This window comes from Bacteroides sp. D1 (assembly GCF_000157095.2).
In the GTDB taxonomy this organism is placed as follows: Bacteria; Bacteroidota; Bacteroidia; order Bacteroidales; family Bacteroidaceae; genus Bacteroides; species Bacteroides xylanisolvens.
Genome location: NZ_JH114350.1, coordinates 243,173 through 300,843, shown reverse-complemented (window position 1 = coordinate 300,843; position 57,671 = coordinate 243,173). Strand labels below are relative to the sequence as shown.

Here is a 57,671-nt window from a genome sequence, read left to right as displayed (position 1 = left end):
TGCGTTTTTCTACATTATACTTTGTTAGGTCTTCTTCTTCTAAGTTTAGTTTCTTTCCGATGCGCTTCAACTCTTCTTCAAAGTATTTGATTACTTTGTCCGTCTCTCCATAACGAATGCGACGATATTCTTCTACAAATTCGTCCATTAAGATACTCACTGTATTGTAGACGATGCCTGGATCACCGGATGAATAGCTGATATCCAACAAATCACTGGTCAATCGACGCTGTACTTTGATGTTTTTCAGGGCATTATAGCTATAAAAAGGGTGATTGTAGTAAAATAATCCATAGATATAGTTATCTCTATGTGGACGCATATATTTTTCCAGATTAGCTACTGTCTTATCTTCACTCGACTTGTCGATTAGTTTTAGAATTTCAGCTCCATTCGGACTATTTTTCAAGTGATTGTAGGTATAGTTATAGCTGGAAGCGGTAATACCGTTATTTTCTTTATCCGGGTTACCCTGAATAAGAATTCGCGCAAATAATCGTAGACATACTCTCTTCAACGTACTTTCGGCCTGCATGATGCTGATCAAATTGTCCATTGAGTTTTGTACTGTTGCCCAGTCTGTGCGTTTGTCACTTTCTAGATTATAACCTGAAGCTACCCCTGTGTATAATGTGGCTTTTACATCATATCCTCCTTGCATATGTCGTGTGTAGTAAATAACCAGCAATGTGAAGAAAGTGGTTCCTAGCAATATCAGCCAGCGATGACGAAATAGGGCTCGTATGATAGAAATGATATAGTTCATATCTTAATCTTTTATTTTCGTATGATGGGAGTGCGTGAAATAACTTCGAGTATCATTAAACTCTTTGTTAATTCGAACTTGCTATTCTCATATGCCTCACGGGCTTGAGATTGCCTTTCCTTATCTGTAGATAAATCGGTAGACTCAATAGTACCATTGGCAAAGTTCTTTTCAGAAATTTCGTATTGCACATTAGCTAGCACCAAACTTTCACTCCTCATTTGAAGAACTTTCATCTGCGAAATTGCCATTGTGTACATTTCAATAATACTTTTTTTGATTTCGTCATACTTCATTTCTCGTTCTAGTTCCGCACTCCGCAGTGTGAGTCTTTGCCGACTGACACGTCCTTTGAGGTCGAATAAATCGTTCAATGGAATACTTAGACCTGCACCTACTGTGTAACCATTTTGCGCTTGAGTGGAGTAGGTAAGATATGGGGCGACTGCCACGTCCGTATAGGTGGACTCATTACCGAACATTCCGTATTGATAGCTCCCCCGTAAACTGAAGAAACCTAGAAATGACCATTTCTCTTTTTGGAGTAATTTGCGCTCAATTCTCGCCTTTACGTCCGCCATCTCATAAATGGGGCTGTTCTTGGCATTTTCGAATAAAACTGATAGTGGGGGGAGAACTATTTTACTATAATCTTCTTCACTTAGTTGAGAATAGTCAGACACTTCTTGTGCAACTACACGGGTGGTAGAGATGAACAGAAGTAATAACCCCGAAAAAAAATATATAAATTGCTTCATAAAAAAATCCTATTATTTGCTCTTGCTGTGTTATAGCTTGCGCAAATATAAGGATTAATTTCATTTATGTGCAGTCTTTTATTATCTATTTTACAATCTTTCTTGTAAATTGTGCACAATTTGTCGCGTAAATGGCGTCAAAAGGCTTCTGTCATGTTGAAGTAGAACAAATTCTGCTTGTTCACCATGTCTCTGCCGAAATCAAGGCGTACATTCATACGGGGTTGAACTTCGATACGTAATCCCAATCCGAGGTTGGGAAGCACACCTTCTATCTTGCCCGGAGTGGGTCCCATGAATCCGCATCCTCCCCAGGCTACATATCCTATATGACTTAACATCTTTTTTACCCAAGTGCTTTTGTCCGTATTTATCATCTGGCGGTATTCGGCCATCATGACATGCGAGGACTTGTCGCGAAACTGTCCCATGTAGTAACCGCGAAGATCGAAGGGGGTCCCGCTAAGTACATATTTTGTTAGGGGTACATCTCCGAATGCGTTTTTGCTTTGCACTGTCCAGGCTATCACTTTGCGGCGTCCTACTGTTTTGTATTGGCGGTAATCGATTTCCAATCGATAAAAATTATTATCACTGCCGAACGTTTTATTGTACATCATTCCCCGGAAGTCAAGGTAAGTTCCGCTATAAGCATTGGCGGGAATATCACGTGTGTCATACGTCAATAGGAAGCCGAGTCCCGAACTGAAATTTTTGTATCCGTGCTCCGTACCTCCTGCCGCAATGTACGAGGGCTCATTAACCATCCCCGCAGCCGGTTTAGTTATCTTGTCATAGTTCAAATCGACTTGAGGACCTGCAAAGAAATTACTTTCTCCCAGACGGAACAAGAACCAGGGGTTTACTTGAATGCCGCTATAACGGTACTCGCTGGTATCTTCTCCACGTTCATAATCTTTATTAGTGGAATATCCGATGCCATAAAAATTCTCGATTGTATTTTTATAAGAGAAGGTTCCGAAGATACGGAAACGGTCGCCTTTAAAGAAGAGCTGTGGTTTCGTCATCAGATTCAAGCCGCCCTTGAACATCAAGGCGATGGCCATTGGCACTACTGAACGCCGTTGAGTGGTATCACTCGGATTCATCCGAAACGTCATCAGTGCGCTACCGCCTACTAATAAACCGAAGTCCGGCGTATAACTGGGACCACCTAATATGTTATAGTGCAAATTCCGGTTTGCCACGCGCTGGCGACGCAACTCGCGCTTGGAAAGGGCAGGAATGGTGTCTGACGGGGCGCCTTCAAAATCTGTAGGAGTAGTATCACTGATAGAAGTTGTAGACATTTGCAGTTCATCGCTTTTTACTGCCGTACTATCAGCCGTAGCTGACATCATATTGATGGATGGAAGCATCACCAATATTCCTATTATATATTTCTTCATATTTCTCTTTGAGGAATTCGACTGCAAAGAAAACTATTTTATTCCGATTAGTTTTGATGTTCTTAGATAATAAATCTAAAAAAGAATCGTATTTTTGCAGAATAAGATGTTTTTCGATATGCTGGTAAATAAAATTGCATGATTTAATCCCATACACTAAAACAATATTTGTTAGCATATCATGATCCGTCAGCCTATTAATTAATTATTTATATCAAATGAATAAACAGATTTTATCAATTTTTGTTTTCTGTGCTTTTTCTTATTCTACACAAGCGCAAGAAGTGAAAGGAGGCATCAGCGACTCCATGATGCAACAAATCAAGCAGAGTTATGCAAACACTCCCACCGACAAGGCTATTCGCAACGCCATCGGCAACAACGACATCCGTAAACTGGCTCTCAACCAGGATAACCTGAAAGGCATGGATACGCATTTTTCTATCAAAGTGTCTTCTAAAGGTATCACCGACCAAAAATCTTCTGGTCGTTGCTGGCTTTTTACAGGTTTGAATGTGATGCGTGCCAAAGCGATCGCCAAGCATAACCTCGGTTCCTTCGAATTCTCGCAAACTTATCCTTTCTTCTTCGACCAACTGGAGAAAGCCAACCTCTTTCTACAAGGTATTATCGATACCAGCAGTAAGCCGATGGATGATAAAATGGTGGAATGGCTCTTCCGTAATCCTTTGAGTGACGGTGGAACATTCACCGGTGTAGCCGATATTGTCAGTAAATACGGGCTTGTTCCCAAAGATGTGATGCCGGAAACCAACAGTAGTGAAAATACCTCCCGTATGGCAGGTCTGATCGCCCTGAAACTTCGTGAACAGGGGCTTCAACTCCGTGATCTCGCTGCGCAAGGTGTCAAGCCTGCTGCCCTTGAGAAAACAAAAACAGAGATGTTGAGCACCATCTACCGCATGTTAGTGTTGAATCTCGGTGTTCCTCCTACTGAATTTACCTGGACTGAATATAACGCTAAGGGTGAGCCTGTGTCTACCGAAACTTACACTCCACTTTCTTTCCTGAAAAAGTATGGTGACGAAAAACTGATTGATAATTATGTCATGTTAATGAACGATCCGAGCCGTGAATATTATAAGTGTTATGAGATAGACTACGACCGCCACCGTTACGACGGCAAAAACTGGACGTATGTCAATCTCCCCATCGAGGATATCAAAGAAATGGCTATTTCTTCTCTCAAGGATAGCACAATGATGTATTTTTCTTGCGATGTAGGTAAGTTTCTAAACTCTGACCGTGGTCTACTGGATGTCAAAAACTACGACTACGAATCTCTTATGGGTACTTCTTTTGGCATGAACAAGAAGCAACGTATCCAAAGTTTTGCCAGTGGCTCCAGTCACGCCATGACTCTTATGGCCGTCGATCTTGACAAAAATGGAAAACCGACGAAATGGATGGTTGAAAATAGTTGGGGGCCTGCTGCCGGTTATCAGGGTTATCTCATTATGACAGATGATTGGTTTAACGAATATATGTTCCGTCTAGTAGTAGAAACGAAATATGCATCGAAAAAAGCTCTCGAGGTGTTGAAACAGAAGCCTATCCGACTTCCTGCTTGGGATCCTATGTTTGCTGAATAGTTCTTTTTCTTTGCTTCTGTCTTTTGTTTCGGAACAAAAGATAAAAGATTACGTGCACGAACACGAAAGGAATTACGGATATTTTTCCGTAATTCCTTTCGTTTTTCCTACCGAATCCCAATCTTATTTATTACTTTTGCGGCAAATTTATGAAACCATTATTTTATATAGCATGGCAAATGTAATAAAGTTACGTAAAGGCCTTGACATAAACCTGAAAGGAAAAGCTGCTGAAACGTACGCAACAGTAAAAGAACCGGGATTCTACGCACTTGTACCCGATGACTTTCCTGGAGTGACGCCTAAGGTAGTTGTGAAAGAGCAGGAATATGTAATGGCTGGTGGACCCTTGTTTATCGACAAGTATCATCCTGAAGTGAAATTTGTTTCGCCGGTGAGCGGCGTGGTGACGAGTGTAGAACGTGGTGCTCGTCGTAAGGTATTGAACATCGTAGTAGAAGCTGCTGCAGAGCAGGACTATGAAGATTTTGGGAAAAAGAATGTTGCTTCGATGGATGCTGAAGCTGTGAAATCCGCTCTGTTGGGAGCCGGACTTTTCGCGTTTATCAAACAGCGTCCTTATGACATCATTGCAGATCCGACGGTAACCCCGAAAGGAATCTTCATCTCCGCATTCGATACCAATCCATTGGCTCCGGATTTCGAGTTCGCCCTCAAAGGCGAAGAAGCAAACTTCCAGACAGGGCTTGATGCTCTTGCCAAACTGGCAAAAACCTACTTGAACATCAGTGTGAAACAGAACGCTGCCGCACTGACACAGGCTAAGAACGTTACAATCACCGCATTCGACGGACCGAACCCTGCAGGTAATGTAGGCGTTCAGATCAACCACCTCGACCCCGTATCCAAGGGCGAAACGGTATGGACTATTGATCCGCAAGCCGTAATCTTCATCGGTCGCCTCTTCAATACAGGCCATGTAGATTTCACCCGTACAGTAGCTGTGACAGGTTCCGAAGTGTTGAAACCTGCATACTGCAAACTACAGGTAGGTGCATTGCTCACCAACGTGTTTGCCGGCAATGTAACAAAAGACAAAGACTTACGCTACATCAGCGGTAACGTGCTGACAGGAAAGCAAGTATCTCCGAACGGATTCTTGGGCGCATTCCATAGCCAACTGACTGTTATCCCCGAAGGTGACGACATTCACGAAATGCTTGGATGGATCATGCCGCGTTTCAACCAGTTCAGTGCCAATCGTTCTTATTTCAGCTGGTTGATGGGTAAGAAGGAATATACGTTGGATGCCCGTATCAAAGGTGGCGAACGTCACATGATTATGTCGGGTGAATACGATAAGGTATTCCCAATGGACATTCTGCCCGAATATCTGATTAAAGCAATTATCGCTGGTGACATCGACCGTATGGAAGCACTCGGCATCTACGAAGTAGCTCCTGAAGACTTCGCCCTTTGCGAATTCGTCTGCTCTTCAAAGATGGAACTGCAACGCATCGTTCGTGCCGGACTCGATATGCTCCGTTCAGAAATGGCGTAATCGAATAAGAGATTAAATAATAAAAATTAAAATAAGCGATAGTTGAAATCTTGCGAAACGGCTCTCTGTGGATACAGCATAAACCCAGCACAGCCAATTTTCAACTCTCAACTTTCAATTTTCAATTAAATAAATGAAAGCGTTAAGAAATTATCTCGATAAGATAAAGCCGAACTTTGAGGAGGGCGGCAAATTCCACGCATTCCAGTCGGTGTTTGACGGCTTCGAAACATTCCTGTTCGTGCCTAGCAAGACTGCGAAAACGGGAACGCACATACATGACGCAATCGATAGCAAGCGCATCATGTCGATTGTGGTTATTTCGTTAATACCGGCTTTGCTGTTCGGTATGTACAACGTAGGTTACCAGCATTTCACTCATACAGGTGCTACTGGCAGCTTCATCGAAATGTTTATCTACGGATTCCTGGCAGTACTGCCTAAAATAATCGTATCATACGTAGTAGGTCTTGGCATTGAGTTCGTCGTAGCTCAATGGAAGAAAGAAGAAATCCAGGAAGGATTCCTTGTTTCCGGTATCCTGATCCCGATGATCGTTCCGGTAGACTGTCCGCTGTGGATTCTTGCCGTAGCTACTGCATTCTCTGTTATCTTCGCAAAAGAAGTATTCGGTGGTACAGGTATGAACGTATTCAACGTTGCGTTGATTACTCGTGCATTCCTGTTCTTCGCATACCCGACCAAGATGTCCGGTGATGCTGTTTGGGTGTCAGGAGACAGCATCTTCGGTTTAGGACAAAGCGTAGACGGACTCACCGTTGCCACTCCGCTGGGACAAGCTGCTACAACAGGTAGTGTTCCTGCGTTCAACATGGATATGATTACAGGTCTGATTCCGGGTTCTATTGGTGAAACCAGCGTAATCGCTATCCTGATTGGTGCCGTTATCCTGCTTTGGACAGGTGTTGCAAGCTGGAAGACAATGATTTCCGTATTCGTCGGTGGCGCATTCATGGCATGGGTATTCAACTCAATCGGCATGGAAAACAACACAATGGCTCAAATGCCTTGGTACGAACATCTCGTTCTTGGTGGTTTCTGCTTCGGTGCCGTATTTATGGCTACTGACCCTGTGACTTCCGCACGTACAGAAAGAGGTAAATATATCTTCGGATTCCTGATCGGTGTGATGGCTATCGTTATCCGCGTACTGAATCCGGGTTATCCGGAAGGTATGATGCTTGCCATCCTGCTGATGAACATCTTCGCTCCGCTGATTGACTACTGTGTAGTACAAAGCAATATCAGCCGTCGCGAGAAACGCACTATCAAGTCTAACCAATAAATACCGAAAGAAAATGAATACGAATAGTAATAGTTATACTATCATTTATGCTTCGGTAATGGTTATTATCGTAGCATTCCTGCTGGCATTCGTTAGTTCTTCACTGAAATCTACACAAGACAAGAATGTGCAGTTGGACACTAAGAAACAAATCCTCGCTGCATTGAACATTAAGAATGTGGAAGATGCGGATGCTGAATATCAGAAATATGTGAAAGGGGATATGCTGATGAACGTAGACGGTACGCTGACCGAAAATACGGGCGAATTTGCTACCAACTACGAGAAAGAAGCAAAAGAACAACAACGTCTGCACGTGTTTGTATGCGAAGTGGACGGTCAGACTAAATATGTAGTTCCTGTTTACGGTGCCGGTCTTTGGGGCGCTATCTGGGGATACGTTGCACTGAACGAAGATAAAGATACCGTTTACGGTACTTACTTCTCACACGCTAGTGAAACTCCGGGTCTGGGTGCTGAAATTGCAACCGACCATTTCCAAAATGAATTTGTAGGTAAGAAGACTTTGGAAAATGGAGCTATCACTTTGGGAGTCGTAAAAAATGGCAAGGTAGAGAAACCTGATTACCAAGTGGATGGTATCTCCGGTGGTACAATCACTTCAGTAGGTGTAGATGCCATGTTGAAGTCTTGCCTGAATAGTTACTTGAGTTTTTTAACTAAATAATAAGGAGGAGAAAGATAGAATATGGGACAACTGTTTTCAAAGAAAAATAAAGAAGTATTCTCTGCTCCGCTGGGAATTGATAATCCGGTAACCGTACAGGTGCTCGGTATCTGTTCTGCACTTGCTGTTACTGCAAAGCTGGAGCCTGCCATCGTGATGGGACTTTCAGTAACGGTGATTACTGCATTTGCCAACGTTGTTATTTCACTGTTGCGTAAGACGATTCCTAACCGCATCCGCATCATCGTCCAGTTGGTTGTGGTAGCTGCTTTGGTAACTATCGTAAGTGAAATCCTGAAAGCGTTTGCTTACGACGTAAGCGTACAGCTCTCTGTTTATGTAGGTTTGATTATCACCAACTGTATCTTGATGGGACGTCTGGAAGCATTTGCCATGCAGAACGGTCCTTGGGAGTCTTTCTTGGATGGTGTAGGTAATGGTTTAGGCTATGCCAAGATTCTGATTATCGTTGCTTTCTTCCGCGAACTGTTTGGCTCGGGAACATTGCTTGGTTTCAATATCCTGAATTATGAACCGATTCAAAATATCGGATACGTAAACAACGGCTTGATGTTGATGCCGCCGATGGCATTGATTATCGTAGCATGCATTATCTGGTATCAACGTGCACGTCATAAAGAATTGCAAGAACAAAGTAATTAATTATTTCTGATTTCTGAATTATGATTTATGTCTAGCTTTATAGTCATAGTCGCATGATAAGTCTGCTGAATCATAAATTATAAATCATAAATCATAAATCAAAAAGAATTATGGAACATTTATTAAGTTTATTCGTCCGCTCTATCTTTGTGGACAACATGATATTCGCATTCTTCTTGGGTATGTGTTCATACCTGGCTGTTTCGAAGAATGTGAAGACTGCCGTAGGACTGGGGATCGCCGTGACTTTCGTGTTGCTGGTGACGCTTCCGGTCAACTACCTGTTGCAAACTAAGGTGTTGGCTGCCAATGCTATCATTGAAGGTGTCGACCTTAGCTTCTTGAGTTTTATTCTTTTCATTGCCGTAATTGCCGGTATCGTGCAATTGGTGGAGATGGTGGTAGAACGCTTCACTCCGTCACTGTACGCTTCGCTGGGTATCTTCCTGCCGTTGATTGCTGTTAACTGTGCGATCATGGGTGCCTCTCTGTTTATGCAACAACGTATCAATCTGGGTCCGAGTGATCCGAAATACATTGGTGATATTTGGGATGCCCTTTCTTATGCATTAGGCTCTGGTATCGGTTGGTTGCTGGCTATCGTAGGTCTGGCTGCTATCCGCGAGAAAATGGCTTACTCTGACGTACCTGCTCCATTGAAGGGCTTGGGTATCACATTTATCACAGTAGGTCTGATGGCAATCGCGTTTATGTGTTTCTCTGGTTTGAACATCTAAAAAGAAAGGAATAAGACAATGGATATGAATTTAATATTAGCGAGCATTGGGGTATTCCTTGTGGTTATTCTGTTGCTTGTTGTAATCTTGTTGGTTGCCAAGAATTTCCTGGTGCCATCAGGAAACGTAAAACTGACAATCAACGGCGAAAAGGAATTGGAAGTGGCTTCCGGTTCTACTTTGTTGAATACGCTGTCTGTAAATGGGATATTCCTGTCATCTGCTTGTGGTGGTAAGGGATCTTGCGGACAGTGCAAATGCCAAGTACTCGAAGGAGGCGGCGAAATCCTGCCTTCTGAGGTTCCTCACTTCAGTCGCAAACAGCAGCAAGACCATTGGCGTCTGGGCTGTCAGGTAAAAGTGAAGGGGGATATGGCTATCAAGATTGATGAATCTGTACTCGGTGTGAAAGAGTGGGAGTGCGAAGTAATCTCCAACAAGAACGTGGCTACATTTATCAAAGAGTTCATCGTTGCTCTGCCTAAAGGCGAACACATGGACTTTATCCCGGGTTCTTATGCACAGATTAAGATTCCTAAATTTTCAATGGATTATGATAAGGACATCGATAAGAGCCTGATTGGTGATGAATATCTGCCAGCATGGGAGAAATTCGGTTTGTTAGGTTTGAAATGTAAGAACGACGAGGAAACAATTCGTGCTTACTCTATGGCCAACTATCCTGCCGAAGGTGACCGTATCATGTTGACAGTACGTATCGCTACTCCACCGTTCAAGCCGAAAGAACAAGGTCCTGGATTTATGGATGTGATGCCGGGTATCGCTTCTTCATATATCTTTACCCTGAAACCGGGTGACAAAGTAATAATGAGCGGTCCTTACGGAGACTTCCACCCAATCTTCGATTCTAAGAAGGAAATGATGTGGATTGGTGGTGGTGCCGGTATGGCTCCGTTACGTGCGCAAATCATGCACATGACTAAGACATTGCATACAACTGATCGTAAGATGTCTTACTTCTATGGTGCCCGTGCGCTGAATGAAGTGTTCTATCTGGAAGATTTCCTGCAAATCGAAAAGGACTTCCCGAATTTCACTTTCCATTTGGCTCTCGACCGTCCGGACCCTGCTGCTGATGCTGCAGGCGTGAAGTACACTCCGGGATTCGTTCACAACGTAATTTACGAAACTTACCTGAAGAATCACGAAGCTCCTGAAGATATTGAATACTACATGTGTGGTCCTGGTCCGATGTCGAAAGCTGTTGAGAAGATGCTCGACGATCTTGGCGTTCCGGCACAGAACTTGATGTTCGATAACTTCGGAGGATAATTCGCGGAAGAGAACAACTGGTCGGAACAATGACCGGAAAGGTTACATAAACACAGAGCGGGAAATCTGAAAAGCAGTAATGCTTCTTCGATTTCCCGCTTCTTTTTGGCATTATCTCATAATGTCTTTCCGTTATGGTTTGTATCTATTTTATGTCTGTTTTAAAGATAGTTCTCCTTTTTTATCCGTACTTATCTATTATATTCGTATATTTGGCTACACATTAAAGTACAATAGGTTATGGAATATCATCGTATATCTTTTATTCACAATGATACAGAGTATTCATTTGTCAAAGCTATGAGTTCAAGTTTAACGGGATATGCCTTGGTGACAGCTTGTAGGGCAGAAGTAACCATTTACATGAAAGAGAATAATCTGAAAGGTTATTATATATTGACCGGCATGGCTAAAGTTTGATTGTATTTTTATCTCCGTACTCTTTCCTTTTTGTATCTTTGCCCCCATGTTAGAGAAAAATGAAATTATACAGTCGGCTCTCCGCAATTTGAAGATTGAGGAGCTGAATCCGATGCAGGAAGCATCACTTGAACAAGCTACCGGAAGAAAAGACGTTATACTGTTGTCACCGACAGGATCGGGCAAGACATTGGCCTATCTGTTACCTTTACTCCTTACTCTAAAACCGAACGACGACAGCGTGCAGGTTTTGATTCTCGTTCCTTCGCGTGAGCTGGCCTTACAGATAGATTCTGTATTCAAAGCAATGGGGACTTCCTGGAAAACCTGCTGTTGTTACGGTGGACATCCTATCGCCGAAGAAAAGAAAAGTATATTGAGCAATCATCCTGCTATCATCATCGGTACTCCGGGACGTATCACCGACCATTTGTCGAAAGGCAATTTCAACCCTGAAACCATTGAAACTTTAATTATTGACGAGTTCGACAAATCGTTGGAGTTTGGTTTCCACGATGAAATGGCAGAGATTATCACCCAGCTTCCGGGATTAAAAAAACGTATGTTGCTTTCAGCTACCGATGCGGCAGAGATTCCCGAATTTACAGGATTGAACCGCACAGTTAAGTTGAACTTCCTTTCGGACGATTCTGAAGAACAAGAGTCGCGCTTGAAATTGATGAAGGTGCTTTCGCCTTCCAAAGATAAGATTGATACTTTATATAACCTGCTTTGTACATTGGGGAGCGCTTCGAGCATCGTGTTTTGTAATCATCGGGATGCGGTGGACCGTGTACATCAGTTATTGGCGGATAAAAAACTACTCGCAGAACGTTTTCATGGTGGTATGGAACAGCCGGACCGTGAACGTGCGCTTTACAAGTTCCGTAATGGCAGTTGTCATGTATTGATTTCTACCGATCTGGCTGCCCGTGGACTGGATATTCCGGAAGTCGGACATATCATCCATTATCATTTGCCGGTCAATGAAGAAGCCTTTACGCACCGCAACGGACGAACAGCACGTTGGGATGCGACCGGAACGTCTTATCTGATTCTTCATGCCGAAGAGAAACTTCCTTCTTATATTCTGGAAGAAATGGAGATAGTAGTGTTGCCTGAAAACCCTCCCCGGCCTCCGAAATCGGTCTGGGCTACCATTTATATAGGTAAAGGAAAAAAGGAGAAACTTAGCCGGATAGATATTGCCGGATTCTTATATAAAAAAGGAAATCTGACCCGCGAAGATGTCGGAGCGATTGACGTCAAAGAACATTATGCTTTTGTCGCTGTTCGCCAGGCTAAGGTGAAGCAACTCTTGAATCTGATTCAGGGGGAGAAAATCAAAGGAATGAAGACTATTATAGAAGAAGCGAAGTAAAGATCTTTTCTGTAAGATACCTTACTTGACATCTATGGATAACAAAATGGTGTATATATCCTGTATAAACCAATAAAAAGAAAGGAAAATCTGCTTTAAAACAGTATTTTTATAAGGAAAGATTTGTGCGGCGGAAATAAATTCGTAAATTCGCAAGGTCAAAAGACAAAAGTAACGAAATTGTTAAACCAAAAACAAACTTCAAATGAAAAAGCATAATTTCAATGCAGGACCTTCCATTCTTCCGCGTGAGGTGATAGAGGATACAGCGAAGGCTATTTTAGATTTCAACGGCTCTGGTCTCTCTTTGATGGAAATCAGCCACCGCGCCAAAGACTTCCAACCTGTGGTTGACGAAGCAGAGGCATTATTCAAGGAATTACTCAATATCCCCGAAGGCTATTCGGTACTGTTCCTGGGTGGAGGTGCTAGTATGGAGTTCTGCATGGTTCCTTATAACTTCCTCGAAAAAAAAGCTGCTTACCTAAACACCGGTGTATGGGCAAAGAAAGCTATGAAAGAAGCTAAAGGGTTTGGTGAAGTTGTAGAAGTTGCTTCCTCTGCTGAAGCTACATATACTTATATCCCCAAAGATTATACAATCCCGACAGACGCAGATTATTTCCACATCACGACTAACAACACAATTTACGGTACAGAATTGAAGAAAGACCTCGATTCTCCGGTTCCGATGGTTGCCGATATGTCTTCTGATATTTTCTCACGTCCGATCGACGTTTCTAAATATATCTGTATTTATGGTGGTGCACAAAAGAATCTGGCTCCTGCTGGTGTTACATTCGTTATCGTTAAGAATGACGCATTGGGTAAGGTTTCCCGTTACATTCCAACGATGTTGAATTATCAGACTCATGTTGACAGTGGCTCTATGTTTAACACTCCTCCTGTTGTACCTATTTATGCAGCATTGCAGACGCTTCGCTGGATCAAAGCACAGGGTGGTGTGAAAGAAATGGAACGTCGTGCCATTGAAAAAGCGGATATGTTGTATGCTGAAATCGACCGTAACAAAATGTTCGTGGGTACTGCTGCCAAAGAAGACCGTTCACGTATGAACATCTGTTTCGTGATGGCTCCCGAATACAAAGACTTCGAAGCTGACTTCTTGAAGTTTGCTACTGAAAGAGGTATGGTAGGTATCAAGGGACACCGTTCTGTAGGTGGTTTCCGTGCATCTTGCTACAATGCTCTGCCGAAAGAAAGCGTACAAGCTTTGATTGATTGTATGCAGGAATTTGAAAAACTTCATTAATAATATTTTCACCACAGATTATACAGACGGACGCAGATTTTTTTTATTCTGTGAGAATCTGGGTAATCTGTGGTGAGTCTTTATAAACAGAATTAGATTATGAAAATACTTGTAGCTACTGATAAACCGTTTGCTAAAGTTGCAGTAGACGGTATCCGTAAAGAAATAGAAGCAGCCGGATACGAGTTTGCTTTACTTGAGAAATATACAGAAAAAGCTCAGTTACTGGATGCAGTGAAAGATGCTAATGCCATCATTATCCGTAGTGATATTGTTGATGCAGAGGTGCTTGATGCTGCTAAAGAATTGAAAATCGTAGTTCGCGCCGGTGCAGGATACGATAATGTGGACCTGGCTGCTGCCACAGCTCACAATGTATGCGTGATGAACACTCCGGGACAGAATTCTAATGCTGTTGCCGAACTTGCTTTGGGTATGATGGTATATGCTGTCCGTAACTTCTATAACGGAACTTCCGGTACAGAATTGATGGGCAAGAAATTGGGTATTCATGCTTATGGAAACGTAGGCCGCAATGTAGCTCGTGTTGCCAAAGGTTTCGGAATGGAAGTGTATGCTTATGATGCATTCTGCCCGAAAGAAGTAATCGAAAAAGATGGTGTGAAAGCACTTGATTCTGCAGAAGAATTGTACAAGACTTGCCAGGTGGTATCTCTTCATATTCCGGCAACTGCCGAAACAAAGAACTCTATCAATTATGCTCTGTTGAAAGATATGCCGAAAGGTGCTATGTTGGTAAACACTGCCCGTAAGGAAGTGATTAACGAAGCAGAACTAATCAAACTGATGGAAGAGCGTGCAGACTTCAAATATATCACAGATATTATGCCTGCTGCTAACGCAGAGTTTGCAGAAAAGTTTGCCGGACGTTATTTCTCAACTCCTAAGAAGATGGGTGCTCAAACTGCCGAAGCAAATATCAATGCCGGTATTGCTGCTGCTCAACAAATTGTGGGCTTCTTGAAAGATGGTTGCGAGAAATTTAGAGTAAACAAGTAAGATTCTGAATAAGTCTGCCGGATTTTTCAGGATAACTATGGTAGTATCTGAATAAAAACAATCCGTTGCAGAATGTCTTTTTTAGAAATAAGTAGTATATTTGAGCCACAGATTTTCAAGAAGTCTGTGGCTTTAATTTTTTACATATAAAATACTAATATCATGGCAATAATCAAACCTTTCAAGGGCATTCGTCCTCCGCAAAACCTCGTAGAACAGGTCGCTTCACGTCCTTATGATGTACTGAACTCTGAAGAAGCCCGCGCAGAAGCGGAAGGTAACGAAAAGTCTCTTTATCATATTATTAAACCGGAAATAGATTTCCCTGTTGGTATGGATGAACACGACGAACGGGTGTATGCTAAAGCTGCCGAGAATTTCCAACTGTTTCAGGACAAAGGCTGGTTGGTGCAGGATAATAAGGAAAACTATTATATCTATGCCCAGACGATGAACGGGAAAACGCAATACGGATTGGTGGTCGGTGCTTATGTTCCCGATTATATGAATGGTATTATCAAAAAGCATGAGCTTACCCGTCGTGACAAGGAAGAGGATCGTATGAAACATGTACGTGTGAACAACGCAAACATTGAGCCTGTTTTCTTTGCTTATCCTGATAATGAGAAGCTGGATGTTATTATAAAGAAATATACAGCAAACAAGCCGGTTTATGACTTTATCGCTCCGGGTGATGGCTTTGGACATACTTTCTGGATTGTCGACCAGGATGCAGATATTGCTACCATTACTGCCGAATTTGCTAAAATGCCTGCTCTTTATATTGCTGACGGGCATCACCGTTCTGCCGCTGCTGCATTGGTGGGAGCAGAGAAAGCAAAGCAAAATCCGAATCATCGTGGTGATGAAGAATATAATTACTTCATGGCTGTTTGCTTCCCTGCAAACCAGCTAACCATCATCGATTATAATCGTGTAGTGAAAGATCTCAATGGTTTGACTCCCGAGCAATTCCTGGCTGCACTTGATAAAAACTTTATAGTAGAAGAGAAGGGTGCGGATATCTATAAACCATCCGGCTTACATAATTTTTCACTCTATTTGGGTGGTAAATGGTACAGCTTGACTGCTAAGGCCGGTACGTATAATGATAACGACCCTATTGGTGTGCTTGATGTTACAATCTCTTCCAACTTGATTTTGGATGAAGTTTTAGGTATAAAGGATCTGCGTTCTGATAAACGTATTGATTTTGTCGGTGGTATCCGTGGATTGGGAGAGCTCAAGAAGCGTGTGGATAGCGGTGAAATGAAAGTGGCTTTGGCTCTCTATCCCGTATCTATGAAACAGTTGATGGATATTGCAGATACAGGCAATATTATGCCGCCGAAGACTACTTGGTTTGAACCGAAACTTCGTTCGGGACTGGTGATTCATAAGTTAGATTAAAAAATATCTGTAAGATGATGCGAAAATCATTGTTGATAGGGACTATATCAGTAGATGTGACGCTTGATTGATGTAGAAAAAATAGTGACGGGATATGCCCGGGATAGTGACGGTATCGTTGTGGTATACCGTCACTATTTTTATTGGATAGCGTCACTATTTTTAATTCCCCCAACTGCCTATCATCGATAAGTGGAACATTAATATTTCCAAATGATAGATTGACTTTTCTCATTAAAGCCGTATCTTTGCAACATGACTGCTGAAGATACTTATAAAACCATCATTGAGCCTTCCGAAGGTATTTATACGGAAAAACGAAGCAAGTTCATTGCTATAGCCCTTCCTGTGCGTACTCTCGATGAGATAAAGATGCATCTTGAAACGTATCAGAAAAAGTATTATGATGCACGGCATGTATGCTATGCTTATATGTTGGGAGCTGCGCGAAAGGATTTCCGTGCCAATGACAACGGAGAACCTTCCGGAACAGCGGGTAAACCTATTCTCGGACAGATAAACTCGAATGAACTGACGGATATACTGATTATAGTAGTTCGTTATTTTGGAGGAATCAAGTTGGGGACAAGTGGATTGATTGTTGCTTACAAGGCCGCTGCTGCCGAAGCGATTGCTGCCGCTACTATTATAGAAAAGACGGTAGATGAGGATGTGACGGTAATGTTTGAATATCCTTTTATGAATGATGTCATGCGCATTGTGAAAGAAGAGGAACCGGAGATTCTTAATCAGTCGTATGACATGGATTGTAGCATGACATTGCGGATTCGTCGTTCGATGATGCCTAAGTTGCGTGCACGTTTGGAGAAGGTGGAGACAGCGCGGATTCTTGATGATGAGAATATTTTGTAGGTAAAGTATTAGAAGTAGTAATAGAGATAGAGAGTGGATTGCATGATAAATAAATGTCACATAATTTTTAGTCTGTTTTTAAGTTCCTTTGTATGGATGAGCGTTCAGGCGCAAGCACAAATACAGGAAACTCAAAAACTGGCTCCTAATAATATTCCTGTTCCGTGGTATTCGCAGAAAATCGCGGGATGCCCTTACTCGCATTGCTCTCTGGCTTCTTCGTTAATGGTCTTTGATTATTTTAAGGGAATGACGGCTGATACACAACGTACAGCCCAGGATGCAGAAAAGAAACTGATTGAATATCAGCGGAACTACTTTCTGAAAAAACGTGCTCCTTTCCATCGCCGTACTTCAATAGGGCAGGGAGGATATTATTCTTTTGAGATTGATTCGTTGACACGTTATTATGAAAACATGATAAGTGCCGAACATTTCCAGCAGAAAGATTATCGGATATTGAAAGATTATATTGATCGTGGCATTCCTGTGCTTGTAAATGTGAGATATACAGGTGCAGTTCGTGGTTTGCGTCCTGGTCCGAGAGGGCACTGGATGGTGCTTCGTGGCATTGATGATAAACATGTGTGGGTGAATGATCCCGGACGTTCGCCGGAGATGCGGACTAAAGGAGAAAACATCTGTTATCCCATTAAGAAACAGCCGGGTAACCCTTCCTATTTTGATGGTTGTTGGACGGGACGATTTATCATAGTCACTCCCAGAGAATGGATACGAAACTCCCTGTTTGCACAGGTAGGCAAGCTCCCTCCATTGGAGGAGGTGACTCATATAGTTCCTCCGGTTGTGTCGTCTGTAACCTTACCGCAGGTTATCAATCAGTAGAAGCAACTCATAGTTAGGAAAATTCAGTAGTAGAATTAAGATAGAACATTTGTAGTAAAATAAAGAAGAACAAAAATATATGGCATTTGAAGCAACCAAAAAAGAATGGTGCGAACTCTATTCTTTCTTTCGTCTCTTAGCAGATGGAAAAGTAGTGTTAGGCACAGCAGAAGCAAAGGCGGGAGATACATTTTGGCCTGTTGCAATGATTCAACGGGAAGAACATGATGGAACACGTCAATATTATATTGAAGAAGATACGATTCGTATAGAAGGAGAGAATGGGAGTAAGTCCATGCCTCGTGAAGATTTTGGTATTGTAGCTGATCTGATATTACAGGCTGTGAAATCTTCGCCGGAAAATGATGTTGCTTCTCCAGAAGGAGTAGAAGAGTTTTTAGACGAAGCTGCCATTTTCGATTTGGAAGCAAAAACAGAAGATCGCACAGATTTTTCCATTACATTTTGGCATCCGAAAGCTCCGTTAAGAGGTTTCAATGTCCGTTCACGGTTGGGCGTAATGAATCCGTTGTTGGACGGAGGACGTGCAGCGAATCTTAAACTGGAACAGAGTGGAGTCAAATTTGCCACTCCAACAGTGAATAAAATCAATGCTTTGCCTGAATCTCCGAATGAAGTTGCCGAACGGATGATGATGATCGAACGTTTGGGGGGCGTACTTAAATACGCTGATGTAGCCGACCGCGTATTCCGCAGTAATCTTTTGATGATTGATCTGCATTTTCCACGTGTACTGACAGAAATGGTTCGTATCATGCATTTGGATGGTATCTCCCGTATTAGTGAGTTGACGGAAGTTATTAAACAAATGAATCCGTTGAAGATTAAAGATGAACTAATCAATAAGCATAAGTTCTATGAATTCAAGATGAAGCAGTTCTTGATGGCATTAGTATTGGGAATGCGTCCTGCAAAGATTTACAATGGATTGGATTCGGCAGTGGAAGGTATTCTATTGGTGGATGGAAATGGAGAAGTGCTCTGTTATCATAAATCGGAAAAGCAAATAATGGAGGATTTTTTGTTTTTAAATACCCGTTTAGAAAAAGGATCTTTAGAGAAAGACAAATACGGGTTCCTGGAGAGAGAGAATGGAGTCTATTATTTCAAACTGAATGCAAAGATTGGGCTGGTCAAACGGTAGAAAAGTATAATGTATTGATGCAGTTAAACTAATAATGATGGCATACTTATATAAAATACTTGTTATCCATGAAAACAAATGAAGTTTTAGAGAACATTAAAGCACGCCGTAGCGTACGGGCTTATACTGGCCAGCAAGTTTTAGAAGAGGATTTGCAGGCTATTTTGGAAGCTGCAACTTATGCACCGAGTGGAATGCATCTGGAAACATGGCATTTTACGGCTATTCAAAATATGGATAAGTTGACAGAACTGAATGAACGGATTAAAGGGGCTTTTGCAAAAAGCGACGATTCTCGTTTGCAGGAACGTGGACATAGTAAGACTTATTGTTGCTATTATCATGCTCCGACTTTAGTGATTGTATCTAATGAGCCTACTCAATGGTGGGCTGGTATGGATTGTGCTTGTGCCATAGAAAATATGTTCCTGGCTGCCCAGTCTTTAGGTATCGGCTCTTGTTGGATCAATCAGTTGGGGACAACATGTGATGATCCGGAGGTTCGTGAATTTATTACTGCTTTAGGTGTTCCTGCCAATCATAAAGTCTACGGTTGTGTAGCTTTGGGTTATCCTGATTCGAAGATTCCAATAAAAGAGAAAAAGGTAAAGGCTAATACAATAACTATCGTTAGATAGAATACAGCTTCTTGTCTGATAAAATAAGAGGCTGTGTCGAAACTCTCATATAAAAATCACCCTCGCCACAGAAAGTTGTAGCGAGGGTGATTTCGATAAAAGGGGAGTTTTGATACATCCCCTTATTTTTGTGAGGTGATTCTTTAAGAGACAGTGCTCTGTAAATCTCTTTGGATAGACCTCTTTTTACTCGAAAGTACCATAGCGAGTGGGTAGTAGCTTACGGTCTCCCAAGGTGTTATCTACGCGAGCTACATTTATCCAGAATTTATTATCACGTACACTTTCTATAGGATAAGCTGCTTTCTCGCGTGTATATGAGTGCTCCCAACGATCACTTACAATTTCATATTCTGGATGAGGAGCATTAATCAATACATTATCATCTTTATCCGCTTCGCCATTCTTCACTTCTTGAATTTCTTTCCAGATATTCAGCATGACATCTACGAAATTGTCTAGTTCTGCCAGACTTTCACTTTCTGTTGGTTCAATCATCAACGTACCGTGGACGGGGAAGGAGAGGGTAGGAGCATGATAACCGTAATCCATCAGGCGTTTGGCAATATCATTCTCCGAGATTCCTGCTTCTTCATGTACTTTCCGGCATTCCAGAATCATTTCGTGCCCTACGAAACCGTTGGCTCCCCGATAAACAACTCCATACGTATCTTTCAGACAAGTAGCCAGATAATTAGCGTTCAGGATCGCAATTTTAGTTGCCTGTGTCAGTCCTTCTGCACCCATCATGCGGATATATCCGTATGTGATAGGCAGAATACCTGCACTGCCGAATGGAGCTGCCGATACTTGATTTTGTGAATTGCCGAAGATTCCGTGTCCGGGAAGGAAAGGAACCAAATGTTCGGCTACGCAGATAGGACCGACTCCCGGACCTCCGCCACCATGAGGGGAAGCGAATGTTTTATGAAGATTCAAGTGACAGACATCTGCACCGATGAATCCCGGATTGGTTAATCCTACCTGTGCATTCATGTTGGCTCCGTCCATATATACTTGTGCACCACAGGCGTGAATGATGTCGCAAATCTCTTTTATCTCGGTCTCGAAGATACCATGTGTAGAAGGATAAGTAATCATCAGTGCAGCCAATTCATCTTTATTTTCTTCAGCTTTTACACGTAGGTCAGCCATTTCTACATTCCCCTGCTCGTCGCATGCACAGGTAACAGTTACGAAGCCTGCCTGTATAGCAGACGCAGGATTTGTTCCGTGAGCCGAAGCTGGAATCAAGACTTTGTTACGGTGTCCCTGACCGATACTTTCGAGATAGGTGCGAATCACACGAAGGCCTGCATATTCTCCTGCAGCACCCGAATTGGGTTGTAGGCTGACCCCTGCAAACCCGGTGATAACTTTCAAATCTTCACTTAGGTTCTTGATTAATTCACGATAACCTTCTGCTTGGTCTTCCGGAACCAGCGGGTGCATACCCATAAACTCGGGACGGCTTAAAGGCAACATTTCTGCGGCTGCATTCAGCTTCATTGTACATGAACCGAGGGAAATCATGGATTGTGCAAGAGAAATATCTTTGCGGTCCAGACGTTTGATGTAACGCATCATCTCTGTTTCCGTGTGATACTTGCTGAATACTTCATGTGTCAGGAAAGGAGTTGTACGTTTTAAATCCTTGTCGATGTTGCTTCTTTCCGGAATGTCGTCTACTTTCTGGTAATCTTTTCCGGCGGCAATGGCAAAAATCGAGAGCAACACATTGGCAGCTGCCACATCTGTTGTTTCGTCAATGCTGAAACCAACATTGCCATTTTCATAATAGCGCAGATTAACTTCTTTGGTAAGTGCTATCGTGCGGATTTGCTGTGCCGAAACGTGTTCGGGCAATTCGAAACGTAAGGTGTCAAAGTATTGAGCGTTGACTTGTGTATATCCGCATTTCTTTAATTGCTTTTCAAGAAATACAGTAATGCTGTGTATACGTGATGCAATTGTAGTGATACCCTCCTGACCGTGATAAACGGCGTAAAAGCCTGCCATAGTAGCTAATAATGCTTGTGCGGTACAGATATTTGAAGTTGCTTTTTCCCGTTTGATATGTTGTTCACGTGTCTGTAAAGCCATTCGGTAGCAGAGTTTGCCATATTTGTCTTTAGACCATCCGATGATTCGTCCCGGCATATTCCGTTTGTATTCGTCTTTGGTAGCAAAGAAAGCAGCCGATGGACCGCCATAGAACATTGGGGTACCCAAGCGTTGTGTGGTTCCGAATACAATATCTGCTCCCCATTCTCCCGGAGGAGTTAGCAGGGCGAGACTTAAAATATCAGCGGCAACAGCTACTTTGCAGTCTGCGGCATGTGCTTTTTCGGTAAATTCAGAATAGTCCTCTACGTTTCCATGTGAGTTCGGATATTGCAGAATACAGGCAAACACTTCCGGTGAAGGTTCAAAATCTTTATATTTACCTACACGTAGTTCGATGCCTTGAGGTACGGCACGTGTAGTCATGACAGCTAATGTCTGCGGAAAAATATTCTCGTCTACGAAGACTACGTTCGCATTGGCTTTCTGTTGCGCGCGGGAGCGTAAGGCATACATCATGCTTACGGCTTCGGCGGCGGCAGTTGCTTCGTCCAGAAGTGAGCAGTTGGCGAGTGGCATGGCAGTAAGATCACATACGGCTGTCTGGAAATTCATCAATGCTTCCAGACGTCCTTGCGATACCTCTGTCTGGTACGGAGTGTAAGAAGTATACCATACTGGGTTTTCGAATACATTCCGCTGGATAACGGCCGGAGTGATCGTGTTGTACCATCCCAAACCGATATATGTGGTATATAGTTTGTTTTTAGCTGCCAGTTCAGCGATGTGTTTTCCAAATTCGTATTCCGTCAGTGGACTAGTCAATGCAAGCGGCTCTTTCAGCCGTATATTGGCGGGAATTGTCTGATTAATCAGTTCGTCCAGTGAGTTCACGCCAATTTTGCGGAGCATTATGGCTGTATCTTGTTCATTGATGCCGATGTGACGGCTAGCTAACAAATCGGTTTTCATAATAATCAAGTATTAAATTAAGTATTAAGTATCAAGTATTAAGTATTACTGCGGTTAATGGGCGATTAGCCTTGTTAATACCTAATACCTGATACTTAATACTTCTTTTTTATTATCTAAAAAATGGGTTTTCAGCTTTTTCCATTCCGATAGTCGTGGGAGCGCCGTGTCCCGGATAAACGACTGTTTCGTTGGGAAGAACAAATAAACGGCTGCAAATATGTTCTATCAGTTCATCGAAGTTGCCTCCTGTGAGATCAGCACGGCCGATGCTGCCTTGGAACAGGACGTCACCGGAGAACATGCAGTTGTCTTCTTTGCAATAGTACACCAAGCTGCCGGGTGAATGTCCGGGCACGTGTATTGCTTCCAGTTTGGTATGTCCGAAAGTGATGATATCTCCGTCATGCAGGTATTTGCCCAGTGGTACAGGTTCTTCCTGCAACTGAAAACCAAACATTCTGCTTTGTTTCGGTGCTTCGTCAATCCAGTACTCGTCTGCTTTGTTTGCTTCTGCCGATAACCCGAATTCTTTCAGCATGAACGGATTTCCGAAGATATGATCTAGGTGTAAATGAGTATTCAGCAGATGCTTTACATTCAGTTCATTGGTAAGAATGAACTTTTTCAGTGCCTGCTTTTCTTCTTCATAGAAACAGCCCGGATCAATTACGACTGCTTCTTTAGTGTCATCCCATAATACGTAGCAATTTACGGGAAACATATTAAATTCAAATCTTTTTATTTTCATGGTTTCTCTATGATTTATCATCTATCAGAACATATAGTCTTGTTTAAATCGGAACATATACCACTTTTTTTGTTTTAAAGAACTCTTCCTCGAAGTTGTCGCTCAAGCTATGAATGACCGTTTTATGTTTGAACGGCATTGTTTCATGCTCCAGTTCACCGCCTTTGAGACAGATAAGTCCGTTGGGCAATGCATTCTGTTGTTTCGAAGAGATATTCTTTTTAATAATCTTAATCAAATCCGCCAAAGGCATTACGGCACGGCTGACAACAAAGTCGAACGTTCGTTTCTCCTCTTCTGCACGGGCATGGCGGAAAGTCACATTTTTCAGTCCGATGGCATTTGCCACTTCGGTTGCTACACGTACTTTTTTGCCGATACTGTCTACGAGGTGGAATTTTACCTCGGGAAACAGGATTGCTAAAGGAATGCCGGGAAAACCTCCTCCTGTACCCAAGTCCATGATGCTGGTTCCGGGGCGGAATTGGATGACTTTGGCAATGCCTAATGAATGGAGCACGTGATGCTCATATAAATTCTCAATGTCCTTGCGGGAGATAACGTTGATTTTTGAATTCCAGTCAGTGTAGAGGTCGTATAGAGCTGCGAATTGTTTGCGCTGCTCTTCCGTCAGATCAGGAAAATATTTCAGTATGATTTCCACTGTTTGAATTTTGAATTATAAGTTTTGAATGATAGATGTGGATGAATATCCTATTCTGTCACATGGAAGTGATAACAACAGGATATTCATTGGTGTTCAGCTTTTTATGATTTTTAATTTTTTAGCTCTCCCAGAATCGGGTTACTGCCTAATAGATGTTCCATCATAGCAAATGGGATTGTTACCTTTACAGGTCCCATAGAATAAGGAGTGATATCGTATACATTATAATAGAAGGTGATTCCTTCTTTGCTTAGATAGAAATTTTCTGTCGGAGCGATGTCCCCGGTGGAAGCATATCCCATATCTTCCAATGCTTCGTGAGTGGTCACTTTGTTATCTGCCATGAGCTGATTCCAGATCAGGTCGGTCAATGCGTCTTTGTAGTCTCCGACAAAAATATCATCGAGGCGGAGCGGACGCATCAGGGTGAGGTCCATATTTAAATAAGTTGCCATGTAAATTCCATGTGCACCTCCGGTATATTCGTTATAGTCGATGCGATATACAAGTAGATCTTTATCATACAGTTGCACATGGCTTTCTATACCTTTATAATAAGAATACCAGGCACCGATGGAAGATTCGTCTTCCTTGTCTTTCTCATCTTCGGTATACATAGGCTCGAGATCGCGACGGTATTCGCTGATATAATTCTCGGTATATTGCTTTACAACTTCTTCCGGTTTTTCGCCGATGTATTTATCTCCGAAACAGGCCGAAATGAAATAAGTATTCAGACTGTCTTTCAGCATATCATCCGATGATTTTATCGGATAAGCAAAATTAATAATAATATTGCAGGCCGGTTTGGCTGTATCATTGAAGAGGTGAGCTGTCTTATTCACTTGAATGCTATCAAACTGTAACGCACCTGTGTTTTTGTTCATCTTGTCATGACAAGAAAACAAAAAGCCGCTTACCGAAAGTATAATTGCAAGCAGACTGACATATTGTTTTTTCATACCCATTTTTTCTGTAAATTCAACATTTGTTTTATCATTCACTATTGACAAATATAGATGAAATTCGTGAATCGGGCTAATAAAAACAGAAAAAAATGCAGCTATTTATCCCCAAAAATGGGATTGGCGGATATTATCCGCCAATCAATGCTTGCAAACTTTAGTGATATCTACTGTGAATCCATCTTCAGCAGGCATAAATTTCCCTTTCATTTTCAGAAATTCGATAAGGGTATCTACATCCATGTTTTCTGCCGAGCAAGCATAAAAACGTTGCTGTGAGCCAAACTTCTTAATGATTGCTTCCCGCAATGATGATTCCGAGTAGCTATTTCCTTCCATCATGTGGAGGACTTCATGAGCATGTAATTGTTCCATAATCTTTTTTCTGCAAAGATAGGGCAGAGATTGCTTGGAAACTGTAACATATGTGACAAAACTGCATAATATTCATTGAAAATTGAAAATAACCATTTCACTATGCGTTCCTATTCTGAAGGGTGGTCCCCAAAGAGACAATCCGGAAGATACATACACGTGACTGTTTCCCCATTGGCGATAACCGTGGCTTTGCTCGAAGATATAATCGGTCACCCAATTAATAGGCCATATTTGTCCGTGGTGTGTATGCCCACTGAATTGCAGGTCGATGCCGGCAGCTTCCGTTTTTTCCAAATCAAAAGGTTGATGATCCAATAAAATGATAGGTTTGCTTTTATCGATATTCACCATTAACTCTTGCAGGGAATGACGCTTGCGGTTATGACGGTCATCACGTCCTATCAGTTGTATGCCGTTGGGAAGTGTAACTACTGAATCGCGCAATAATTGTATTTGAGTGCTTTTAATATATCGGATACTTTCATCGATACCGCTAATGTATTCGTGATTGCCGAGAACCATATAGATACCCATAGGAGCTTTCAAGTTAGCTAATTCTTCCGCCATATTCTCTGTATAAAGAGGTACGACGCTATTATCAATCAAGTCACCACTAATCAGTATCAGGTCGGGATGCTGCGCATTTATCATTTCCACATATTTTTTTAATGCGGCTTTCCCTGTACCATTTCCCAAGTGAACATCGCTGATTGCGACGATTTTAATTGCTTGGGGAGTATCTTCATATCGTTTATTGGTTAAAATGCTGACTACATTGGTTTCCGGGTGATGATAGTTATATACCCCACATCCCAGCAATCCCAACGTGAACACTAAAGACAGATAGAACCTATATTTGTAGACAACTTTGAATAATTTCAAGATATCAAACAAAAGCAAGAATAATGCCATGTATAGAGTAAATATCAACCAACTTGTTCCAATGGTGTACATTGAATGGGAGATAAAGACAGGCATCTCAAGGTTACGAGTTAGCATCGTGCCGAAAAAGGATAAAGCACATATCCAGAATAAAACGGTCAGGAATATTTTTACTCCGAGAGATTTAACTTTCAGAGCTTGCTTTGCTCTGATAAATATGTAGGCATTACCTGCCAGATAAAGAGTGATAATGATGAGTAAATATGTAAGCATAGCGTTTACTTAAAAATCAGAGAATTTATTGGGGCAAAGATAGGTTTTATTGTTGAGTAAAAAGAGTTAATAGTGCTGATATGACTCTAAAATAGCCAAATAAAGGAAAGAGAATGTGTCTGTATCGGATTGATTGAATCTTAATTACGAAAAATTATAGGAAAATCTGTTTTTATTCTTATCTTTGTCCTCTGAAATGAAAAAACTAGCCTACATAACAGCACTTATCCTTTCTCTCCTGATTATCTATTCAGGAGGTGGAGTCTCTATTGTGCATTATTGCTGTGTCCGTTGTGAAACGGTGCAGAGCTGTTGTGATACAGGCTGTCCGAAGTGTAAAAAGACTCATACTTGTGATTCAAAAAAAGGTTGTAAAGATAAGGGTTGTACAGCTATTATCTATAAGCTTGATTTGATGAAACATACTACTGAACTGACAACATCAGCTTTAGTAGTCGATCTTTTGTGTGAGCATTTTTGCTATCTGTTGACTCCGACCTATGCGGATAAATCGGTAGAATATGATAGTCTGACCTCTCCGCCACCTCTCTGTTCGAGGCAGAAGCTGGCGCTATATTCCACTTATATTATTTAGCCACTATTTCTTTCTTATTTAATCCTTTGCTTTCAATAGAACATGAAAGTAAAGCAGCACTGAATGCAACTAAGTTGCATGAGAAATGAATTAATTTTGTATCTCGAAAGTAACTTTAGAAAGAATGAAATATATGATAATAGGACTGTTCCTGTTATTTGCCGGTAATATATATGCGCAAGTACGGGGAACAGTGAAAGATAGTACCGGGGAGGCTATTCCGGGTGCCAATGTGTTCTGGATGAATACAGGACAAGGAGTGACAACCAAAGAGGATGGTAGTTTTTCTATCACTAAACCTTCCAAAAGCCACATGCTGATTGTCAGCTTTATCGGTTTTCAGAACGACACGATTCATGTGAGCAGTAAAAATCAACAACTGGATATTGTGCTTCGTGATGGAGTGGAGCTGAATGAAGTAAATATTGTCACTCGTAAACTGGGAACGATGAAATTGCGCAGTAGCGTGATGAACGAAGACATGATAAGCAGTGCCGAATTGAGTAGAGCCGCTTGTTGTAACCTGGGGGAAAGTTTTGTGACGAACCCTTCAGTAGATGTGAGTTATTCCGATGCGGCAACAGGAGCCAAACAAATTAAATTGTTGGGGCTGTCCGGCACTTATGTGCAGATGTTGACGGAAAACATCCCGAATTATCGGGGAGCCGCCGCTCCTTATGGATTGGGATATGTCCCCGGTCCGTGGATGCAGAGCATACAGGTTTCCAAAGGAACATCTTCGGTGAAGAATGGTTATGAAGCCATCACAGGACAGATAAACGTAGAATTTAAGAAACCACAGTTGCCGGAAGCCGATTGGGTGTCTGCCAACCTTTTTGCAAGCACTACCAACCGATATGAAGCCAATGCGGACGCTACATTGAAACTTTCCAAACGATGGAGCACTTCTCTGCTGGCGCATTACGAAAATGAGACCAAGGCGCATGATGGCAACGATGACGGATTTGTGGATATTCCGCAGGTAGAACAGTATAATGTGTGGAACCGGTGGGCATACATGGGCGACCATTATGTTTTCCAGGCAGGTATCAAAGCCCTTTCTGAAACACGTACCAGCGGACAGGCCAATCATGGAGGGACAATGCACTCCGGTGACCTGTATAAAGTAGGGATCGATACGGAGCGCTATGAATTCTTCACCAAGAACGCCTATATCTTTAATAAGGAGAAGAATACGAATCTGGCTTTGATTCTTTCCACCACTTTACACAATCAGGATGCTACGTATGGACGCAAACTGTATAATGTGGATCAAACCAACGTCTATGCTTCGCTGATGTTTGAAACGGAATTTAATCCGCAAAATAGTTTCTCCGCAGGGTTGAGCTTCAATTATGACGCTTATGACCAACATTACCGTTTGGAAAATACAACGGACAATCCTCTCAAAGCCTTTGAAAAGGAAGCTGTTCCCGGTGCTTACGTGCAATATACGTTGAACCTGAATGATAAATGGATGGTAATGGCCGGTCTGCGTGGTGATTACAGTAACGAACATGGTTTCTTCGTGACTCCGCGTGCGCATCTTAAGTACAATCCGAATGATTATGTGAATTTCCGTCTTTCTGCCGGAAAAGGGTATCGTACCAATCATGTGTTGGCGGAAAACAACTACCTGCTTTCCAGCAGTCGTAAGGTGGAAGTAGCAAAGAACCTGGATATGGAAGAAGCGTGGAATTACGGTGCCAGCGTCTCTACTTATATCCCTATATTCGGCAAAACGCTGAATGTGAATGCAGAATACTATTATACGGATTTCCTGAAACAAGTGATCGTAGATATGGATAGCAACCCCCATGAAGTAGCTTTCTACAATTTGGATGGACGCTCTTATTCGCATGTGTTCCAAGTGGAAGCAAGTTATCCTTTCTTCAAAGGATTCACCCTGACAGGTGCTTACCGGCTCACAGATGCAAAAACGACCTACAAAGGTGAACGAATGGAGAAACCGCTGACTAGCAAATATAAAGGACTACTCACGGCTTCTTACCAAACTCCGCTGGGAATATGGCAGTTTGACGCCACACTGCAACTGAATGGCGGCGGCAGGATGCCTACTCCTTATGAACTGGGAGACGGACAGTTATCCTGGGAACGTCGTTATGGCAGTTTTGAACAGTTGAGTTTACAGGTGACCCGTTACTTCCGCCGCTGGTCTATCTACGTAGGAGGCGAGAATCTGACAAACTTCAAACAAAAGAATCCGATTATCGATGCGGCAAATCCCTGGGGGAACAACTTTGATTCTACCATGATTTGGGGACCGGTGCACGGAGCAAAAGGATATATCGGAATACGTTTTAACTTAGCTAGAAATAGTGAGTAAAAGCAGGAAATAGCGAATGAAAGAAACGATCGCATAATAAAGAATATTAATTTTAAACTGATAAGAAAAATGAGAACAAAAAGATGGATGGCCACTTGCGTGGTGGCTCTTTTGAGTGTAACAGCTGTATTGGCAAAAGATATTCGTGTTGTTGTATTTAAAGTGTCGCAGATGCACTGTGAGAAATGCGAAAAGAAAGTAAAGGACAATATGCGTTTTGAGAAAGGGCTGAAGGATATTTCGACCGAAGTAAAAACGAAAATGGTAACCATTACGTATGACGCTGAAAAAACGAATGTAAAGAAGTTGCAGGCAGGGTTTAATAAGTTCAGTTATGAAGCCGAATTTGTAAAAGAAACAAAGAAAGACGATCAGAAGGCTGATAAGAAGTAATTGAACAAATACCTGTATTAGCTTGTTTCTATAAACAAACAAGGGTTCTTCCCCAACTTCTTTTTTGAGAGGAGGGGAAGGCCGTAAACAATAATTATATGGGTAACACAACAAAAAAGGCATTTCCTGTGCTTAATATGCATTGTGCAGGATGTGCCAATAATGTAGAAAGAACAGTAAAAAAATTGCCGGGAGTCATTGAGGCTTCCGTTAATTTTGCTACCAATACATTGACCGTTTCTTATGAGAAAGAGCAGCTGACTCCCGGAGAGATTCGTGCGGCTGTGCTTGCGGCAGGTTATGATCTGATTGTGGAAGAAGCCCACAAAGAAGAACGTCGGGAAGAGGAACAGCATAAGCGTTACACTCGTTTGAAGTGGAAGGTGATTGGTGCGTGGATTTTGGTAGTACCGTTATTGGTATATTCCATGATACTGATGCATGTGCCACATTCTAATGAGATTCAAATGGTGCTTGCTATCCCTGTTATGGTCTTTTTCGGAGGTGGTTTCTTCACCGGAGCCTGGAAACAGGCTAAATTAGGACGGAGTAATATGGATACTTTGGTTGCGCTTAGTACTTCCATTGCTTTTCTGTTCAGTCTGTTCAACACTTTCTTCCCCGAATTCTGGTATGACCGCGGATTGGAACCGCATGTCTATTATGAGGCTTCTGCGGTGATTATCGCTTTCGTTCTTACCGGAAAGTTGATGGAGGAACGTGCCAAAGGAAATACCTCAACAGCCATTCGTAAGTTGATGGGAATGCAGCCTAAAGCGGCTCGTGTTCTGCGCAATGGAGTGGAGGAGGAGATCTTGATTGAAAAACTCCAGGTAGGTGATTTGGTGGTTGTACGCCCGGGAGAACAAATTCCTGTGGACGGTCAGCTTTCCGAAGGCGACTCGTATGTCGATGAGAGTATGATTAGCGGTGAACCGGTTCCGGTAGAAAAGAAGAAAGGTGATAAAGTATTGGCAGGAACGATTAACCAGCGTGGTTCATTTATCATTCGTGCCGCACAGGTAGGCAGTGAAACCGTGCTTGCCCGTATTATCGCTATGGTGCAGGAAGCACAGGGCAGCAAGGCTCCCGTGCAACGCATTGTCGATCGTATTACGGGGATTTTTGTACCTGTCGTGTTAGGCATTGCCATTCTGACATTTGTATTGTGGGTTACCATTGGTGGTAGTGAATATATTTCTTATGGTATTTTGTCGGCTGTTTCTGTTCTTGTCATTGCTTGTCCATGTGCTTTGGGACTTGCTACACCTACTGCATTGATGGTGGGTATAGGCAAAGCTGCCAGCCAGCATATTCTGATTAAAGATGCAGTGGCTTTGGAACAAATGCGCAAAGTAGATGTCGTTGTACTGGATAAAACGGGAACACTGACTGAAGGGCATCCTACAGCTACCGGATGGTTATGGGCGCAGTCGCAGGAACCACATTTCAAAGATGTACTTTTAGCTGCGGAAATGAAATCGGAGCATCCGCTTGCCGGTGCTATTGTTGCTGCGCTTCAGGACGAAGAAAAAATAAAACCTGCCGTGTTGGATAGCTTTGAAAGCATTACGGGAAAAGGAATCAAAGCCTCGTATGAGGGACATACTTACTGGGTAGGCAGTCATAAACTCCTGAAAGATTTTAGTGCGACAGTTAGCGATGTGATGGCTGAAATGCTGGTTCACTATGAATCGGACGGTAACGGCATCATTTACTTTGGACGTGAAAACGAGTTGTTGGCTATCATTGCTGTTTCCGACCCGATAAAGGCTACTTCTGCCGAAGCAGTGAAGGAACTGAAACGTCAAGGGATTGACATCTGTATGCTGACGGGTGACGGGCAACGGACTGCACTAGCCGTTTCTTCCCGTTTAGGAATCGAACGTTTTGTAGCTGACGCTCTGCCGGATGATAAGGCCGAATTTGTGCGTGAACTTCAAATGCAGGGAAAGAAGGTTGCGATGGTGGGCGATGGTATCAATGATTCGCAGGCATTGGCATTGGCTGACGTCAGCATTGCCATGGGAAAAGGAACGGATATTGCTATGGACGTGGCTATGGTGACTTTGATGACATCGGACTTGTTGCTGCTTCCTAAAGCCTTCCAGTTGTCAAAGCAGACGGTCAAACTGATTCATCAGAATCTTTTCTGGGCGTTTATTTACAACCTGATCGGTATTCCTATTGCTGCCGGTATCTTGTTCCCGCTGAATGGTTTGTTATTGAATCCGATGCTGGCAAGTGCCGCAATGGCGTTCTCCAGTGTGAGCGTAGTGCTCAATTCGTTGAGTTTGGGACGAAAATAAGAAACGAACCATAAAAGACAAGAACCTGTAAGCTGTAAACGATGAATGGTAAGCTGTCATTTATGAACAGCGAACTGTAAATAATAGACGGTGAATACTTTGCGGATAATGCGCAATTTATTCACCGTTCATTGTTTTACAACTCACCATTTATGTTTTCTATCGTCCTTCGTATAAATTATCTGTTTCTAAATTCCAATGGCGTCATTCCTACATATCGTCTGAAATACTTGCCAAAGAAAGAGGCACTGGGGAAGTTTAGAGAATATGCGATTTCTTGGATAGTCATATTGGTACCTTTCAGTTTGGCTTTAGCATCCATAATGACAATATATGCAATAGTGTCCAATACACTTTTACCTGTCACTTGTCTTACTGTCGTACTTAAATGTTGAAGAGATATACCTAATTTATCTGCGTAGAACTGTGCACGACGTTCATTTTTATAATTCTCGGTGATAACATGAATCAGTTCCCGGCAGATTTCTTTTTTTCGATTCGAACTACCGTTTTCACCCGGAAATTTATGATATATCAATCGTATGCTTGTCAGGATGGTCTGAAGAGACAATTCAACCAATTCAGAATCCATTTCGAAGTTCTCATTGCAGCTGGCCCGTGATAATAGAGCAAAATAGTCTTTCAGATAACTGGCTACCTCTTCATTAAGAGGAACCACCGGCTGTTCTATCAGTTTGGGATATGCGTTACCAATATTCTTCATGAGATTGATTCGTCCGGTGCAATGTGCGGAAAAGCCGGCAAAGCAAAGGCATACCTTTTCTGTTCTCTCCCGAAACTGAATGATTGTTCCTGGTAACAGAGTTATCAGGTCATTAGGACGAATCTCATAATCAAGCAGATTGATGGAGGCTTTCATCGAACCTTCGGTACAGATGGCAACAATACATGCTTGCAACCGGCAAGATTGCTTGTAAATATTGAGAATGTCTTCTGTTACATTCGTCCATGCTAATACTTCGGTAGGCAAGTCTACCTGTGGAAAGTCCATTTTCATAGTTGTGTTTGTTATATTGGGCCAACAAATGTACGCATTTTCTTTTTATTTCTTACCTTTGTTTTTATGAAAACATTTTTTATTGATTGGAATTTGATACCATACGCCGAAGCATGGCAACGGCAGACAGAATGGTTTGATAACATTGTCCGGGCAAAAGTTCAGGGCGAGAGTTATGAAAACCGTATTGTGATGTGCGAACATCCCCATGTTTATACATTAGGACGTAGCGGGAAAGAAAATAATATGCTGTTGAGTGATGAACAACTGAAAGCAATTGATGCCACCCTTTATCATATTGATCGGGGAGGGGACATTACTTATCATGGTCCGGGACAACTGGTGTGTTATCCGATAGTAAACCTGGAAGAATTTCAGTTAGGATTGAAAGAGTACGTTCATTTGCTGGAAGAAGCGGTGATTCGGGTATGTGCTTCTTATGGCATTGAGGCCGGACGTTTGGCGAAAGCGACAGGAGTCTGGTTGGAAGGTGATACGCCTCGTGCGCGTAAGATTTGTGCTATCGGAGTGAGGAGCAGCCATTATGTCACGATGCATGGACTGGCTCTGAATGTGAATACCGATTTACGTTATTTCAGTTATATCCACCCTTGCGGATTTATAGATAAAGGCGTCACTTCTCTTCGTCAGGAATTAAAGCACGATGTGCCGATGGACGAAGTGAAGCAACGCCTCGAAGAGGAGCTTAGAAAACTATTCCAACTCCCAGTTGCCAGGTGCGGCGCATAAAGCAATCTTTATCAGCCAAGGCGTATGAGAAGTCTGCACGTATCGGCCAGAAGTTTATTCCGCAGCCTAGGGTGCCGTAGTTGCCTACTCCTTTGTCTTTGTCTCCGAAATGGTATCCCGCACGGACAACACCATATTTCAGGAAATTATATTCGGCTCCTATGCCAGCCTGGAGATGACGGATTTCAGAAGGGAGCAGATAGTTGAAGTCGAGCGCCACCTGCAAACGGTTTTCTATACTGAATGGCAGGTCGATTGTACCTCCCAATCCTAATCTGGCGGGTAACTTTTGTCCGTCCAGCTTTTTGCCTAAGTTGGCAGCTTGGAAACCAATGCTCCAGGAAGCCATTTCGTCCAATAGAGCCATATTGCGATAGTAGGTCGCGCCGAAGTCCAGACAAACGCTATTCTTGCTGTCTGCGTTTTCCGCGGCTTTGGCTTGCAGGTATCTGAACGTTAATGAAAGAGACAGATTTTTGGCTACATTTCTGAAATAAGCAGCTTCTAAATCCCAGATATGAGGACGGTAATCAAGCACCTTAGGATCTTTGAAATGCCGGAAACCTACAGCAAATCCATGTATGCCTTCCCTTCCGATCCGGTAGAAAAGGGAGGCGCTATGTAGCGCATAATCTTGGTTGATCTTAGCGTATGAATAACTCGCACCCATCACTTCTTGTGAGAAAGCGATGGTAGAAGCATTATGAAAAATAGCTGTACTACCGTTGTCGGTGGTAGCTAATCCTGTACCTGCCATACCTGCCGATTGGGCGTCCGGAGTAAGTTCCAGAAAATAGGCGCTTGCCATTTCTTGTGCTCCCAGCAAAGTGGGGAATAAGCACGAGGCGAGAAGGAAATGTTTTACTCGTTTCATAATCAGTTATTTTTAGAGTGAGACATCCGGACAACACGTATGCCTGTCCACGATTTATTGTTGTTTAGCATGTGATTGAGAGGTTCGTCGCTGACAACTACTTTTCCCAATGTAGAAGAAGCGTGCAGCAGGTGCAGTTTTCCCTCTTTATATTCTGCTATTCCCACATGAGCAATGTCCAGTCCGGGCATCTTCGTTGTGATAGCAATAATGTCTCCATTCATGATCCAGGGCAATCCGGCTTCCGGCAGTTCGCTTTTCGGCAACCAATGTACGACTTTTCCGGAGATTGCTTTTTCATATTCGGCCATTTGTCGTACATTTTCCGGCGAATCAGCCAATTTTTTATATTGCTTGGGATGGGTAGACATATACGAAAGAGAGATTTTCTGGGTATGCGCACTGTTTTTGGCAGTAATGTCGGTAAGGAATCCGTGGCGGATTCCGTTCTCTATCCATTCGGAAGTATAATGCAACCGGGAAGGATAACCGTTGATGATGCCGTCCCGATAACGTATTTTTTGCAGATTGTCGGCAAAGGAAGAACCGAGTGCCTGTGCCAACGTGTATTCTACGAAAGTGAGGCAATCTACGGCATCTGTCCGGATCACTAATGATTCTTCTCCGTCTTGATCTAATGTGTTAGCCACGTATTTAGTTCCCAGATAAGATTTCCCGATTCGTAACATGGGTTCGGGATTTTCCGGGAATACAACGCCGTCGCGCAACCATTTCTCCAATTCCTGTGTCCATTGTTGCTTATATTTAAAATGATCCTTAAATCCCCAGCCATGTCCTCCGGTAGGATAAACATGGAGAGTTGCCGGAACCTTGTTTTTCTGTAAAGCAAGGTAATAGTTTACTCCGTGGTAAGGTGCTACGGAAGGGTCGTCGGAGGTAAGAGCGATAAATGCTTGTGGAGTATCGGGCGTTACTTGCAATTCGGCGGAAAACTTCTGTATTTGTTCCATTGTTGGATTTTTGCCGAGCAATGCAGTTCTTGTATTTCCCCGGGTGACTTGCATCATCGTAACCACCGGATAAAGTAATATCTGAAAGTCCGGACGTGTTTCCGAATTGTAGTGAGTGGCGAGTGTAGCAGTTAAATGCCCTCCCGCAGAGGCTCCCATTAATCCTACCTTGTAAGGATTGACATTCCATTCTTTGGCATGTTGGCGTACCATGCGAATGGCTTGTTCGGCGTCTGATACGGGGACTTCCCAATGTCCGTTCGGCATCCGGTATTTTAATACTATATAGGTAATACCTTGTCCGCAGAACCAGGGGGCCATATCATACCCCTCTCCATCCATGCCCAGTCCACGATACCCGCCTCCGGGACACATGATAATAGCCATTCCATTCGGCTTTTCCGGGTGGTAGACCGTCAGGGTGGGATGCGTGACATTCGTGACAAAATGAGGACGCGTTTCCTGCTCCTCTCCGGTTAGTCCACTGGAGTTGGGAGCACCGTCGGGCCACAAAGGTAGCTCGACGGGCTGCTGCGCAAATGATATGGCAGTTACAAGTGATACTATAATGGATAATAGTCTCCTCATAATGATTTATTTAACTTTCATTGAAGCCTTTATAAAGTAAAGAATCAGTAAGGCATACGCTCCTAATGCCAACACTTCTGACCAAGTATTGTTCAACCATGCCTCATTAACCAGATTGATTCCACCAAAGCGCATCGCGGCACTGATTACTCCCATCAATGCACCTCCGGCAATGAAACCGGATGCCAGTAAAGTTCCTTTTTCACCTCTTTCCGTATTCAGAGATGCATCTTTGCTACGTGTTGTAACAAACCAATTCACTGCTCCCCCCACTACCAGCGGCACATTCAGTTCCAATGGAATAAACATACCCAATGCGAAAGCTAATGCAGGAATTTTACAAAGAGTCAGAATAATAGCTAAGACAGCCCCAATGCCATATAACAACCAGGGTGCACCTACACCACTCATCAGTGGTTCGATCACGGCCGCCATCGCATTTGCTTGCGGAGCAGCCAGTGCGCCACTTGTAAATCCGTATGTCTTATTCAGGATAATCATTACACCGCCTACTGTTGCAGCCGATACGATTGTTCCCAAGAACTTCCATGTTTCCTGTTTGGCAGGCGTACTTCCGAGCCAGTAACCAATTTTCAAGTCGGTGATAAAACCTCCTGCCATCGACAGCGCGGTGCATACTACGCCACCCATTACCAATGCGGCAACCATGCCCGAAGGACCTTTCAGTCCGACAGCTACCATCACTACGGAAGCCAAAATCAGTGTCATCAATGTCATTCCCGAAACCGGATTAGTACCAACAATCGCAATGGCATTAGCTGCTACTGTGGTGAACAGGAAAGAGATGCCGGCAACCAAAACAATGGCTACCAATGTATGCAACAAATTCCCTTGCATGACATCAAGATAGAAGAATAATACGATTAATATCAGTGTGATGATAGAACCGATAGCGATAATCTTCATGGAAAGATCCCGTTGGGTACGGATAATGCTTTTCTCTACATTCCCTTTACCGCCCATCTCTTTGGCTGCCAGTCCGACAGCGCTCTTGATGATGCTCCAGGAACGGATAATACCGATCACACCTGCCATAGCGATACCGCCGATACCGATGCTCTTGGCATAATATTTGAATATTTCTTCCGGACTCATCATACCTACGGTAGAGGTGATTTCCGGATTCCATGCATTCAGTACACTGTCACCCCAGATAGCAGACATTCCCGGAATGATAATCCACCACACAGCCAGTGAACCGGCACAAATGATGGAAGCATATTTCAGTCCGACGATATATCCCAAACCAAGCACGGCGGCACCGGTGTTTACCTTGAATACCAATTTTGCCTTTTCTGCCAGCATTTCTCCGGCACTGCAAACACGGGTGGTAAAGTTCTCGTTCCACCATCCGAATGTCGCTACGATGAAGTCATATAATCCGCCGATCATACCTGCCATCAATAACGGTTTGGCCTGGCTGCCGCCTTTTTCGCCGGAGATCAACACCTGTGTAGTGGCTGTTGCTTCCGGGAAAGGATATTTTCCATGCATGTCGCTGACGAAGTATTTACGGAAAGGAATCAGGAATAGAATACCCAATACGCCACCCAATAAAGAGCTGATGAATACCTGCATGAAGGTAACCGTCATCTCGGGATATTTAGCTTGGAGAATATAAAGAGCGGGGAGGGTGAAGATCGCTCCGGCAACGATTACTCCGGAACAAGCTCCGATAGACTGGATAATCACATTTTCGCCCAACGCATTTTTTCTTTTGGCAGCTCCGGAAACTCCTACGGCAATGATCGCAATTGGAATAGCTGCTTCAAATACCTGTCCGACCTTCAACCCCAGATAGGCAGCGGCGGCCGAAAAAAGGATTGCCATGGCAATACCCCATGCTACTGACCAGATATTAACTTCCGGATAATTTTTAGAGGGACCCATCAACGGGTTGTACACTTCCCCAGGTTTCAACTCTCTGAACGCATTCTCGGGTAACCCGGTGAATTTGTCTTCTTCTTGTTTCATAGTTTTTATAATTTGCTAATGTGTTAATTTACATTTCCGTCCTCAAAGTAAACAAAAAAAAAGGAGAACCGAAAGATTCTCCTTTATGTAATAGTCTATTTTTTCCTACTTTGCATCTTTTGCTGTCATATCGCCTTCGATATACAATCTTACCATCTCTGTTTTGGCGTTGGTACGCAAGGTGATTGATTTTTTGAAATGTCCCGGATATTTGCCTGTTCCGTTATAAGTCACCTTGATTGTTCCTTTTTTACCCGGCATGATGGGCTCCTTTGTATATTCGGGTACTGTACATCCGCAAGAGGCTACAGCCTGATGGATCACCAGAGGGGCATCGCCGATATTAGTAAAGGTAAATGTGCAACTGACAACCGGGCTGTTTTCAGAAAACTTACCGAAATCGTGAGTTGTTTTGTCAAACTTGATATCTGCATTTGTTTGTGCAAATGCAAAGCTTACGCCCATTACTAACAGGGTCATTAAAAAAAGTATCTTTTTCATTTTTCCTTCTCTTTTTGATTACAAACGACAAAGATAATGCTTTTCCCCTAAAATATACTTTATGGAGTGCGAAATAGTATTAAACGATTCTCTTTTGCTATTTTGAGAGTTGGAATCCGAGCATCATTCCATCGTAATTTTCGGCCAGTGAACTAACTGTTTTCAGTGCGGTACTGCTACTTTTGCTACCGATGAAAGCCATTAGTTTCAACAGTTTGTCCGAGTTGAACAGTAACTCCAGTGAGCTGGAACTGCAATTTACTTTAGCGTGCAGATTCAGAAGTTTCAAATACTTCAAATCAACTTGTTTGGTTGAAGCATTGTAGGAGTAAGTGCCTTTCAATGTTTTCTTGCCCACCGTGCTGGTGAAAGTACTGTCGGCATTGAAAGTGAAGCTCATTTGGCCATCTTTAATACCTATTTTGCTTAATTGTTCGTTCAGCTTGTTTTCAGCCATAGTAGCTGCGGCAGCTCCGCCTGCTTTCATTAGTAAGTTATCCGATTCGAACTCTACCGCCGAACCTTTGTAGCTCCATGTTCCGGTCATGTCGATAGATTCGGTGGTTCCGGTGATGGCATTTACTACTTTTGAAATGTTGTCCTTATTTAATAAGTCGGACCATGATTGCGCTTGGCTGTTAGTTGCCGTTAGCATAAATACTGCCAAAAAGGCAATAGATAAAAAACTCTTTTTCATTTTCATTCTTCTTTCATTTAACATTGAGATCCTTGTTTATGTTTTCTATGTAGTTGAGTATATCAACACGTCCTGTGCGGTCTTCCGAGGAAGATACGAAGTGAGGAGGGAGCTCTTCCCATTGTTTGCCCAACTCACGTAAATAGGCATTGATATTCATTTTTAAACGTCCACCTTTTAGCTTGTCGGCTTTGGTAAAGATGATAGAGAAGGGGATACCGTTCTCGCCCAGCCATTCCATAAACTCGAGGTCTATTTTTTGAGGTTCCAGCCGGCTGTCTATCAGGACAAAGAGGTTGGTCATTTGTTCCCGTTCCAAGATATAATCTTCGATTATGGTGCGTATCTGGTCTTTCCCTTTTTGTCCGCGTCGGGCATAGCCATATCCCGGAAGGTCGACGAGATACCAATTTTTATTGATAAGGAAGTGGTTGATTAACATCGTTTTTCCCGGAGTAGAAGAGGTCATGGCCAGACCTTTACGGCTGGTCAACATATTGATAAGACTCGATTTTCCCACATTCGAACGGCCTATAAAGGCATATTCCGGGAAAATACCGGCCGGGCATTTCTTCACGTCCGTATTGCTAATCACAAATTCAGCACTTGTTATTTCCATTTTCTTGTCATTTATTTCTTTGTAAAATCGTTTATAATAAACTCGCTCATCATTTATAATAAACTATTGCGCAGTTTATAATAAACTCTGCCATTATTTATTATAAACTTCGGAGTACCTGTTTTCATGGTACTTTCAGCGTTTTCCTTTTTTTAGACATACAAATTAACCCCGCAAAGGTAAGCGTTCCATTTAACATTAGCAATTCATAACCGAATTTATATCCGGTTTCTTTTCCAATCCACCAGTCGGCAAGATAGCAGAGCAGGGGTGAAAGGATGGCTATGAGAGGAACCCACCGGTCGTTCGTTTGCCTGCGTGTAAAAAGTCCGAAAGCAAACATTCCGAGCAGGGGGCCGTATGTGTAGGAGGCGATGATATATATGGCGTCAATAACGCTCTTATTATTGAGTATCTCTACCAGGCAGATGAAGAATGCCAATAAGACTGATAACGATAAATGCACTTTGCCTCTTTTGCGACGTGCCGTTTCTTCTGTGTCTTTTTCCGTATTCAGCAGGTCTACGCATACACTGGTTGTCATGGCTGTCAGGGCGGAATCCGAGTTGCTGAAGGCTGCTGCGATAATGCCGATTGTAAAAAGTACCAATACGGATTGTCCCAGATAACCTTGGGCTGCAAACATGGGTAGTATATCATCATTCATGGCTGGCAGTTCGAGTTGCATCTGTCCCGCTAGCGCTATTAATAGAATTCCCAAGCATAGAAAAAGGAAATTTAGCGGAATGAATGAGAAACCGTAGCAGTACATGTTTTTTTGTGCTTCCCGGAGGTTCCGGCAAGAAAGATTCTTTTGCATCATATCCTGATCCAGTCCGGTCATTACGATGACGATGAAGATACCACTGAAAAACTGTTTGAAGAAGTTCTGTCGGGATACCCAGTCGTCAAATATAAAAATACGGCTGTGTTCACTGTTTTGGATTGTTTGCACAATGCCGCTGAAGTTAAGGTCTAATCTTTGGATCGTAAAATAGATGATAAAAACCAGAGCGGCAATCAGGCAAAATGTTTGTAAGGTATCTGTCCACACGATGGTCTTTATTCCGCTTTTATGGGTATATATCCATACCAATGCAACCGAACCGACAGCAATCAGCCAAAAGGGGACGTGCATTTCCTGAAATACATACGTATGGAGAATGAGGCATACCAGATAAAGTTTGGCTGCGGTTCCCAACATGCGTGACAGCAGAAAGAAAAAGGAACCGGTGCGATAGGCGCGCACTCCGATGCGGGTGCCGAGGTATCCGTAGATACTTGTCAGATTCAATTTATAATATAAAGGAAGTAAGATATGGGCTACGGCCATGTATCCGAAGAAAAATCCGAGTACCGTTTGCATATACGTCATATCCATTCCGCGCACCATTCCCGGTACAGAGACGAAAGTGACTCCGGAGATAGAGGCGCCAATCATTCCAAAAGAGACTATGTACCAAGGTGATTGGTTCTCTCCCTTGAAGAACGCTGCATTCGATCCTCCCTTACGTCCGGTGATACGGGCTATTAGTAATAATACCGCGAAGTAGCAAAGAATAGTGACAAGTATCATCATAACAGATGCAAAGGTAGCAATTTTTGTAGGTATTAAAAACAATAATCTGTATCTTTGCAAGGTTTTATCGATAGAACAGCAAATATTATCTATGAACCAACAATATCCTTCTATACTGCTTGAAAAGGCAGTCGGCGAATTTTCCAAACTTCCGGGTATCGGGCGTAAGACGGCTATGAGGCTTGTTCTGCATCTGCTCCGTCAGGATACGGCTACGGTGGAAGCATTCGGAAATTCTATCATAACATTGAAACGTGAGGTGAAATACTGCAAAGTGTGTCATAATATATCCGATACTGAAACTTGCCAGATTTGTGCTAATCCGCAACGGGATGCTTCCACTGTCTGTGTGGTGGAAAATATCCGTGATGTAATGGCGGTAGAGGCAACCCAACAGTATCGCGGGCTTTATCACGTTTTGGGAGGAGTCATTTCTCCAATGGACGGAGTCGGACCGAATGACCTTCAAATTGAAAGCCTGGTGCAGCGGGTGGCTGAAGGTGGAATCAAAGAAGTTATTTTGGCATTGAGCACCACGATGGAGGGCGATACTACCAACTTCTACATCTATCGCAAGCTGGATAAACTAGGGGTTAAACTAAGTGTGATAGCCCGTGGCATATCGGTTGGTGATGAACTTGAATATGCCGATGAAGTGACTTTAGGACGCAGCATTGTGAACCGGACGCTTTTTACCGGAACTGTATAATCATTATTAATCATTTAAGAACGAACATGGAAGAACAGATAAAACGAGCTGTCAGAAATTTGAATATCAGTTATGTTTTCTTTTGGGTGCTCCCGGCATTTTTGCTTGGGGCAGGAGAGTTTGAACTCTTTCCCGTAGGAGGTTTGGTAGATAACGCACCGGCTATCTACTATTTTGAGACGGTCGGCATTTTGCTTACTGCTTTGTGTGTGCCTCTTTCTCTCAAATTATTTAGCTTGGTGCTTAAGAAAAAGATAGATCACATGACTATCACGCTTGCCTTGAAGCGATATGTGCAATGGAACATTGTTCGCTTGGGAGTGCTTGAAGTAGCTATTGTGGTGAACCTTTTGTGTTACTACCTGACGTTGAGCAGCACGGGTAACCTCTGTATGCTGATTGGCCTCACGGCGTCACTTTTCTGCCTGCCCAGTGAGAAGAGATTGCGTAACGAACTTCACATTGCAAAAGAAGAAAAGCTATGAGACAGTCTTTCTTGATGAACGATCGTATCTATCTTCGTGCGGTAGAACCGGAAGATATGGATATAATGTATGAGATGGAAAATGATCCTTCGATGTGGGATATCAGTAACTTTACGGTTCCATACTCCCGTTACGTGTTGCGCCAATATATTGAAGGTTCGCAGTGTGATGTGTTTGCGGATAAGCAATTACGTTTGATGATGGTACGCAAATCCGACCAGTGTATCCTTGGTACGATTGATATTACGGATTTCGTTCCCCTTCATTCGCGGGGAGAAGTAGGAATTGCCGTGCATAAGGATTATCGGCAGCAAGGGTATGCCACCGACGCATTGAAGCTGCTTTGTGAATATGCTTTTGATTTTCTGTCTTTAAGTCAGCTTTATGCACATGTCACGACAGATAATGACGTTTGTGTAAAGCTGTTCACGTCTTGTGGCTTCGTTCAATGCGGATTATTGAAAAACTGGCTGCAAGTGGAGGGCTGCTACAAAGATGCATTGCTCCTCCAATGTTTGAATCCTAAGAAATAAATATTAGTTGAGAGTAGGCACTTGTGGGAAGCGTGACCACGTTTCGTACTTGCTGCCTAGTTTCTCTAAAGCAGTCCGCCACATATCTTTGATATTGTTTTTCATCAGATATGATTTTTCTTCTTCAGACACCAGCCATGTGTTTTCTCTGATTTCGTTATTTAGCTGTTCGCTGTCCCATCCGGAATACCCCAGGAAGAAACGGATACATTCGCTGATTTTATTTCCTTGTAATATATATTTCTTTATTTCATCAAAATCTCCATTCAGATAAAGTCCTTTGCTGATAGAGATAGAGCCGGGGATGTCTGATAGTGTATGGAGGTAAAATAAAGTATCAGTGGCAATCGGTCCACCTTTGTATAGAGGAATCTCGTCCAGATATTTAAATTCCATGATGATATCGTTCAGGAATAATGGCAGTTGTTTGTTGATAACCAATCCCATACTTCCTTCGTCCGTATGATCGACCAGTAAAATTACGGACCTGCCAAACGTTGCGTCACGCAGAAAAGGTTCAGATATTAAAATCCTTCCTCTTGATGGTAACACATTATTCGATTGAATCTTAAATATGTCAGAGTCGATATTCATGCCACTAATGTAAGAAAAAAAACGGAATAACAATCGTTATTTCCGTTTTTTTTCATTTAAAGAATGGCTTTTATGAATATCTTATGTCAGATAATCAGGCTATCGGATGATTTTCTGCAAATAGTTTCATTCTTTCGTCCAGTTGCGCATACTGATGGTCTTTAATAAAAGAGGTACACGCGCGTAATCCTTCCTGATGGCTTCCTGTTGTAACCAATGAGATCGCGCTTACTCCGTAGTACATCAGTTCTTTGGCCAGTTCGCCGCTGGTCATTCCCGGATATCCGATGGTAAAATAGAATCCGTCCGCAATCGGGTCGCCCAAGTCGTTGTCATATACCAGGTGGAAACCGTGACGGAGGAAGATTTCTTTCAATTTTTGTGCTCTCTCACCATAGATCTTCACTTCGTTGAGGAAGTTATATTGTCCTTCGTTGGCAGCTTTCAGCATGGCAGCCATGGCGAATTGTGCGGAATGACTCGTCCCTGATGAAAGTGCATAAAGTACGCGATGGATGAAAACAGTTCCAAAGGTACCGCCGCCATATCGTTTGGTCAGTCCCGGATAGCTTCGGTGGTATAATTTATCAGAGATACAGCTTACGCCAATACGCTGTCCGGCGTAGCTGAATGCTTTCGAACCGGAAATCAACAATACGTAATTATCTGTATAATGGGCTACTGATGGCTGGAAAGGAGGTTGGTATGGTTTGCTCAAATCCTGCCGGAAGTCCATGGCGAAATAAGCCAAGTCTTCCAAAACAATCACATCATACTGCGTTGCCAATTCACCGATAATCTGCAATTCTTCCTCTTTCAGGCAAATCCAGCTGGGGTTATTGGGATTCGAATAAATGATAGCTGATATATTTCCTTTTTTCAGATAGCTTTCCAGTTTCTCTTTCAGTTTGTCTCCGCGGTAGTCATATACATCAAACGTTTCGAACTTTTGTCCCATTACTACCAACTGCTGCTTCTGTACCGGAAATCCGGGATCGATGAATAAAATCGTATCTTTCTTTTCGTCGCATTGGCTGCAAGTGAGGAATGAAGCGAATGTTCCTTGCATAGAGCCGGTGACAGGTACGCATCCCTCCGGATTTAAATCCACGTTGATAAATGCTTTGATAAAGTTGGACGCCTCTTTTTTCAGTTCCGGCAATCCGTTGATATCGGGGTATAGGCTGGCAATGCCATTTTGTAACGCTTCAATCTCTGCTTTCACACCTACTGCGGAAGGAGGGAGCCCCGGAACGCCCATTTCCATTTTAATAAATTCAACTCCCGATGCAGCTTCTGCTTTCGAAGCAATAGCTTTCACTTCCCGAATGGTAGCTTTTGAAAAATCGACAATTTGAAACTCATTTATAGTTTCATCAATCAGATGTCGTTCAATTGGTGTATTTTTCATTCTATTTTCTATTTTATTAGTAGCTGCAAATGTACACGATAATTCTTAATAAATCCACTTTTTCAGAAAAAAGATACTGAAGCTATTGCAGGTTTCAAAAAAATATCTACCTTTGCATCCGCAATCGAGAGAGATGCTTTAGTGAATATTTTGGTGCGTTAGTTCAGTTGGTTAGAATACATGCCTGTCACGCATGGGGTCACGGGTTCGAGTCCCGTACGCACCGCTCGGTTATATTGCAAAATGAAGCAAAGCTCTGAAATTATTGAATTTCAGGGCTTTTTCTTTTTCTCCGCTTCGGCAAAAAATAGTAGTTTTAGGATTTGATTTTGATATGGCTATTAATGGCATAATTTTCTCTCTACCATAAAGTTGAAAAGCGTATAAGTATCTGCAACTGCAACGAAATGGCTTTAATTTGTTAATAGATAGTCGGTTACGGCGTTGCAGATACCTGCGGCAGATGGTTGCAGATAAAGGGTATCTGCAACGCATGGGTTAGGTGTGTGCAAGCTATCCTTTTGGAGAAACAAGGCATTGCGTGTCCCTACGTAGAAACTCCAGTTTCCTTGCGCAGGAACTCCAGTTTCCCTACGTAGAAACTCCAGTTTCCTTGCGCAGGAACTCCAGTTTCCCTACGCGGAAATTCCAGTTTCCTATATGAGAAACTCCAGTTTCCTGCCTGGGAACTGGAGTTCTAGCGTAAGCAACTGTACTTTCATATATCGGACTAAGTAAAATGTCCTAAGCCCCCCACATTTGTTGTTTATACAGTGTGGCAGATAAAGGGTATCTGCCACCATCTGCCACAGTATCTGCCACGCTGTAACTGATTATCTATTAGTGTATTAAAGCCATTTCGTTGCAGTTGCAGATACTTATACACTTTTTCAACTTTATAGTAGAGAGAAAATCGCATGATTTTGCTCATTTCCGTGCAGGAATGAATCAATTTTTAGGGATATGGTTGTCCTGAACCAAATCCCCCAGGAATTACAACTGATCCACAGAAACTTCTTCTGCCCATTTATAAATATTGTTATCAGCATTTTTCCAGTCAATATATTACTTTTTCTTACAAGTTTCAGATACGTGCCTCCTTTCTATTTCTTTTTTTCATCTTCCTTTCATCTTCCCGCATATCACTCCGTCGTTTGCGATGTCGGACGATGTACGTGTCGTGTTATGCTATAAGATATATTTTTTGCCGGCACTTGTTGGGCAGCATCCACGGTCACATTATAGATATATTCGTGTCCGCCTTCCAGCATGCTGCCGCTTTCCGCTATATAGCCCAGTTCAGTGCCATCGGAGAGCCGGACTTGGATGAACTCTTTCCCGCTTACGTCCTGCGGGGGCAGCAGGGCTTCATAAGCCACGGCGTAGCCCGCGGGGGTGTCGGCACAACGGTGGGGCGTGATGGTTTGCGGTTGCAAGCCATTAGGTTTAGGCTTATGGGCTGTCAGTGTCCCGGTCTGCGGATCGATGTCCGCTCTTGTAAAAAGGTTCTTGTCGCCCAGCAGCACGGAGGCGCCTGCCACGTCCTCATCCGTGAGGGAGCCGCCGGAACGCAACCGGAGGACGACGCGCGCCATGCCGTGGCGGAAACTAAGTTTGGGATTGCTGCGGTAGAGTGTCTGTGCGGTATAGACATAATCGCTATACTTATACTCACGGTCATCATTCTGTGCTACACTTACATAGACTTCGTATATGTACTCCCCGTCCCCTGCAGAAGAGATACAGGCCGTGGGACCGTAAGCAAGGAGGCTTTTTTCGGCTTCTCCGTCTTGCCACACGGGAGGTGTGGGGTCGACGTTCGTGCCGGGATAGTTGGGGGCGTGCACAAAGCCTTGGGCTGTGCTGTAAACGAAGGCTTTCCGCTTGCCGTCCATGTGGACGAGAATCTGGTCGCCTTCCGCGAAGGTTCCGTCGGGGATGGCACGTGAAGCGGGAGCATTGCCGTTGTCGTGCCCTTCGCGTGCGGCGATGGTGGCGCCGAAGGTGACGGAGGTGCCGTCACCGCCGGTAGCTGTTTCCGGATCGTTGTCCGCGCTGCACCCCGTGAGGGTTGCCAGTGTCGCCGTCAGCATTGCCGTCAGCGTTGCCGCCGTGGCAAGCCACCGGCGGATGCTGTGCCGCCGGATGGCTTTCGGGAGGGTATGGTTGTGTATCTTCATGTTCTCTTATGCTTTTATTTCTTGTTCTTGATGAATGGCGGGTGCGGCTACTCGCGAAGGAGCACGGGCAGGTTGCCGTCGGTGACTTCCCAGGTGGTGGTGAAATTCCAAGGGGTGAAGAGTTTGGTGCTGCCGGCGGGAGTTGTGTAGCTATTCGCCCATCTACCCGGTTCCTTCCACCACGAGGCGGCGGGCTTGGCATCGCAATCCTTGCCGTCCGGTTTATCGAGTCCTTTATCTTCGGAAGCGGGCAGTGTTGCCGAGGCATAGTTGTTGACTATGTAACCGCCATTGCTTCCTGTAATACGGTGGATGTAAGTATTCGTCTGCCCATCCTTGCCTGAAATATTGCTGTTGAGTGTGGCGCAGTTGGCTATACGGCTGTTGCTATCTCCTACAATGCCTCCCAAAGAGACGAACGGGGCAGTAGCCGTACTTTCTATCTTTCCGGTGGCATAACAATTAAAGATGGAACCAGAGTCATTCCATCCCGCGATACTTCCGGCAGAAAGCCCACCCATCTTTCCCGTTGCAGTCACCGTAACGTTGGAGATGCAATCGGTAACGGTGCCGTAGTTGTTATACCCGCAGATTCCTCCCGCATGGTAAGGTGCGTTTTCATCCGTGCCGTCCACCGTTATCTGCCCGTCCACCCGCAGGCGGCGCACTTCTCCTCGAATCTCGGCAAAGAGAGAAATAAAGTAACCGCTGGCGTTGTTGAATTGTGCCCGTATGGGCTTCACCCCATTGAGAGTAACGGTATGCCCTCCGCCATCGAATGTTCCCGAGAAAGGATTACCTTGACCGTTTCCATAGCCGTAATAGATAGCCTCCCAGTCATCGAGCACCAGGTCGTTGCAGAGGCGGTAATGCTTCCTCATACTTTCTATACTCGCCCCGATGTCCTTCATCCCCTGCGCATCCGTGATAAGAATCGGATTGTCTTCGGCAGAGCCGTCGCCCGACCACTGGGCATAGAGGGTGAGGTCTCCGGCAGGCATCGTCAGCGTGCTGCCCGCAGCATAAAACTCGCCTCCGCCTCCGGACAGGGTGTTCCATCCCACAAAGGTTTTGCCGCTTGGGGGTGTCAGACCGTTGTCGTCGGGCAGGGATGTCGTGGCGCCTTCAAAGACTTTGTCGCCCTTTATCGTGCCGCTGCCGCCGTTGGGGTCGAAGGTCAGGGTGCGGGCTTCCTGCAGGGTGATGTCCTTGCTGCCGCCGCTCGTCCAGTCATCAATATCGGCTTGGCCAACTGTGATGTGGGTGCGCTCCACGGTCACATTAAAGGTATAGGAGGTGGAGGGGGCAAGGACTTCGCCTGCCGTGCCAGTCGGGAAAGTGAGCGCGGCGCCAAAGGTGTTATCGCCCAGCTTCAGTTGCAGGTGTATGGAGCTTACCGCCTGCGGCCAGAGGATGGCGATGCCTGTGATCTGTCTCCCGATGGTGGAGGTGGGCAGGTTTTCGAGTTTGGACACCGTGCCTGTGGCTTTGGTTTCACCGGTGGAGGTGTCGAAGGTTCCCTCCGTTGCCAGTTGGGTGAGGGTGTAGGTCAGCCCGTTCGGGAGCGCTGTTCCGGCACCCGCCTTGAAGTTCAGGATGAGGCGGCTCATGCGGTGTGAAAACCGGAAATCGACCTTCGGGTTGCTGCTTTGGGCTGTCTGCTGCGCCCAGAGGTAGTCGATGGCGGGCAGGTTCTCCGGGCTCTGGTCGGCGACGGTGAGTTCTTTCGTGATGATGCCGTCGCTGCCGGGCTTGGTGCCGTTCGCGCCCTCGTAGGGGTAGTAAGCGGTGAAGGTCGTGGGGGACTTGTCCTGAAAGTAGATGGTGTTGTCTTCGCCCGCCGCACCGGGTACGGGGCTGAACACACTGCCGTTGGTCTTGTAGCGGATATTGACATAGTTTGTCTTCCCATTCACGGAAGAGGTGGAAATGCCGATACAGTCATCGACATCCCATACCGTGTTTGCGGCGCGGGAGGACACCACGTTGTCTGTCTTGCCGATCGAGGCGGTGACAATGGCTGCGTTCGACGCGTTGCCGGAGGGTTCATTGTTCTCCTCGCTGCATCCTGCGGCGAGCATGGCTGCTACCACGGACGTGACAGCGAAAAGCCGGGTTGATGTGAATTGTTTCATCTGCTATTTGTTTTTAGTTTATAGTTTATGATTTATGATTGTTTATCGATTATTCCATTCCGGCATTTACGTCACCGCCGCTTGTTTCCGTCCAGCCGATAATCGTGCCGCCCGTTTCGGAATTTACCGGCGCATATACATCACCGGTAAGGCGCATGGGATGGAGCTTGTCGGTATTGAAATCCTTGAACATTTCGCTGAAATCGGTTTCCACCATGTCTTTCATGCCATCCATGAAGGTGAGTGCCACGACCATACGCTGCACCGCGCCCGGAATCATCCCCGGAACCCACACGGTACCGGTCAGTTTTTCTGCCGACAGGACAAAAGGAACCGACACGGCAGCCGCGCTGCCCGTCACTTCGCCCGTGCGCAGATCGACGGACGGCGCCACTCCTTCCAGCCGGGCTTCGATACCGACAATGCGCCTGCTGTCTCCACCGTTAATAGCCACCTCGAACGCTATCTTCCGGAAGAGTTGCCGCATGGGCAACACGACGCTTACCGTATCGTCCGCCACGACATCCGCTGTCACCGTACCACCCAGCAATACGCCCGGGTCAGGGTGTTGCATCCCGGCATTGTCCGGGTCGTTGTCCACTGTTGCCACACCGTCCTTAACCGTAACGTGTGCTGCCGGGTTGTAACCGAGCAGCTCCGTCCGTCCCGGCACGAACAACCCGGCCAGCGCTGCAACCGGTTCATGCAGGGTGAAAGAGGTTCCCGCCGCTTCCGTGATGTATTTCGCGGGAGTGGCTATACCTTCGCCCCGCTGTGTCCAGTCAGCGGTTATCACGATGGCTCCTTTGTCGGGATGCGGCGTGTTGTAAATCGGGTCTTTTACATCGCAACCTGCAAGGAACAGGGTCGCACAGATGCAAAGTAATGTAATTGTAATTTTCATATATCGCGTTTTTATAGTTCTACTTATTTGCTGCCGATAGTCCACACGAGGCTGATTCCCGCCTGCGTGGGTCCCCAAAAGTGCTTGCTCTTGTTCCGTTCCTTATAGACACGCACGCCGTCGGTCATCCCGAAGCTGTCGTATTCGGAACGGGTATAGCCCAGACCGAGGTTAAAGTCAATGGAGAAGTCGCGGGACAGATAGAGCTGGTAGCCTGCGGTCAATCCCGCATTCCACAGCTTTCCCTGATAGCCGGTATCTTTTGAAACAATACCGCCCAACATATACTTATATATATTATACTCTCCATAGCTGCCCGATGCGCCTACATAAAAACGCTTTTTATCCAAAAGGTACCAGCGCACTTCGGGGTTGACGAGCCACATCTTCTGTACTCTACCATATTCATCGCCCCACCACGAGAGGCTACCGTCCAGCTTCACGCCCAGGTCACGGTTCACCCGCCATTCTACGCCGAGCGTGGGAAGCAGGAAGGCGTCATACAACACATTGGTGCGGACGGCAAAACGGTAGGGTTGCTCCGGTACTGACGTCAATCGCTCCGTGACGGGTGCGGGCTGCTGTTCCACATTCCTGTTGGCTTCAGGTTGCTTCTCGGCGACGGGGTCTTTCTTTACGGTTGCCTGTTGCGATCCGGGCTTCGTTTCCGGTTCCACGGTTACTTCTTTTTGCCGGGGTTCTTCCCGTTCTACTTCTTCTTTGGCGGGCGTCGTCTCCGTCGTAGCCTTAGCTGAAGGAATACGGAGTGTCACCACCACCATATCCTTATTATTATGGTACGCACGCGCGTAATTGGCAGTCACGAAATCCGTTTCCTTCAGTCCTTTCCGGGTGATAAGTTCCGACTTTACCCGGTTGGCACGAATAAATGCCGTGTTCAGATTCTCTTTGGCAGTTGGCTGCGAAGCGCAATAGCCGTCCACATATACGGGCATCCTGCCCGCTGCTATCTCTGCCTTGTGACAGTCAATCAGCACATAGAGCCGTTCCAGTTCCGCCTCGTTGCCCGCGCGGGTAAACATGTTTTCACCCGGAAGAAAACGGAAGCTGACAACTGTATCTGCCCCGGCAGTTTCAGACGCCCGTGCATGGGAAATTTCGCATAACGAAACTCCCCAGAGCAAGAGAACCGATAGAATTTTGTGTAAATGTTTCATAGGTTTGTACATTAAGTTTTATGTTTTAATAGAATTATTATCACATTCAAACACTCTTGGTGAGCTTTATTTCTTACCACATTACACAAAAGTATGTGAATACCCAATAGGGCAGGTGACAATTCAACAAAATCTGCTTTTTACAATTTGTCCTAAAGGCACTTTTCATTAGGACAAATCGTAAAAGGCTTACCAAAAGGTATATTTTTACGTTTTTCACCTTGAAAATGAGGAATTATGATAAAAATACCATATATTTGGAAGGTGGATATTTCATCAATATACGTAACCGCGATAATACCTCTTATTCCATTCTTTTCGGCTATTGCCAGCGGAATATTGGTTGCTTTCTCGCTTCAGGACTGCCTGAAACGGGAAGAAAGGCGATTAAAAAGAATTGTCCTCTTTTATTTTTCCATTTCGGGCATTGCTTGGTTTATAACAATTTGTTACGCATTCAGTCCTGTATTGTTCACCTGGTTGAATATCGTATGCCTCTTATCCTTTATTTTGCCTGCCATCTTCTTTTTTCGGATTATCCGTTTCCTTACCCGGCTCGGACAACCGGAGAATTTCTCCCTGCTCCATTATGTATTGCCCGGCATACTGGCGATGGTTACGTTAATATGGTCATTATCCGTACCTTTTGATGTGCAGTTGGAAATTGTCAGGGGAAGAGCGGAAATAGTTCCTGCCGGATATGAGGCTTTTGCCCGCTTTTACACATTAAAACCCTTGTTCCGGGTCGTTTTCGGACTTACCTATTATTTGTTTGCCATCGGGGTATTAGCCGTTTATTATAAAAGGGCCACAGGGAATAAGGCGATTGTGCACAGACCTGCGAATTGGGTCTTGTTTATTGTCGGAATATCCCTGGCTTCGCTATTTTCGTCTGTATTGCCCACCTTCCTTATGAAACGCACAGAGTTTTACTCTTCTATATGGACGCTGATAGTGGCATTAAGCATTGCCATGCAGCATGTCTTGCTCGCATACCACGTCATGCGCCGGGATTACGTACCTTATATCATTACTGAAAAAACACCCAAGCAACCCAAAGCAACAAAGAAGCATGTGCCACAAACAGAAGAGCAGGCTGTGGAAACCAAAGAGAAGGCTAAGGCTCCGCGCAAGCAACATTCCGGCAAACTCAACCGACGCAGGTTCGAGAGTTTCATCCGCAATGAGAAGCCCTACCTGAATCCGGATTACAAGATTACCGATCTGGTGGAAGCGCTCGATATAAACCGCACCACACTTTCGGCATTTATAAACCGGACATACGGCGTGAACTTCAACCGATACCTGAACCGCCTGCGGCTCAAGGAACTTGAAAAGCTCCGTTCACAACCTGACGGACAGGGGAAAAGTATCAGTTCCCTGCTTGACAAGGCAGGATTCAAGGATTTCCGCAATTATTCGCGTGCCGCCGCCGCTGAAAGGGAAGACGCTGAACAAAAGAACGAAACAGACAAAAAGAAAGGAGATACGGAATGATAAACATTGACCAGATAGACGCTTTCGCCTTTTCAGCTCCTATCGTATGCGCTTTGGTGTGCATGATTATGATGCTGATGGATGCAGTTGTACGCAGGCATAACGTACAAGAGAAGAGGCTGCGCCTCTTCCTGGCATTAACCTATCTTATTACTTCTCTCGGATGGTTGGGTATGGTGTTTTATTCTATTAGCCCCCGCCTCTTTGCGTCCTACTATACTGTGTTCCTGTTCACGCTCATGCTCGACCAGGTAATGATATATAGGTTTGTTTCCATCATAACAAATACCGGTGAGCGTCGCAAACTCAACCGCCTGCATCTGATAATTCCGCTTCTCTTTACCCTCATTTCGATAATAAGCGACATGATAGTCCCGGTGGAACAGCAGCGGGCGGTGATCTTTTCAGAAGTAAGCGCCGATGAACCCAATTTGTGGTTCAGGATAATGTATGTATTGACAACCACCGTTTTTATAGTTTACAATACGCTTTATCCTTTTCTGAACCTGCGGAACATACGCCGTTACAGGAAGTTCATCGTGAACTATTCCTCGGATGCCTATAATGCATCCCTCGCCTGGCTGGCGGTCATACAAGCGCTTATTTTGATTACCGTTCCGGTTCCTCTGGCGGGATTGTTATTCCGCATACCCACTATTTCGTTCAGCTATTTTGCATGGGTGGGAACGCTGCCGTATTTTATAAACTACCTGATTCTTTGCTACAACCTGCTCAACGACAATTACCTCATCATCCAACCGGAAGATGTAAAAGAGGATGCAGCTGCTAAAGTTTCCTTTATCAGCCGTAAACAATTCGAGCACTACCTGCGTGAAAAGAAACCTTATCTCAATCCCAACCTGCGGATTACAGACCTTGCCGCCGGGTTACATACCAACCGGAGCTACATTTCGGGCTTTATCAATAAAGAATATGACATGAATTTCTGCCGTCTGATTAACCGTTGCAGGCTGTATCATCTCGACCGGCTACGCTTGTCGTCCTTAAACTCGGAGAAAGACAATATAGATTTGGTGTTGATGGCGGGATTCAGCAGTTACAGGAGCTATCTTAGGGTAAAAAATGAGGAGGATAGACTGTCGTTGCTGAAAGTTTTTGAAAAGTAAGACTTTCAATAAACGTTTTTATTCTTTTTCCCATCATATCCCCATTTTATATAAATGGCTCCCCAGGCAAATCCTGCTCCGAACGCAGTGAGAATTAGGTTATCTCCTTTTTTGAGTTTATCTTCAAAATCCCAAAGGCAGAGTGGGAGAGTACCCGCGCTGGTATTGCCGTATCGTTCGATATTGACCATGACCTTTTCGGCGGGAACTTCCAAACGTTGTGTTACAGCAGTGATAATGCGTTGATTAGCCTGATGGGGAATCACCCAGTCGATATTGTCTTTGCTTAGATGGTTTCTTGCAATAATAGATTCGCAAGCATCTGCCATGTTAGATACTGCATATTTGAATACAGTGCGCCCTTCCTGATAGATGTAATGCATTTGATTATCCAAGGTATAATAAGAAGGAGTGCATACGGAACCACCCGCTTTGATATGTAAAAAAGGTAATCCTTTGCCATCTGTCCTTAACACAGCATCCATAACACCCAACTCTTCAGTAGTAGGTTCAAGCATGACGGCTGCTCCGCCATCGCCGAAAATCGGACAAGTTGCCCGGTCGGTATAGTTTATTATTGACGACATCTTTTCAGCACCTACAACCACCACTTTCTTGTAATTTCCGGAACGGATAAAATTGGCTCCTGTCTCCAGTGCATATAAAAAACCGCTGCAAACGGCCTGCATGTCGAAAGCAAAAGCTCTTTTCAGTCCCAGTCTCTCACATAAAATAGAAGCAGTGGAAGGAAAACGATAATCAGGAGTTGTTGTAGCTACAATGACCAGATCAATATCATCCGGATTTGTATGGGTACGTTTTATCAGTTGTTTGACAGCTTTACGAGCTATGTAAGAAGTTCCCAGTCCTTCATCTTTCAGAATACGCCTTTCCTTAATACCAATACGCCCCATAATCCATTCATCGGTGGTATCTACCATTTTGGAAATCTCATCATTGGTCAAGATATAATCGGGTACATATCCTCCGACTCCTGTAATTACTGCGTTTATATTTTCCATTCGTTTTATCTAGCTTTGGTAAATTGAATAAGGAGGTTGATTCAATAATAAAAATGCGGGCGCAAATATATGGAAAAGAGACTGAAATCCAATATTAGTTTGAGAAACTGTAGCCTTTTTAATTAATAAAAAGGAATATTAGACCAAAATCTGTCTAAAATTATAAATGACCATTTTTGTATGAGGTAATGGACTATAAGCTACTGCCACTTCAGAAAGTACGTGGCAGCCATGAAGCAGCCAGTTAAAAGATTGATTATCCATTGTTTAAAATATTTAAATGTTCCACAAAAGTACAATTTGTCTCATCGGAAGGAAAAAACGATTTTATGATGCTGGTAATTTAAATGTGTTATAAGTATGAATATTTTTAAATAAAAATCTAATTATTTAAACAATCTTCTCTATATTTGCATGCGAGATTAGATTTTATATGGCATTTTTGCCGGTTAATAATCAGTAAGGTCAAACCGTTTATATATAACTAAATTTTATAATGTCGAAAGGAATAGAGATCATAAAAGATCGTTTACAACGAAAGCGGGAACTGTATATTCATTAGGAAGAGAAAATGGAACAAATGAAATGTACAATGCAAAACACTGATGAGGAAATAAAGCGACTGGAACATGTTCTTTGTGAAATGGAACGTATATCAGATACGCATCGTGAGCCACGAGTGATTCCCCATGTCAAGGTGGGAGATGTGTTTGCATATCTCTGTCGGGTGTTTGAGTTTTTGCAGCACCGTTTAAAGCTGCATTTCAAATATAAGTTGGCATGTGAAGTCATCCTTGCAAAAATATCGAAATATAGAGATAATAACATGAAAAACAAATGTTTTAGGAACAGAAATGACGAATTTGATATTTTTTCCTTATTTTTGTGTGTCCATTTTTGAATGATATGATGCAGATAATACGATTAAAAGGAAAAGACAAACATTTATATCGGCTTCTGGCGCCGATGGTGATGGATCCCGAAGTGATACGCGCAAACAATAATTACCCTTTCAAGACGGGCGAAGAGTATGTGTGGTTTATTGCGATTGAAGATAAAGAAGTGGTGGGCTTCGTGCCGGTGGAACAGAAAAGCCGGAAGAAAGCTGTAATCAATAATTATTATGTAAAGGCAGAAGACGCCGGACGGGAGGAAATCCTGTCGCATTTGTTGCCTGCCGTTATTGCGGAATTCGGGCCTGAGAGTTGGTTGCTCAATTCGGTCACACTGGTACAAGATAAAGAAACATTTGAAAAGTTTGAATTTGTATCGATGGACAAGAAATGGACACGGTATGTAAAAATGTATAGATAACTTATGGCGAAAAAGAAAATAGCAGGCACAAAGAATGTATATGAATTAGCACAAGAACGACTGAAAGTTATATTTAATGAATTTGATAATATATATGTGTCATTCTCCGGAGGTAAAGACAGCGGGGTACTGCTGAATATGTGTATCGATTATATCCGGAAGAATAACCTGAAGGTACGTTTGGGAGTTTTTCACATGGATTATGAAATCCAGTATAAAATGACCATCGACTATGTGGACCGGATGCTGGAAGCTAACAAGGATATTCTGGATGTGTACCGGGTATGTATTCCTTTTCGTGTGGCTACCTGTACCTCGATGTATCAATCCTTTTGGCGTCCCTGGGAAGATAATAAAAAGAATATATGGGTTCGTTCCATGCCTAAAAAGGCAATGACCAAAGATGATTTTCCTTTTTATAATACAACCATGTGGGATTATGAATTCCAGATGCGTTTTGCGCAATGGATACACAACAAAAATGACGCAGTGCGCACTTGTTGTCTGATCGGAATCCGTACACAGGAGAGTTTCAACCGGTGGAGATGTATCTATATGAGCCGTAAATTCCAGATGTATCATAAATACAAATGGACTTCAAAAGTAGGGAATG

At 43.7% G+C, this 57,671-nt stretch carries 52 protein-coding genes, 1 tRNA gene and 1 pseudogene (2 of these 54 running past the window's edge); 30 read left to right on the top strand and 24 right to left on the bottom strand.

The window, feature by feature from the left end:
• From BSAG_RS03745 to BSAG_RS03755, 3 genes are all read right to left on the bottom strand, one after another.
• Nucleotides 1–766 carry the start of a GumC family protein gene (locus BSAG_RS03745; protein WP_004315910.1) on the bottom strand. Its footprint begins 1,460 nt before the window's first position, so 766 of the gene's 2,226 nt are visible here — the first part of the coding sequence; its start codon is at nucleotides 764–766; its stop codon lies beyond the left edge, outside the window.
• 11 nt (nucleotides 767–777) lie between these two features.
• The gene (locus BSAG_RS03750) at nucleotides 778–1,524 is read right to left on the bottom strand and encodes a TolC family protein (protein WP_008017377.1); all 747 of its coding nucleotides are present in this window, start codon (nucleotides 1,522–1,524) and stop codon (nucleotides 778–780) included.
• 137 nt (nucleotides 1,525–1,661) lie between these two features.
• Nucleotides 1,662–2,933, bottom strand: a complete 1,272-nt coding sequence (locus tag BSAG_RS03755) for a BamA/TamA family outer membrane protein (protein ID WP_008017378.1) — start codon at nucleotides 2,931–2,933, stop codon at nucleotides 1,662–1,664.
• A 218-nt stretch (nucleotides 2,934–3,151) separates the two neighbouring features.
• Between BSAG_RS03755 and BSAG_RS03760 the strand changes: the two genes are divergently transcribed.
• From BSAG_RS03760 to BSAG_RS03835, 16 genes are all read left to right on the top strand, one after another.
• A complete protein-coding gene (locus BSAG_RS03760) occupies nucleotides 3,152–4,546 on the top strand; it encodes a C1 family peptidase (RefSeq protein ID WP_004315907.1) in 1,395 nt (464 codons plus the stop codon).
• A 172-nt stretch (nucleotides 4,547–4,718) separates the two neighbouring features.
• Nucleotides 4,719–6,068 carry a Na(+)-translocating NADH-quinone reductase subunit A gene (locus tag BSAG_RS03765; protein ID WP_032811009.1) on the top strand — a complete coding sequence of 450 codons (1,350 nt, stop codon included), beginning with the start codon at nucleotides 4,719–4,721 and terminating at the stop codon, nucleotides 6,066–6,068.
• A 133-nt stretch (nucleotides 6,069–6,201) separates the two neighbouring features.
• A complete protein-coding gene (locus BSAG_RS03770; RefSeq protein WP_004311620.1) occupies nucleotides 6,202–7,374 on the top strand; it encodes an NADH:ubiquinone reductase (Na(+)-transporting) subunit B in 1,173 nt (390 codons plus the stop codon).
• A 13-nt stretch (nucleotides 7,375–7,387) separates the two neighbouring features.
• Nucleotides 7,388–8,062 carry a Na(+)-translocating NADH-quinone reductase subunit C gene (locus BSAG_RS03775; protein ID WP_004315905.1) on the top strand — a complete coding sequence of 225 codons (675 nt, stop codon included), beginning with the start codon at nucleotides 7,388–7,390 and terminating at the stop codon, nucleotides 8,060–8,062.
• Nucleotides 8,063–8,083: 21 nt separating this feature from the next.
• Complete coding sequence (locus BSAG_RS03780) at nucleotides 8,084–8,725, top strand: NADH:ubiquinone reductase (Na(+)-transporting) subunit D (RefSeq protein WP_004300389.1); 642 nt, start codon at nucleotides 8,084–8,086, stop codon at nucleotides 8,723–8,725.
• 110 nt (nucleotides 8,726–8,835) lie between these two features.
• Nucleotides 8,836–9,462 (top strand): NADH:ubiquinone reductase (Na(+)-transporting) subunit E, encoded by a 627-nt coding sequence (gene nqrE, locus BSAG_RS03785; protein ID WP_004315904.1) that lies wholly within the window; start codon nucleotides 8,836–8,838, stop codon nucleotides 9,460–9,462.
• An 18-nt stretch (nucleotides 9,463–9,480) separates the two neighbouring features.
• On the top strand, nucleotides 9,481–10,755 hold the full coding sequence (gene nqrF / locus BSAG_RS03790; RefSeq protein WP_004306318.1) for an NADH:ubiquinone reductase (Na(+)-transporting) subunit F: 1,275 nt from the start codon (nucleotides 9,481–9,483) through the stop codon (nucleotides 10,753–10,755).
• A 240-nt stretch (nucleotides 10,756–10,995) separates the two neighbouring features.
• A complete protein-coding gene (locus BSAG_RS03795) occupies nucleotides 10,996–11,175 on the top strand; it encodes a hypothetical protein (RefSeq protein WP_004306317.1) in 180 nt (59 codons plus the stop codon).
• Nucleotides 11,176–11,221: 46 nt separating this feature from the next.
• On the top strand, nucleotides 11,222–12,556 hold the full coding sequence (locus tag BSAG_RS03800; protein WP_004315902.1) for a DEAD/DEAH box helicase: 1,335 nt from the start codon (nucleotides 11,222–11,224) through the stop codon (nucleotides 12,554–12,556).
• 205 nt (nucleotides 12,557–12,761) lie between these two features.
• Nucleotides 12,762–13,829, top strand: a complete 1,068-nt coding sequence (gene serC, locus BSAG_RS03805) for a 3-phosphoserine/phosphohydroxythreonine transaminase (RefSeq protein ID WP_004300395.1) — start codon at nucleotides 12,762–12,764, stop codon at nucleotides 13,827–13,829.
• Nucleotides 13,830–13,928: 99 nt separating this feature from the next.
• Complete coding sequence (locus tag BSAG_RS03810; RefSeq protein ID WP_004300396.1) at nucleotides 13,929–14,849, top strand: NAD(P)-dependent oxidoreductase; 921 nt, start codon at nucleotides 13,929–13,931, stop codon at nucleotides 14,847–14,849.
• Between the two features lie 162 nt (nucleotides 14,850–15,011).
• Entirely contained in the window at nucleotides 15,012–16,259 is a 1,248-nt protein-coding gene (locus tag BSAG_RS03815) for a DUF1015 domain-containing protein (RefSeq protein ID WP_004311623.1), read from the top strand.
• Between the two features lie 255 nt (nucleotides 16,260–16,514).
• The gene (locus BSAG_RS03820; protein WP_004300400.1) at nucleotides 16,515–17,132 is read left to right on the top strand and encodes an IMPACT family protein; all 618 of its coding nucleotides are present in this window, start codon (nucleotides 16,515–16,517) and stop codon (nucleotides 17,130–17,132) included.
• Nucleotides 17,133–17,228: 96 nt separating this feature from the next.
• On the top strand, nucleotides 17,229–17,978 hold the full coding sequence (locus BSAG_RS03825; RefSeq protein WP_004315901.1) for a C39 family peptidase: 750 nt from the start codon (nucleotides 17,229–17,231) through the stop codon (nucleotides 17,976–17,978).
• A gap of 79 nt (nucleotides 17,979–18,057) precedes the next feature.
• On the top strand, nucleotides 18,058–19,143 hold the full coding sequence (locus BSAG_RS03830) for an HpaII family restriction endonuclease (RefSeq protein ID WP_004311625.1): 1,086 nt from the start codon (nucleotides 18,058–18,060) through the stop codon (nucleotides 19,141–19,143).
• Between the two features lie 68 nt (nucleotides 19,144–19,211).
• Complete coding sequence (locus BSAG_RS03835) at nucleotides 19,212–19,781, top strand: nitroreductase family protein (protein ID WP_004300403.1); 570 nt, start codon at nucleotides 19,212–19,214, stop codon at nucleotides 19,779–19,781.
• A gap of 186 nt (nucleotides 19,782–19,967) precedes the next feature.
• Here BSAG_RS03835 and gcvP read toward each other — a convergent pair whose 3' ends face one another.
• The 6 genes from gcvP to BSAG_RS03865 all read right to left on the bottom strand — a co-directional run bounded on the left by gcvP (nucleotide 19,968) and on the right by BSAG_RS03865 (nucleotide 26,733).
• Nucleotides 19,968–22,817: an aminomethyl-transferring glycine dehydrogenase gene (gene gcvP / locus BSAG_RS03840; protein ID WP_004315900.1), complete on the bottom strand. Its 2,850-nt coding sequence runs from the start codon at nucleotides 22,815–22,817 to the stop codon at nucleotides 19,968–19,970.
• 112 nt (nucleotides 22,818–22,929) lie between these two features.
• Nucleotides 22,930–23,568 carry an MBL fold metallo-hydrolase gene (locus BSAG_RS03845; protein WP_004311627.1) on the bottom strand — a complete coding sequence of 213 codons (639 nt, stop codon included), beginning with the start codon at nucleotides 23,566–23,568 and terminating at the stop codon, nucleotides 22,930–22,932.
• 43 nt (nucleotides 23,569–23,611) lie between these two features.
• Nucleotides 23,612–24,232 carry a 16S rRNA (guanine(527)-N(7))-methyltransferase RsmG gene (rsmG, locus tag BSAG_RS03850; protein ID WP_004300406.1) on the bottom strand — a complete coding sequence of 207 codons (621 nt, stop codon included), beginning with the start codon at nucleotides 24,230–24,232 and terminating at the stop codon, nucleotides 23,612–23,614.
• Nucleotides 24,233–24,345: 113 nt separating this feature from the next.
• On the bottom strand, nucleotides 24,346–25,197 hold the full coding sequence (locus BSAG_RS03855) for an RsiV family protein (protein WP_004326964.1): 852 nt from the start codon (nucleotides 25,195–25,197) through the stop codon (nucleotides 24,346–24,348).
• 144 nt (nucleotides 25,198–25,341) lie between these two features.
• On the bottom strand, nucleotides 25,342–25,575 hold the full coding sequence (locus tag BSAG_RS03860) for a YecH family metal-binding protein (protein ID WP_004306297.1): 234 nt from the start codon (nucleotides 25,573–25,575) through the stop codon (nucleotides 25,342–25,344).
• Between the two features lie 72 nt (nucleotides 25,576–25,647).
• Nucleotides 25,648–26,733 (bottom strand): metallophosphoesterase, encoded by a 1,086-nt coding sequence (locus BSAG_RS03865; RefSeq protein ID WP_004306295.1) that lies wholly within the window; start codon nucleotides 26,731–26,733, stop codon nucleotides 25,648–25,650.
• A 196-nt stretch (nucleotides 26,734–26,929) separates the two neighbouring features.
• Between BSAG_RS03865 and BSAG_RS03870 the strand changes: the two genes are divergently transcribed.
• The 4 genes from BSAG_RS03870 (at nucleotide 26,930) to BSAG_RS03885 (ending at nucleotide 32,377) form a co-directional block, all read left to right on the top strand.
• Complete coding sequence (locus BSAG_RS03870) at nucleotides 26,930–27,328, top strand: hypothetical protein (protein ID WP_004306293.1); 399 nt, start codon at nucleotides 26,930–26,932, stop codon at nucleotides 27,326–27,328.
• Nucleotides 27,329–27,452: 124 nt separating this feature from the next.
• Nucleotides 27,453–29,675, top strand: a complete 2,223-nt coding sequence (locus BSAG_RS03875) for a TonB-dependent receptor (protein WP_004315898.1) — start codon at nucleotides 27,453–27,455, stop codon at nucleotides 29,673–29,675.
• Nucleotides 29,676–29,744: 69 nt separating this feature from the next.
• Nucleotides 29,745–30,068 carry a heavy-metal-associated domain-containing protein gene (locus BSAG_RS03880; RefSeq protein WP_004300412.1) on the top strand — a complete coding sequence of 108 codons (324 nt, stop codon included), beginning with the start codon at nucleotides 29,745–29,747 and terminating at the stop codon, nucleotides 30,066–30,068.
• Nucleotides 30,069–30,166: 98 nt separating this feature from the next.
• Complete coding sequence (locus BSAG_RS03885; protein ID WP_004315896.1) at nucleotides 30,167–32,377, top strand: heavy metal translocating P-type ATPase; 2,211 nt, start codon at nucleotides 30,167–30,169, stop codon at nucleotides 32,375–32,377.
• Nucleotides 32,378–32,555: 178 nt separating this feature from the next.
• Here BSAG_RS03885 and BSAG_RS03890 read toward each other — a convergent pair whose 3' ends face one another.
• Complete coding sequence (locus BSAG_RS03890; protein ID WP_004315895.1) at nucleotides 32,556–33,395, bottom strand: helix-turn-helix domain-containing protein; 840 nt, start codon at nucleotides 33,393–33,395, stop codon at nucleotides 32,556–32,558.
• Nucleotides 33,396–33,461: 66 nt separating this feature from the next.
• Here BSAG_RS03890 and lipB point away from each other — a divergent pair, with 66 nt between their 5' ends.
• Nucleotides 33,462–34,145 carry a lipoyl(octanoyl) transferase LipB gene (lipB, locus tag BSAG_RS03895; RefSeq protein ID WP_004315894.1) on the top strand — a complete coding sequence of 228 codons (684 nt, stop codon included), beginning with the start codon at nucleotides 33,462–33,464 and terminating at the stop codon, nucleotides 34,143–34,145.
• On the opposite strand, the gene BSAG_RS03900 is transcribed toward lipB, so the two are convergent.
• From BSAG_RS03900 to BSAG_RS03930, 7 genes are all read right to left on the bottom strand, one after another.
• Nucleotides 34,102–35,019, bottom strand: a complete 918-nt coding sequence (locus tag BSAG_RS03900) for a PorV/PorQ family protein (RefSeq protein ID WP_004315893.1) — start codon at nucleotides 35,017–35,019, stop codon at nucleotides 34,102–34,104. The two genes, lipB and BSAG_RS03900, sit on opposite strands and share 44 nt — an antisense overlap.
• Nucleotides 35,020–35,021: 2 nt before the next feature.
• The gene (locus BSAG_RS03905) at nucleotides 35,022–36,578 is read right to left on the bottom strand and encodes an N-acetylmuramoyl-L-alanine amidase-like domain-containing protein (RefSeq protein ID WP_004315892.1); all 1,557 of its coding nucleotides are present in this window, start codon (nucleotides 36,576–36,578) and stop codon (nucleotides 35,022–35,024) included.
• Nucleotides 36,579–36,584: 6 nt separating this feature from the next.
• Complete coding sequence (locus BSAG_RS03910) at nucleotides 36,585–38,573, bottom strand: OPT family oligopeptide transporter (protein ID WP_004300419.1); 1,989 nt, start codon at nucleotides 38,571–38,573, stop codon at nucleotides 36,585–36,587.
• 105 nt (nucleotides 38,574–38,678) lie between these two features.
• Nucleotides 38,679–39,074: a DUF1573 domain-containing protein gene (locus BSAG_RS03915; RefSeq protein ID WP_004300420.1), complete on the bottom strand. Its 396-nt coding sequence runs from the start codon at nucleotides 39,072–39,074 to the stop codon at nucleotides 38,679–38,681.
• 97 nt (nucleotides 39,075–39,171) lie between these two features.
• Complete coding sequence (locus tag BSAG_RS03920) at nucleotides 39,172–39,795, bottom strand: DUF4923 family protein (RefSeq protein ID WP_004315891.1); 624 nt, start codon at nucleotides 39,793–39,795, stop codon at nucleotides 39,172–39,174.
• Nucleotides 39,785–40,390 (bottom strand): ribosome biogenesis GTP-binding protein YihA/YsxC, encoded by a 606-nt coding sequence (yihA, locus tag BSAG_RS03925; protein WP_004315890.1) that lies wholly within the window; start codon nucleotides 40,388–40,390, stop codon nucleotides 39,785–39,787. The genes BSAG_RS03920 and yihA overlap by 11 nt, the downstream gene beginning before the upstream one ends.
• Nucleotides 40,391–40,514: 124 nt before the next feature.
• The gene (locus BSAG_RS03930) at nucleotides 40,515–41,969 is read right to left on the bottom strand and encodes a sodium:solute symporter (protein WP_008017403.1); all 1,455 of its coding nucleotides are present in this window, start codon (nucleotides 41,967–41,969) and stop codon (nucleotides 40,515–40,517) included.
• A gap of 91 nt (nucleotides 41,970–42,060) precedes the next feature.
• On the opposite strand from BSAG_RS03930, the gene recR reads away from it, so the two are divergent.
• Genes recR through BSAG_RS03945 form a run of 3 tightly spaced genes read left to right on the top strand, consistent with a single transcriptional unit; the run spans nucleotide 42,061 to nucleotide 43,696 of the window.
• Nucleotides 42,061–42,678: a recombination mediator RecR gene (recR, locus tag BSAG_RS03935; RefSeq protein WP_004313424.1), complete on the top strand. Its 618-nt coding sequence runs from the start codon at nucleotides 42,061–42,063 to the stop codon at nucleotides 42,676–42,678.
• Nucleotides 42,679–42,704: 26 nt separating this feature from the next.
• Nucleotides 42,705–43,163: a hypothetical protein gene (locus BSAG_RS03940; protein ID WP_004306271.1), complete on the top strand. Its 459-nt coding sequence runs from the start codon at nucleotides 42,705–42,707 to the stop codon at nucleotides 43,161–43,163.
• Nucleotides 43,160–43,696 carry a GNAT family N-acetyltransferase gene (locus BSAG_RS03945; protein ID WP_004306269.1) on the top strand — a complete coding sequence of 179 codons (537 nt, stop codon included), beginning with the start codon at nucleotides 43,160–43,162 and terminating at the stop codon, nucleotides 43,694–43,696. The genes BSAG_RS03940 and BSAG_RS03945 overlap by 4 nt, the downstream gene beginning before the upstream one ends.
• 3 nt (nucleotides 43,697–43,699) lie before the next feature.
• Here BSAG_RS03945 and BSAG_RS03950 read toward each other — a convergent pair whose 3' ends face one another.
• Both BSAG_RS03950 and BSAG_RS03955 read right to left on the bottom strand, forming a co-directional pair.
• Nucleotides 43,700–44,290, bottom strand: a complete 591-nt coding sequence (locus BSAG_RS03950) for a YqgE/AlgH family protein (protein ID WP_004300427.1) — start codon at nucleotides 44,288–44,290, stop codon at nucleotides 43,700–43,702.
• Nucleotides 44,291–44,384: 94 nt separating this feature from the next.
• A complete protein-coding gene (locus BSAG_RS03955; protein WP_004314588.1) occupies nucleotides 44,385–45,701 on the bottom strand; it encodes a pyridoxal phosphate-dependent aminotransferase in 1,317 nt (438 codons plus the stop codon).
• 152 nt (nucleotides 45,702–45,853) lie between these two features.
• Between BSAG_RS03955 and BSAG_RS03960 the strand changes: the two genes are divergently transcribed.
• Nucleotides 45,854–45,927 (top strand) — tRNA-Asp (locus tag BSAG_RS03960).
• A 916-nt stretch (nucleotides 45,928–46,843) separates the two neighbouring features.
• Here BSAG_RS03960 and BSAG_RS03965 read toward each other — a convergent pair.
• From BSAG_RS03965 to BSAG_RS03980, 4 genes are read right to left on the bottom strand one after another with little or no spacing between them, the layout of a single operon-like run.
• On the bottom strand, nucleotides 46,844–47,881 hold the full coding sequence (locus tag BSAG_RS03965) for a fimbrillin family protein (RefSeq protein ID WP_008017408.1): 1,038 nt from the start codon (nucleotides 47,879–47,881) through the stop codon (nucleotides 46,844–46,846).
• Nucleotides 47,882–47,928: 47 nt separating this feature from the next.
• On the bottom strand, nucleotides 47,929–50,016 hold the full coding sequence (locus BSAG_RS03970; RefSeq protein WP_004313597.1) for a fimbrillin family protein: 2,088 nt from the start codon (nucleotides 50,014–50,016) through the stop codon (nucleotides 47,929–47,931).
• A 49-nt stretch (nucleotides 50,017–50,065) separates the two neighbouring features.
• Nucleotides 50,066–50,920, bottom strand: a complete 855-nt coding sequence (locus BSAG_RS03975) for a hypothetical protein (RefSeq protein ID WP_004313598.1) — start codon at nucleotides 50,918–50,920, stop codon at nucleotides 50,066–50,068.
• A 23-nt stretch (nucleotides 50,921–50,943) separates the two neighbouring features.
• Nucleotides 50,944–52,110: a DUF3575 domain-containing protein gene (locus tag BSAG_RS03980; RefSeq protein ID WP_004313599.1), complete on the bottom strand. Its 1,167-nt coding sequence runs from the start codon at nucleotides 52,108–52,110 to the stop codon at nucleotides 50,944–50,946.
• A gap of 225 nt (nucleotides 52,111–52,335) precedes the next feature.
• On the opposite strand from BSAG_RS03980, the gene BSAG_RS03985 reads away from it, so the two are divergent.
• Nucleotides 52,336–53,595 carry an AraC family transcriptional regulator gene (locus BSAG_RS03985; RefSeq protein WP_004313600.1) on the top strand — a complete coding sequence of 420 codons (1,260 nt, stop codon included), beginning with the start codon at nucleotides 52,336–52,338 and terminating at the stop codon, nucleotides 53,593–53,595.
• Nucleotides 53,592–54,722: a helix-turn-helix transcriptional regulator gene (locus BSAG_RS03990; protein WP_004313601.1), complete on the top strand. Its 1,131-nt coding sequence runs from the start codon at nucleotides 53,592–53,594 to the stop codon at nucleotides 54,720–54,722. Before BSAG_RS03985 ends, BSAG_RS03990 begins: the two co-directional genes overlap by 4 nt.
• Before the next feature lie 5 nt (nucleotides 54,723–54,727).
• On the opposite strand, the gene BSAG_RS03995 is transcribed toward BSAG_RS03990, so the two are convergent.
• Nucleotides 54,728–55,744 carry a beta-ketoacyl-ACP synthase III gene (locus BSAG_RS03995; RefSeq protein WP_004313602.1) on the bottom strand — a complete coding sequence of 339 codons (1,017 nt, stop codon included), beginning with the start codon at nucleotides 55,742–55,744 and terminating at the stop codon, nucleotides 54,728–54,730.
• A gap of 496 nt (nucleotides 55,745–56,240) precedes the next feature.
• Between BSAG_RS03995 and BSAG_RS26110 the strand changes: the two are divergent.
• The 3 genes and pseudogenes from BSAG_RS26110 to BSAG_RS04010 form a co-directional block, all read left to right on the top strand.
• Nucleotides 56,241–56,645 (top strand): annotated as a pseudogene (locus BSAG_RS26110) (hypothetical protein).
• 5 nt (nucleotides 56,646–56,650) lie between these two features.
• Nucleotides 56,651–57,058 (top strand): hypothetical protein, encoded by a 408-nt coding sequence (locus BSAG_RS04005; RefSeq protein ID WP_008770983.1) that lies wholly within the window; start codon nucleotides 56,651–56,653, stop codon nucleotides 57,056–57,058.
• Nucleotides 57,059–57,061: 3 nt separating this feature from the next.
• Nucleotides 57,062–57,671 carry the beginning of a DUF3440 domain-containing protein gene (locus BSAG_RS04010; RefSeq protein ID WP_004313604.1) on the top strand. Its footprint extends 695 nt past the window's final position, so the window shows 610 of its 1,305 coding nt (coding positions 1–610); its start codon is at nucleotides 57,062–57,064; its stop codon lies off the right edge, out of view.

What these genes read in the sequence shown, in the direction of transcription:
- BSAG_RS03975 (WP_004313598.1), bottom strand. Translation starts at nt 50,920, where the DNA reads ATGAAAATTACAATTACATTACTTTGCATCTGTGCGACCCTGTTCCTT.
- BSAG_RS03810 (WP_004300396.1), top strand. Translation starts at nt 13,929, where the DNA reads ATGAAAATACTTGTAGCTACTGATAAACCGTTTGCTAAAGTTGCAGTA.
- recR (WP_004313424.1), top strand. Translation starts at nt 42,061, where the DNA reads ATGAACCAACAATATCCTTCTATACTGCTTGAAAAGGCAGTCGGCGAA.
- BSAG_RS03830 (WP_004311625.1), top strand. Translation starts at nt 18,058, where the DNA reads ATGGCATTTGAAGCAACCAAAAAAGAATGGTGCGAACTCTATTCTTTC.
- BSAG_RS03825 (WP_004315901.1), top strand. Translation starts at nt 17,229, where the DNA reads ATGAGCGTTCAGGCGCAAGCACAAATACAGGAAACTCAAAAACTGGCT.
- BSAG_RS03985 (WP_004313600.1), top strand. Translation starts at nt 52,336, where the DNA reads ATGATAAAAATACCATATATTTGGAAGGTGGATATTTCATCAATATAC.
- nqrE (WP_004315904.1), top strand. Translation starts at nt 8,836, where the DNA reads ATGGAACATTTATTAAGTTTATTCGTCCGCTCTATCTTTGTGGACAAC.
- BSAG_RS03900 (WP_004315893.1), bottom strand. Translation starts at nt 35,019, where the DNA reads ATGAAACGAGTAAAACATTTCCTTCTCGCCTCGTGCTTATTCCCCACT.
- BSAG_RS03880 (WP_004300412.1), top strand. Translation starts at nt 29,745, where the DNA reads ATGAGAACAAAAAGATGGATGGCCACTTGCGTGGTGGCTCTTTTGAGT.
- BSAG_RS03955 (WP_004314588.1), bottom strand. Translation starts at nt 45,701, where the DNA reads ATGAAAAATACACCAATTGAACGACATCTGATTGATGAAACTATAAAT.
- BSAG_RS03990 (WP_004313601.1), top strand. Translation starts at nt 53,592, where the DNA reads ATGATAAACATTGACCAGATAGACGCTTTCGCCTTTTCAGCTCCTATC.
- BSAG_RS03950 (WP_004300427.1), bottom strand. Translation starts at nt 44,290, where the DNA reads ATGAATATCGACTCTGACATATTTAAGATTCAATCGAATAATGTGTTA.
- BSAG_RS03910 (WP_004300419.1), bottom strand. Translation starts at nt 38,573, where the DNA reads ATGAAACAAGAAGAAGACAAATTCACCGGGTTACCCGAGAATGCGTTC.
- BSAG_RS03780 (WP_004300389.1), top strand. Translation starts at nt 8,084, where the DNA reads ATGGGACAACTGTTTTCAAAGAAAAATAAAGAAGTATTCTCTGCTCCG.
- BSAG_RS03930 (WP_008017403.1), bottom strand. Translation starts at nt 41,969, where the DNA reads ATGATGATACTTGTCACTATTCTTTGCTACTTCGCGGTATTATTACTA.
- BSAG_RS03945 (WP_004306269.1), top strand. Translation starts at nt 43,160, where the DNA reads ATGAGACAGTCTTTCTTGATGAACGATCGTATCTATCTTCGTGCGGTA.
- BSAG_RS03795 (WP_004306317.1), top strand. Translation starts at nt 10,996, where the DNA reads ATGGAATATCATCGTATATCTTTTATTCACAATGATACAGAGTATTCA.
- BSAG_RS03770 (WP_004311620.1), top strand. Translation starts at nt 6,202, where the DNA reads ATGAAAGCGTTAAGAAATTATCTCGATAAGATAAAGCCGAACTTTGAG.
- BSAG_RS03875 (WP_004315898.1), top strand. Translation starts at nt 27,453, where the DNA reads ATGAAATATATGATAATAGGACTGTTCCTGTTATTTGCCGGTAATATA.
- BSAG_RS03970 (WP_004313597.1), bottom strand. Translation starts at nt 50,016, where the DNA reads ATGAAACAATTCACATCAACCCGGCTTTTCGCTGTCACGTCCGTGGTA.
- BSAG_RS03855 (WP_004326964.1), bottom strand. Translation starts at nt 25,197, where the DNA reads ATGAAAAAACAATATGTCAGTCTGCTTGCAATTATACTTTCGGTAAGC.
- BSAG_RS03775 (WP_004315905.1), top strand. Translation starts at nt 7,388, where the DNA reads ATGAATACGAATAGTAATAGTTATACTATCATTTATGCTTCGGTAATG.
- nqrF (WP_004306318.1), top strand. Translation starts at nt 9,481, where the DNA reads ATGGATATGAATTTAATATTAGCGAGCATTGGGGTATTCCTTGTGGTT.
- BSAG_RS03940 (WP_004306271.1), top strand. Translation starts at nt 42,705, where the DNA reads ATGGAAGAACAGATAAAACGAGCTGTCAGAAATTTGAATATCAGTTAT.
- BSAG_RS03755 (WP_008017378.1), bottom strand. Translation starts at nt 2,933, where the DNA reads ATGAAGAAATATATAATAGGAATATTGGTGATGCTTCCATCCATCAAT.
- BSAG_RS03750 (WP_008017377.1), bottom strand. Translation starts at nt 1,524, where the DNA reads ATGAAGCAATTTATATATTTTTTTTCGGGGTTATTACTTCTGTTCATC.
- BSAG_RS03885 (WP_004315896.1), top strand. Translation starts at nt 30,167, where the DNA reads ATGGGTAACACAACAAAAAAGGCATTTCCTGTGCTTAATATGCATTGT.
- BSAG_RS03765 (WP_032811009.1), top strand. Translation starts at nt 4,719, where the DNA reads ATGGCAAATGTAATAAAGTTACGTAAAGGCCTTGACATAAACCTGAAA.
- yihA (WP_004315890.1), bottom strand. Translation starts at nt 40,390, where the DNA reads ATGGAAATAACAAGTGCTGAATTTGTGATTAGCAATACGGACGTGAAG.
- gcvP (WP_004315900.1), bottom strand. Translation starts at nt 22,817, where the DNA reads ATGAAAACCGATTTGTTAGCTAGCCGTCACATCGGCATCAATGAACAA.
- lipB (WP_004315894.1), top strand. Translation starts at nt 33,462, where the DNA reads ATGAAAACATTTTTTATTGATTGGAATTTGATACCATACGCCGAAGCA.
- BSAG_RS03965 (WP_008017408.1), bottom strand. Translation starts at nt 47,881, where the DNA reads ATGAAGATACACAACCATACCCTCCCGAAAGCCATCCGGCGGCACAGC.
- BSAG_RS03760 (WP_004315907.1), top strand. Translation starts at nt 3,152, where the DNA reads ATGAATAAACAGATTTTATCAATTTTTGTTTTCTGTGCTTTTTCTTAT.
- BSAG_RS03870 (WP_004306293.1), top strand. Translation starts at nt 26,930, where the DNA reads ATGAAAAAACTAGCCTACATAACAGCACTTATCCTTTCTCTCCTGATT.
- BSAG_RS03920 (WP_004315891.1), bottom strand. Translation starts at nt 39,795, where the DNA reads ATGTTAAATGAAAGAAGAATGAAAATGAAAAAGAGTTTTTTATCTATT.
- BSAG_RS03915 (WP_004300420.1), bottom strand. Translation starts at nt 39,074, where the DNA reads ATGAAAAAGATACTTTTTTTAATGACCCTGTTAGTAATGGGCGTAAGC.
- BSAG_RS03865 (WP_004306295.1), bottom strand. Translation starts at nt 26,733, where the DNA reads ATGCTTACATATTTACTCATCATTATCACTCTTTATCTGGCAGGTAAT.
- BSAG_RS03845 (WP_004311627.1), bottom strand. Translation starts at nt 23,568, where the DNA reads ATGAAAATAAAAAGATTTGAATTTAATATGTTTCCCGTAAATTGCTAC.
- BSAG_RS03800 (WP_004315902.1), top strand. Translation starts at nt 11,222, where the DNA reads ATGTTAGAGAAAAATGAAATTATACAGTCGGCTCTCCGCAATTTGAAG.
- serC (WP_004300395.1), top strand. Translation starts at nt 12,762, where the DNA reads ATGAAAAAGCATAATTTCAATGCAGGACCTTCCATTCTTCCGCGTGAG.
- BSAG_RS03980 (WP_004313599.1), bottom strand. Translation starts at nt 52,110, where the DNA reads ATGTACAAACCTATGAAACATTTACACAAAATTCTATCGGTTCTCTTG.
- BSAG_RS03820 (WP_004300400.1), top strand. Translation starts at nt 16,515, where the DNA reads ATGACTGCTGAAGATACTTATAAAACCATCATTGAGCCTTCCGAAGGT.
- BSAG_RS03815 (WP_004311623.1), top strand. Translation starts at nt 15,012, where the DNA reads ATGGCAATAATCAAACCTTTCAAGGGCATTCGTCCTCCGCAAAACCTC.
- BSAG_RS03890 (WP_004315895.1), bottom strand. Translation starts at nt 33,395, where the DNA reads ATGAAAATGGACTTTCCACAGGTAGACTTGCCTACCGAAGTATTAGCA.
- BSAG_RS04005 (WP_008770983.1), top strand. Translation starts at nt 56,651, where the DNA reads ATGATGCAGATAATACGATTAAAAGGAAAAGACAAACATTTATATCGG.
- BSAG_RS03860 (WP_004306297.1), bottom strand. Translation starts at nt 25,575, where the DNA reads ATGGAACAATTACATGCTCATGAAGTCCTCCACATGATGGAAGGAAAT.
- BSAG_RS03995 (WP_004313602.1), bottom strand. Translation starts at nt 55,744, where the DNA reads ATGGAAAATATAAACGCAGTAATTACAGGAGTCGGAGGATATGTACCC.
- BSAG_RS03835 (WP_004300403.1), top strand. Translation starts at nt 19,212, where the DNA reads ATGAAAACAAATGAAGTTTTAGAGAACATTAAAGCACGCCGTAGCGTA.
- BSAG_RS03905 (WP_004315892.1), bottom strand. Translation starts at nt 36,578, where the DNA reads ATGAGGAGACTATTATCCATTATAGTATCACTTGTAACTGCCATATCA.